The sequence below is a fragment of the Kitasatospora sp. NPDC032121 genome, from assembly GCF_055580145.1.
In genome coordinates, this window is the sequence record NZ_JBVILX010000022.1 from 1 (window position 1) to 55,538 (window position 55,538).

A 55,538-nucleotide genomic window follows, 5' to 3' on the forward strand; every position below is an offset into this window, starting at 1 on the left:
CCACCCCCCCCCCCCCTCCCCCCTCCCCTTACCCCCCCCCCCCCCCCCCCCCCCCCCCCCCCCCCCCCCCCCCCCCCCCCCCCCCCCCCCCCCCCCCCCCCCCCCCCCCCCGCTTCCGTGGACGGCGGAGGGGCACGGCGGAGGGGTGACGCGTTTCGGGCGGTCTCCGCCGGCCCGACGGGTGCCGTCAGGTACACCCTGCGGCTGTCGGCCAGGAGCCCGGCCGGCACATGACGGCCCGTACGAGGGCGGGGCCTGGCGCGAACGGCGACCGGGTCGGCCGGCCGAGTGCCGTGGTGGCGTCAGCGGCCGGGCGTGTTACCGGAGTTCGGCCGACGTGGCGCCGGTGTCCGCCGTGCGGTCGGTGAGCACGGTGTCGGCTTCGTCGACTGAGTGGCTGCTGTCGGCCTTCACGGTCTGCTTGATCCAGTTGGCGTAGGCGGGCGCGCTGGTGTACAGCCCGGGGCCGGTCGAGCACGGCACACCCAGGACGCCGGGGCCCGAGGTGACGCCGACGAGCTCCCACCGTCCGTTGCGGGCCTCCTGGAGCTGCGGGCCGCCGGAGTCGCCGTGGCACGCCATGGCCTTGGGCTTGGGGCTGACCGTGCACAGCCTGGTCGGGTCGGCGAAGCCGGGTGCGCATTCGGACTCGGCGCCCAGGCGGGTGTTCAGCTCCTGCAGGTGGTCGGGGAAGTCGAACTCGCCGTCGACGGTGGTGCCGAAGCCGAGGAGCCGGGTCGGGGTACCCGGGTCGCCCGCCTCCTTCGCGATCCTGATGGGTTGCTCGGAGACGGGCCGGTCGAGGCGGATCAGGGCGAGGTCGTTCTTGTTGGGGCCCTGGTTGTCGCCGTTCGCATAGCCGGGGTGGACGAAGGTCCGGTCGATCTTCCGGACGGTTCCGCCGGTCTTGCGCTGGTCGCTGCCGATGCGGACGGTGCCGTCGAGTTCGATCTCGCCGGTCACGCAGTGTGCCGCCGTCAGCACCCACTGGCGGTCGATCAGCGACCCCCCGCAGTTGCCGTCGAGCAGGCCGGCCTCCGGGGCGGACATCGGGATCACCGCCATGAAGGGGTAGCGTTCGGTGGAGTCACCGCCGTTGACGATCGCCCCGGCACTGCCCGCCATGAGGGTGGTGCAGGCGACGGCGGCGAGGGTCCCGACGGTTGCGGCGCGGACGGCACGGCGACGGGACGGCTTGGGACTGAACACGGACGGTTCCTTCCGTTCGGGGATTCGGATGTGCTCAGCCTGTACGTTCAAGATCGGCTGGACCATGGCGCCGGCCGGTGGATGCCGTGCCGGGGCAGCAGGTCGGCGAATGGGGGGATATCCCCCCTCTTCGGGCAGGCCTCAGTGGCCCCGGCCGCCGCCGAGGCCGACGCCGGTCGCACCGGCCAGGAGGCCGCGGCGGCTGACGGAGAGACGTCCACCGGATTCGTTCATGGCGGCCGGCCCACCGGACGAAGGGGAACCGCGTACGGTCCGCCGCGTGAACTTTCCCGCCGCTCACCCCGTGCGCCACACTGCTGGGCGTGACGAGTGTGAACGGCGAGGACCGGCGGGTGATCCGCACCCTGATCGCGGACGACCAGGAGGCCGTCCGCCGCGGTGTGCGAAGGATTCTGACGGCCCAGCCGGACATCGAGGTGGTGGGCGAGGCGGCGGACGGGCTGGCCGCGCTGGAGCTGGCGGCCGAACTGCGGCCGGACGTCGCGCTGGTGGACATCCGGATGCCGCGGATGGACGGGTTGGAGCTGACCCGGCGGCTGGCCGGTCCGGGGGTGGCGGAGCCGGTGCGGGTGGTGGTGCTGACCACCTTCGACCTGGACGAGTACGTGTACCCGGCCCTGCGGCACGGGGCGTCCGGCTTCCTGCTGAAGCGTTCCGGCCCGTCCCTGCTGGCCGAGGCGGTACGGGCGGCCGCGGACGGGGAGAGCCTGATCAGCCCGTCGGTCACCGTCCGGTTGCTGCGGCACGTGACGGTGCCGCGCCGCCCGGACCGCCGCCCGGACCGCCGTCAGGCGGCTCCGCTGGTGCCGCTGACCGAGCGGGAGGTGGAGATCGCCGGGCACGTCGCGGCGGGCCGCACCAACGCGGACATCGCCGCGGAGCTGTTCATCTCACCGGGCACGGTGAAGACCCACGTCGCCAGCATCCAGCGCAAGCTCGGGGTGGGGAACCGGGTCGGGATCGCGGTGCACGCCTGGGAGATGGGCTGGGCGGCTCGGTAGCGGCCGTGGGCCCGGGAACGGCCACGCGCGCGGTAACGGCCGCGGGAGGGAAGAACGGGAACGCGTCCACGGGGCCGAGGGGATGCTCCGTGGACGCGTGGAACCTGTGAGACTGGGGTGGCCTCCGGACGTGGTGTCCTCCGGCCGTAGTTCGATCGTCGACCGAGGTAGTGACCAGCGGCAGACCCTGATCCGTCTCGATCTGTCGCCACTGCCTCCTGCGGTCGAACTATTTCAGCTGCCTCACAGGTCCAACTCCCATCATGCGCCTCCCACGCGCCGTGCACCAGGGGTGTGCGGCACGAATCCGGGCAATTTTCACAACCCGGGCAGTCGGGCTTCGGGTGCGCGGGCTTCGGTCGTGCTGGTTTCAGGTACGCGGCCAGCCGTCCACGAAGCTCAGCGTCCGCTGGTACGGCCCCTCGGGCCCGGTGCTGCGGTACTCCTCGGTGCTGCTGCCGGTCCGGACGGTGCGGTCCCCGTCGTGCCGCACGGCGGTGGGGCGCAGGGTGTGGTCGACGGTGGAGCGCTCGGTGACGTGGCCGCCGGTCGCCGCGGTGGCCTCGCGGTGGTAGCCGAGTTCCATGGCGGTGGTCTGGTCGCTGTTGCCTGCCGCGTCCCGGCTCACCCGGTAGGAGACGTCCAGCGGTTCGCCCTCGTGCACGGTGGTGGTGCGGTGCGGGCCGCCGCCCCAGGTGGAGGTGGTGCGGGTGAGATCGGTGCCGTTGCGCAGCGTCAGGTCGTTGCCGCCGTCGCGCAACCGCTGGGTGGAGCGGAAGGCGAGTTCGTCGCGGACCTCGGTGGTGATCCGGCCGTGCGAGGTCTGCACCCAGCCCCGGGCGAGGTCGTTCCGGGCGGCGGTGACCGTCCAGTCGCCGCTGCCGCCGCCGTGGTCGGCGAGGTCGGTGGCGACGGTGGCCTCCGGGGCGACCCGGTGGTCGGTGAGCTGTCCTGTGGTGCGGGCGGCGCCGTGGTCCGTCTCGGCGAAGAGGTTGACCTGGCCGGTCCAGACGTCGTTGTTCTGTGCCTCGGCGGCGTTCACGGTGACGCCCACGGTGTGCGGCCGGCCGTCCAGCAGCAGCCCGACGTACGGGGTGAGGTCGAGCCGGTAGGCGGGCAGGTCGAAGGCGAAGACGCCGGGCACGGGCCGCCAGAGCAGCGGGTCCCAGCCGCCGGTGTAGATCACCGGGTACGGCCAGACGGCTCCGGCCACCCGGCCGTCCACGGTGAGCCGCAGCTCGCGGAACGGGCCCTTGCCGCAGATGCCGGTGCCCGGGTTGGCGACGGCGAAGGCGTCCGGCGCGGAGGCGTAGGCGAACTCCTCGCAGGCGCCGCCGCCTCGGGCGTAGACCTCGGCGGTGAGGCGTTCGAGGTTCTGCGGGAAGGTGAGGTCCCGTCCGGCGGTGGGTGCGGCCTGGGTGAGCCCGAACGGGCCGGTGGTGAGCAGCCGGTCGGCGGTGCGGGCGGCCGGCCGGTGTTCGTCCGCGGTGTAGAAGCTCAGGCTCGCGCTGATCGTGAAGACGCCCGTGTAGGTGGCGTCGGTGACGTTGGCGAGGTCGAAGGAGAAGTCCTGCGGGCCTTCCGCGAAGAGCGGGGCGTAGCGGGTGACGTCGTGCTCGACGCTCCAGGCGATGCCGTCCTTGGACGGCTCCGGGGTGGAGGAGAGCAGCACCTGGACGCCGCCGACGCGGACGCTGAAGATGCGGTCGAACTGCCGCCCGGCGACCTGCCCGTGGAGGTCCAGGACCACCGCCGACCAGGGGCCGGCGCAGTCGGCGGGCGGGGTGAGGGTGGTGGTGTACGGGGTGTCCGGCGGGTTGCCGTACCCGTTGCGGAACTCGCGCTCGTGCATCACCTCGACGGTGCAGGAGCGGGTGTCGGGGCGGGTGAGCGGCTTGGTGGCGGTGACCGGGTCGTGGTAGTCGGTGCCGAAGTCGGCGTGGGCCGGACCGGCGGCGGTGAGGGTGCCGGCCAGGGTGAGGACGGCGGCGCCGACCAGACCGGCGGCGCGGCGGAGCAACGGGCGCAGGGCCAAGGCGGGTTCCCGGGGTCGGGCGGCCCGCGGACGGGTGCCGCGGGCCGGTCGGATGATCCGGGAATCCTTCCGGGGGTGGCATGCCAGCGTCAAGGGATGGCGTCCGTCCGTCGCCGCGCCTCCGGCGGCGTGGCGGCCCGCTTTGGTCGGGGCCGGCGAGTGCGACCCCGGGGACGCACCCTGGCTGCCGGTGCGAACCGTCCATACGCTGAGCGGCATCCCGCTCAGCCGTAGTGGCATCCTCACAGAGAGTTCGCATCATGACCGGACTTCGCCCCGCCGCTCCTGCCGCTTCCGCCGCTTCCGCCGCTTCCGCCGCTTCCGCCGCCTCCGCCATCGAGGTGTCCGAGGAGGTCGCCCGGGCCCTCGCCGACGGCCGGCCGGTGGTCGCCCTGGAGTCGACCATCTTCACCCACGGCCTGCCGAGGCCGCGCAACCTGGCCGTCGCCATGGAGGCGGAGGAGCGGCTGCGGGCGGCGGGCGTCGTCCCGGCCACGATCGGGGTGCACGCCGGGGTGCCCACGGTCGGGCTGAGCACCGAGCAGATCACCGAACTGTCCACCGTCGACGGCCTGGAGAAGGTGAGCCTGCGCGACCTCCCGGTGGTCGCAGTGTTCGGCGGGCACGGCGGCACCACCGTCGCCGCCACCGCCTTCCTCGCCCACCGCGCCGGCATCCGGGTCTTCGCCACCGGCGGCCTGGGCGGCGTGCACTTCGGCGCCTCGGAGAGCTTCGACGAGTCGGCCGACATCACCACCCTGGCCGCCACCCCGGTCACCGTGATCAGCGCGGGCGTGAAGTCCATCCTCGACATCCGGGCCACCCTGGAGCGCTTCGAGACCCACAACGTCCCGGTCATCGGCTACCGCACCCGCAAGTACCCGGGCTTCTACGTCACCGACTCCGGCCACGAGATCAACTTCAGTGTGGAGTCGCCCGAGCAGGCCGCCAGGGTCATCGAGGCCCGCGACCGGCTCGCCCTGCCGCAGGCCGTTCTGATCGCCAACCCGGTCGACCCGGCCAAGCAGCTGCCGCCGGAGGAGCTGGACGGCATCCTGACGCGCGCCCGGGCCGAGGCCGAGCGGCAGGGCGTCGCCGGCAACGCCTCCACGCCCTTCCTGCTCGACTTCATCCGGCGGGACACCGGCGGGCGCAGCCTGGAGGTCAACGTCGAGGTGTACCGGGGCAACGTCCGGCTCGGCGGGGAGATCGCGACCGCGCTGGCGGCGGGTGGTGCCGGTGGCATGGCCGCCGGCGCCGGTGGCGCCGCTTCGGCCGTCCCGACCGAGACCGGGGCCTGAGCCGTGCTGGGGGTGCTCGGCGACCTCGTCGAGGACATCGTGGTCTGGGCCGACGGCCCGCTGCGGCACGGCACCGACTCCGGCGCCCGGGTGTTCCGCTGGCGCGGCGGCAGCGCGGCCAACGTCGCCCGCTTCGCCGCCGGGCAGCACCCGGCGCGCTTCCTCGGCTGCGTCGGCGCGGACGCGGTCGGGGACGGCCTCGTCGCCGAACTGACCGGCCACGGCGTCGACGTACGGGTCTCCCGGCGCGGCCGGACCGGCAGCGTGGTGGTGCTGATCGACCAGGACGGCGAGCGGACCATGCTGCCCGACCGGGGCGCCGCCACGCTGCTGGAGCGGGTCCCGGACGCGTGGCTGACCGGGCTGACCCACCTGCACGTGCCGGCCTACTCCTTCGACGGCGAGCCGGTCGGCAGCACGGCCGTCGACGCGCTCGTGAGGGCCCGGCGGGCGGGCGGCACCACCTCGGTGGACGCCTCCTCGACCGGCATGCTGGAGAGGTTCGGCCGGGAGCGATTCCTTGCGCTGCTGGCCGGGTTGGCGCCGACCTTCGTGTTCGCCGACCGCTCCGAGTCGGAGTTCCTCGGGCTGCTGGTGGGCGGCCTGCCCGGGCCGGAGCGCGCCCGGCTGGCGGTCACCACGGTGGTCACCAAGGCGGGCGCCGGGCCGACCGCCGTCGACGTGCCCGGTGAGCCGCTGCTCGTGGTGCCGGTGCCGCCGGTGGCCGAGGTGCGCGACCTCACGGGGGCCGGGGACGCCTTCGCGGCGGGGTTCCTGGCCGGCTTCCTGGACACCGGGGACCTCGGGCGCGCGGTCGGGCTCGGGCACCGCGGCGCGGCCCGGGTGCTGGCCTCGCCCGGGGCCTCCTGGGGCGGGGAGTGACGTTCGGCGGGCTTCCGCCGAGCGCGGTCGCGGCGCCGGGCCCGGGGTCGCTCGGGCCCGGAGCCACCTGGGCCCGGAGCTACTTGGGCACCGCGTCCTTGCGGAGGAAGTGCTTCAGCTTCTGCCAGGTCCAGGTGTTGATCACGTCCTCGGCGGTGAGCCAGCCGCGCTGCGCCGTGCCGATGCCGTAGCGCGGGTAGGCGAGGTGGCCGGTGGCGTGCGCGTCGCTGTCGACGGCGAAGCGCACGCCGTGCCGCCTGGCCCGCAGGATGTCCTCGTCGCGCAGGTCGAGCCGTTGCGGGGAGCTGTTGATCTCGATCGCGGTGCCGGTGCGTGCGGCGGCCTCGAACACCGCGTCCAGGTCGACGTCGATCGGCCCGCGCCGGCCGATCCGGCGGGTGGTGAGGTGGCCGATGACGTGCACGTACGGGTTCTCGCAGGCGCGGATCAGCCGACGGGTCTGGGCGGCCCGGTCCAGGGCGAAGTGCGAGTGCACGGAGGCCACGCAGACGTCGAAGCCGGCCAGGAACTCGGGCGGCCAGTCCACCCCACCGTCCGGGCCGATGTTCAGCTCGGTGCCGTGCAGCAGTCGCAACTTCTTGTGCCGGTCGGCGAGTTGCCGCAGCTGCTCGCGCTGGGCGAGCATCTTCTCGTCCGTCATCCGCTGCATCACCAGGTCCGGGGCGTGGTCGGTGACGGCGAAGTAGGAGTAGCCGCGGGCGGCGGCGGTGTCGACCATCTCCTCCAGGGTGGCCAGCCCGTCGGTCAGGTCGGTGTGGGTGTGCAGGTCGCCGCGCAGGTCGGACTCCTGGACCAGGTCCGGGAGTCCGCCGTCCAGCGCGGCCTCGATCTCGCCCCGGTCCTCGCGCAGCGGCGGCGGGATCCACGGCAGGCCGAGCGCCGCGTACACCTCGTCCTCGCTCTCCGAGACCACCTTGGCGCCGCCGTCCACCTCGAACAGCCCGTACTCGGAGAGCTTCAGCCCGGCCCGGACGGCCATCGTGCGCAGCTTGATGTTGTGCGCCTTCGAACCGGTGAAGTAGACCAGCGCCGCTCCCCAGTCCCCCTCCGGTACGACCCGCAGGTCCACCTGTACGCCCTGGGTGGTACGGACCGAGGTCTTGGTGCTCCCGCTGCCGATCACGTCGGTGACGTACGGGAGTTCGGTGAGCGCGGCCATCAGCGGGGCGGAGTCCTCGGCGGTCGCGAGCACGTCGATGTCGCCCACCGTCTCGCGCATCCGGCGCAGTGAGCCCGCGTACGCGCAGCGGGTGCAGCCGGGGACGGTGGAGAGCGCGGCGACCAGCTGCTCGGCCAGCTCGGTGGCGGTGTCCAGCAGGGTGCGGCCGCCGGACTGCCGCATCAGATCGATGCCGTGCAGGATCTTCTCGCCGCTGCGCTCGCCGAAGCCGGGCAGGTCGGCGAGCTTCTCGGCGCGGGCGGCCGCGGCGAGTTCGTCCACCGAGGCGATCCCCAGGTCGCGGTAGAGGGCCAGGGCGCGCTTCGGCCCCACGCTGGGGACGGCCATCATCTCCCGTACGCCGGACGGGATCTCGGCGCGCAGCGCCTCCAGGGCGGGGATGGTCCCAGTGGCGAGGAACTCGGCGATCTTCTCGGCGGTGGACTTGCCGACGCCGGGGATCTGCTGCAGGCCCTTGACGTCCAGGTCGGCCAGGTCCTCGGGGTGGCCGCCGACCGCGCGGGCGGCCTTCTCGTAGGCGCGGGCCCGGAAGGCGTCCCCGCCGGTGATGTTGATCAGGTCGGCGTACTCCTGGAGCAGTTCCCTGACCTGGTCGTTGAGCCGGGGCATGGGGCAAGTCTAGGGGCGGCGGCATGGGCCTGCCGGGTGTGCGCTCCGCCGGGTGGAGCGGAGGTGCGCGGGAGGGTACTCCGCGGGTCGTACGGGGCCGGTCTCCCTGGGGCGGACTCCCGGGGGCCGCCGTACAGGGGGCGCGGTCGTTGGTCGTCCCGGGGTCAGTCGTACGCGACGGTCAGCAGCAGGATGACGGTGAGCCCGCCGCCGGGGGTGGACTCCACCGCGAGCCGGGCGCCCGAGGCCACCACCAGGCTCCGCAGGGCTGGCCCTACCGGGCCGTCCGTCCGTCCGCCCCCGATCAGCCACGCGCGTGCCTCGGAGGGCTCGTGGGCACCCTGGTCGGAGACCCGGATCTCCACCCGGCCGAGGGTCTCCGCCGTCCTGCCGGGTGCCCGCAGCACGGAGGCGCCGCCCGCCACGTCGGCCCGGACCAGCACCCGGCCGCCCAACGGGCTGCGCCGGATCGCGTGGTCGACCAGGCCGGCGACGGCGGCCTCCAGCCGGCGGGCGTCCCCGGCCACCACCGGGAGTCCGGGCGCCACCCGCACCGTCACGGCAGCCGCCCGGTCGCCGCCGCGCACCACCCGGCGGAGCACCTCGGCCACCTGGACGTGCCGGGCCATCGGCTCGCAGCCCTCCTGCCGGCCCGTCCACCGCAGCCGCTCCAGCTCCGTGCGGCTGAGCGCCCTGGGCGCGGCCGGCGCGCCCGGCGAGTACGGGCCGGGGCCCTCCTCGGCTTCGGCCCTCGCCCGTGCGCCCACCCGTCCGGGCCCGCCCCGGTGTCCGGTGCCGCCCGCCCCGACGGCCCCGACGGTGCCGCCGAGCGCGCCGAGCGCCCGGGCTCCCGACGCGACGTAGCCCCAGAGCCTCCCGCGTGCCATCGCCCTGCCCCTCGTGCTCCCCGGCGGCCGTCATCCGATCCGCGGCCGATCGCGGTGGGCCGACCTCCGGGCCCTTCCTGCCAGCCTGCGCCCTCGGCCGCCCGGGTGACAATCCCGCTCCGGTCCGCGGTCCGTCCCGGGCCCCCGCCGAAGCGGCCGGCCGGGCACCCGCCGACCGGCGGGCCAGGGGCCCGGGCGCGGTCCCGCTCGACGAACGGCACAGAGCCGAACCGAACCGCAAAGACTTCTTCGCAAAAAACCCTTTGCAAAGAATCCTTTGTGGTTCTAGTCTCCTGCCATGACCGAAGAGCACGGCTGGAAGCACAGCGACGACCAGCGCGCCGTCGCCCTCACCGCCGAGAGCATGCGGGCGATGGCACACCCCGTACGTCTGCGGGTGGTGGGGCTGCTGCGCAAGTACGGCCCCTCCACGGCGACGCGGCTCGCCGCGGAGCTGGGGATCAACTCCGGCGCGACGAGCTACCACCTGCGCCAGCTCGCCGCCGCGGGCTTCGTCGAGGAGGACGAGGGGCGCGGGAACGCCCGCGAGCGCTGGTGGCGTTCGGCCCACCGGCTCACGGTCTGGACGGTGGACGACATGGCGGACGAGCAGTTGGGCGAGGCCGCCGGCTATCTGCGGTCCGTGCTGGCCGCGCACACCCTGGCGGCCCAGCGCACGCTGGACGCCTTCGAGGCGATGCCGCGGGCTTGGCGCAAGGCGGTGAACCTGAGTGATCTGGTACTGCAGTTGACGCCCGCCGAGGCCGAGCAGCTGTCCGGCGAGTTGAGTGAAGTGATACGGCGCTACCGCTGGCTGGGCGCCGAGGGGCCGGTCCCGGAGGGATCGGAGCAGGTGTCCGTCGTCGTCCACGTCCTGCCGGACGTGCGCGACGACACCGACGAGGGGGGAACCACATGACGAGCACCACCACCACCACGAGAACCGCCACCGACGGGCCCGGGCGCAGCTTCCGCCCGCTCGTCGGGGTGCTGACCGCCTCCGTCGTCTCGGTGACGGGCACCCGCGTCTCGGCGATCGCCCTGCCCTGGTTCGTCCTGGCCACCACCGGCAGCGCCACCATGACGGGCCTGGTCGCCTTCGCCGAGATGGCGCCGTACGTGGCGGTCAAGGCACTGACCGGGCCCTTGGTGGACCGGATCGGGCCGCGGACGGTGTCCTGGACGACGGACGCGGCCAGCGCGGTCGCGGCCGGGCTGATCCCGCTGCTGCACGCGCAGGGACTGCTCCCGTTCCAGGTGTTGCTGGTGATGGTCGCGGTGATCGGGGCGATGCGCGGCCCGGGGGACTTGGCCAAGTCCGTCATGGTCCCGGAGGCAGCCGACCGCGCCCGGGTGCCGATGGAGCGCGCCACCGGGCTGTCGGGTGTCGCCGAGCGGCTGGCCTCCACCGTCGGCCCGGCGGTCGGCGGCGGGCTGGTCGCCCTGGTTGGCCCGCTCGTCGGGCTGGCGGTCAACGCGGGCACCTTCGCGCTCGGATCGCTGATCATCGCGGTCGCGCTCCCGCGCGGCATGGGGCGCTCGGCGGTGCCTGCCGCTGCAGCCGACCCGACCGAGGAGGAGCAGCAGCCCGCGGGCTACTGGCGGATGTTCGGCGAGGGCTTCACCTTCCTGCGCTCGGAGCCGCTGCTGCTCACCGTCACCGTGATGGTCGGCATCACCAACCTGATCGACGCTGGTTTCACCACCGTTCTCGTCCCGGTCTGGGCGCGGGAGTCCGGCAACGGCCCGGCCGCCATCGGCCTGATGACGGCCGTCATGGGCGCCACCGCGGTCGTCGGCAGCCTGATAGCGGCGGCCGTCGCCTCCCGGCTGCCCCGCCGGACGGTCTTCTTCGCGGGCTTCCTGCTGTGCGGCATACCGCGTTTCCTGGTGCTCGCCCTTGGCGCGCCGATGTGGCTGGTGCTCACGGTCTTCGCGATCGGCGGCTTCGGCGGGGGCTTCCTCAACCCGATCCTCGGCGCGGTGCTCTTCGAGCGGGTGCCCCGCCACCTGCTGGGCCGTGTCCAGGCCCTCAGCGGCTCCCTCGCCTGGGCCGGCATCCCGCTCGGCGGGCTGGCCGCCGGTGCGGCGGTCGCCATGGTCGGACTGATACCCAGCCTGATCGCCAGCGGAGCCCTGTACTTCGCCACCACCACGCTGGCCGGGCTGCGCCCCGAGTGGCGCGAGATGGACCGCCTCCGCGGGCACGCGGATGGCGCAGGCGAGGCGGGCAACGCAGGCGAGGTGCGCAACGCGAACGGTGCGGGCGGTGCGGCGGCCGAGCCGGAACCGGCGCACAGCGCGTAAGCCGCCCGTCGGCGCGGCTGACGGGTCGGGCCATCGCCCGGCGGGGCGGGCGCGCCGCCGGGCGATGGCCCGCCCGGTGAAGCAGCACCAGGCCGGCCAGGGCGGCGAGGGCACACCAGGTGGAGACGAAGGCGAGGCGCCAGAGCAGAGCACCGACGACAGCACCCGCACCGGTGAGAAGACCGAGATGGCGGAGCAGCGGGTCGCCGCTCACCAGGAAGGAGCCGATGGTGGCGAGGAGGTAACCGGCCAGCCGAAGGGCCGGGTTCGGTACGCCGACCGCCGGGCCTAGCCGAGCGTGTGGCCGCGCACGGTGGCCGTCACCGGGCGGGACACGACGGCCACGGCCAGCGGGACGGCGACCGCCGCACCGAGCAGGGTGAGTGCGGCGAGCATCCGTCGGCGCGGCCCGCTGGTCGCGCACCACACGGCGGCGGGAACGGACACGGGCAGCAACGGCAGTGCGACCACCGCCCAGGCGGTACGGGCCGCGCCGGCGAGGCCGTCCGGCAGTCCGCCCTCCGTACCGAGCCAGACCAGCGCCTCGATCAACTCTGCAGGCCCAGCACCAGGGGGAGCGCGGCGAGCGGAGGACGCTCGGGCTGGCCGGCCCGGTGGGCACGGACCAGGCACGCCACCCCCGCGAGCGCGACCACCCCACCGGCCACGGCGTCCGCCCGCGCGCTCCAGCACATCGCGGCCTAACCGCTGCTCCCGGGGCGGCCGCTCTCCGGGGGATCGCCGGTCGGCTTCTTCTCCGGCCCGCCCCGCGAGTCTCCCCGCGCGTCTCCCTGCGCGTTTCTCCGGGCCTCGTCCTGTGCTTTCTCCCCCGCCGCTTCCTCTGCCTTCTCCTCCGTCTTGACCTCCTCCGGTTCCTCCGGTTCCTCCGGCAACGCCCCGATGCTCTCCAGGGTGTCGCCGGCGGTTCCGGGCATCGCCGGATGGCGGCCGATCACGATCACCCCGATCACGATCGCCAGCATCCCGGCCGCCTGCCAGGCCAGCGCGGCCGGGGTCACCCGCAACCGGTCGCCGAGGAAGCCCACCGCACAGGCGATCCCGGCCAGCGGCTGGGCGGCGGTCAGTGCCGGCAGGGACATCCGCAGCGGCGCGGCCTCGAAGGCGCTCTGCACCAGCAGCAGCCCGACCACCCCCGCCACCACCACCGCGTACGGCTGCCAGCTGCGCAGCACCGCGGCCAGGCCCTCGTGGTCGAGGCGCTGGGTGGTGGTCCGGGTCAGCGCGTCCTGGAGGCCGTAGAGCAGTCCGGCGGCGAGCGCCAGCAGGGTCGCCTCCTCGAACAGCGGCAGCCGCCGGGCCATCGAGACCAGCAGCAGGACCAGCCCGACCACCGTTCCGACCACCAGCCAGTGCCGCAGCTCCCCGGCGAGCGGCCCGCCGCCCGTCGGCTGCCCGGCCACGATGAAGGCCGTCACCCCGAGGGCCAGCAGCAGCACCCCGGCCCAGCCGGAGCGTCCCAGGGTCTGACGGGTCAACACCCGGGCCAGCGCCATAGCGAAGATCAGATTGGTGGCCAGCAGCGGCTCGACCAGCGACACCTCGCCCTGGTTGAGGGCGAGCGCGGAGAGGATCAGCCCGCTGACCATGAACCCGGTGCCGACCAGCCACTGCGGCATCCGCATCAGGTCGAGCAGCAGCCGCCAGTGCAGCAGATCGGGCTGCGGGGCTCGCTGCGCCGCGTGCTGCTGGAGGACGAAGCCGAGCCCCAGACAGCAGGCCGCACTGAGAGCGAGGAGGAAGACCGCCACGGAGGGACCACCAGGTTGTCGCTGCCCGCGCCGCGCCGACGAGTCCGAGGGGTGGGTCGGGCGTCGCGGCCGCTCCCGTCAGCCTACCGCCGGGCGGGTGCCCGGGCCGGTCGCGCGACGACACGGCGCGCCGCGCGCCCCCGGCAGCGCTTGCCGCCAGCGGCCGGGCAGGCGCACTCTGGTGAGAGCGGCCGCTGCGGGCCTCCGTCCGTGCCGGTCCGGACAGCGCGACGGGGGCCGCCGCCAGGAGGTGTGGCATGCACAACCAGTGGGACGTGGAGCTGAGCTTCGACGAAGACGGCGTGCACACGACGTGCGAGGCCAGGCTGACCGGCGCGAGGGCGCCCGGCCTGAGCGCGCACGGCGAGTCCACCAAGAGCGCGGACGACCGTCCGCTCGCCAGAATCGGCGAGGAGGTCGCGGCCTCCCGGGCCCTGGAGGAACTGGCCCACAAGCTGCGGACCCAGGCCACCGGGGAGATCGACGACGAAGGGCACCGTCCGGGTTACCTGATCTACTGAGCTGATCTCCTGAGTTGATCTACTGAGCCCATCGTCGCCCGGGCGGCGGCCTACCGGCGTCGCCCGGGGTCACGCAGGACGTCGTCCGGGTCGACGGGCCGTCCTCCAGCCGAATCACGGCCGGGCCCGGCCGTGATTCGGCCCGTCCGGCAGGAGCGAGCACGGTCGACCCGCCCTCGGCTACCCTCCCCCCTCGTGGACGATCACCCCGAACCCTCGACCCTGCGCGTCTTCATCGCACTGGCTCCGCCCGACGACGCCAAGGACGAGCTGGCCCGGGCCCTGCAACCCGCCTACGCCGGGTACCCGCGACTGCGGTGGAACCGGATCGAGGACTGGCACATCACCCTGGCCTTCCTCGGCGAACTGCCGTCTACGGCGGTGCCGCCGCTGCGATCGGCGCTGGCCGGTGCCGCCGCGTCGCATCCCGCCCTGAACCTGCGCCTGCGCGGTGGCGGCCACTTCGACCAGCGACTGCTGTGGAGCGGGATCGACGGAGACCTGGAGCGGCTGCACCTGCTCGCCGCCGACGTCCGGGACCTGGTCAGGTCCTGCGGAATCGAGTTCAGGGAGCGGCCGCTGCGCCCCCATCTGACGCTGGCACGCGCCCGCCGCGACGACGCCGTCAGCGTTCCGCTGGCCGCGGCCGGCCTCACCGGGTTCGTGGGCCGGCCGTGGTGGACCGAACGTCTCCACCTGGTCGGCAGCAACATCGGCCGCGGCCCCGGGCCGATCCGCTATCGCGACATCGATGCGTGGCGCTTCGGCACCAGCGTCGTCCAGGCCGGGAGCGACGGCGCTCTCACCGACTCGTAGCCGGCCGGCCGGTACCCGCGGATGGCGGGGAGCCGACACCGGGCCGGAGAGCCGTCCGGAATCCGTCGACGCCGGATCACGAACTCCTACCGGTACGGGCCTCCCACTGGTCGGGGGCCCCGACGTCGTCGTCATCATCACGTGTGGCAGACACCATGTCAGGAGAGGACCGAGATGCCCCGGACGTTCGAACTGCCCCGCCTCAAGGCGGGGATGGTCGCCGTGGCGACCGTGGCGGCGCTGGGCGCCGCCGTGCCCAGTGCCCACGCGGCGGGCAACTGCACCCACTACGGGCAGGCCGGGTACGGGCAGGTGTTCACTGACGACAACTACTCGGACGACGGCATGACGTTCGAAGCGGGTGCGGGTGAATGGCGGGCAAGCATGCCCGACTGGTTCAACGACCACGCCAACGCCGCCTACTGACGTTCAGCCACCCGTCGAACCGAGGGGCTTCCAGAGCTGCGGCACGGTGTGAGCCGAGCCCCGAGCCCCGAGCCCCGGCCCCGGGGCCGGGGCCGGACCCGGATCAAGACCCGGACCCGGCCCCGGGCCGAAAGCAGTCGAGCGCTACCGGGGCCCGTGGAGTCCATGGGGCAGGTGCGGACGGTAGCCGGGCTCCTGGACGGGGAACTGCTGGCCCGCGCCAGGCAGGGTGGGCGCCGGGTAGTGCGCCACCTCGTACTCGGCCAGTTCGAGTTGCGCGGCGGTCGCGGGCAGCGCCGGGGCCCGGCGCACGCCGCGATGGAACTGGAAGGCCGAGGTCAGGTCCCCGAAGGTGCGGCGACGCCAGTCGGTGACGGTGGCCGACCGGACCCCGGTGAACCGCTCCAGGAACCGCAGCACCGAGGTGTGGTCGAAGGCCTCACTGGCGACCCATCCGCCCACCGTCCAGGGCGAGACGATGATGCACGGCACCCGGAAGCCGCCGCCGATCGGCAGGCCGTCGACGAACTCGCCCGGAGTCCCGGCCGGGGGCACCGGCGGCGGCACGTGGTCGAACAGGCCGTCGTTCTCGTCATAGTCGAGGATGAACACCGTCTTCGCCCAGACCTCGGGGTTCGATGCGACCGCCTCGATCTTGGACGCGACGTAGTCGGCGCCGGCGGCGGGCAGGTAGTCCGGGTGCTCGGACTGGTGGCTGGTCGGCAGGATCCAGGAGACGGCCGGCAGCCGGTCGTTGCGCGCGTCGTCCTCGAAGGTGCCGGCCGGCCGGGCCGTCATGCCCCTGCGGTGCAGTGCGCTGCCGGGCGCGGCCTGCTGAAAGCTCCTGAAGAGCGAGAGCACGTTGGTGCCGTAGTTGTCGGCCTCCTGGTACACCTGCCAGCTGACGCCGGCCGCCTCCAGCTGTTCGGGGTAGGTTTTCCAGGTCAGCGGCTCGGGTGTCGAGTTCTTGGTGACGGGGCCGCCCTGGCTGCCGTCGGCGCCGATCGAGCCCGTCATCCAGTACAGCCGGTTTGGCCAGGTCGGTCCCTGGACCGAGCAGAAGTAGTTGTCGCAGATGGTGAACGACTCGGCCAGGGCGAACTGGAAGGGGATGTCCTCCCGGGTGTAGTACCCCATCACGTACGGGCCGTTGACACCGTCGGCGGCCCGGTGCGCGGGCAGCCACCGGTCCATCTTCCCGCCGTTCCAGGCCTGGTGCTGCACCGACCAGGCGTGGCTGGTGGACGGGATCGCCTGCGCGCTCGTGGTGCGGGTGTCCAGGTGGAACGGCAGCAGGTAGCCGTCCGGGTGGGCGCTGTCGGGTTGGTGGAACACGGAGCGCCCGTTCTCCAGTCGCAGCGCGTGCGGGTCCGCGAAGCCGCGGACGCCGGCCAGCGTGCCGAAGTAGTGGTCGAAGGACCGGTTCTCCTGCATCAGCAGGACCACATGCTCGACGTCCCGCAGCGAACCGGCCCTCGGCACCCCCGCCGCCACCGCCCGCTGGACACTCGGCGGCAGCAGGCTCGTCGCCGCTGCCGCCCCCAGCACACCGGCCGCCGAGCCGAGCAGCCTCCGTCGGGTCGTTCCGGACATCCGTCCGCCCTCTCTGTCACGCCGGCGCGCGTGCGGGATGCCACCGCGCCGGACCGCCTTTCGCCTTCCCCGGGAACTTCGGCGCAGCGGAGGTGACGGATGAACGGTCGAGGGCGCGCCGGTCACCCGCCGAGCCGGCCGCCCCTACGCGCCGGGCCTACGTGCCGCCCCTACGCGCTGGGCCTACGCGCCGCCTCTACGCGCTGGGCCTACGCGCCGGGCCGCGAGAAGGTCAGACGGTCGACGGCGGACGCGCGGGGGCCGGGAGCCGCGGCTGCCGCCAGGGTGACGGCGGCGAGCCGGCCGTCGTCGTACGGCGCCGGCTTCGGCGCCCGGCTGAAGGCGGGGCCGGACCGCGTCCTCTCCTCTCCCCGAGTGGCGACGGTCAGGCAGGCCGCGATCAGCACGACGTTCTTGAGGATGTACTGCCCCTCGAGTGTCGGGACGGGCGGGACGCCGTGCACCCACACGTCGTTCGGCAGCAGGACGAGCGTCGCGAACACTCCGGCCATGTGCACGAAGAACACGGTCAGGACGACGCGGAGCAGCAGCCCGGTGACCAGACCGGCCCCGATGGCGACCTCCAAGACCGCCAGCAGCGGCCGCGAGACGCCGGGCGGCACCAGGTCGAGGGTCAGCAGGCTCATGCAGCGGGTGGCGAGGTCCTCGGCGGGACTGGCCCCCGGGATGAACTTGAGCACCCCGAACCAGAGGTACACCAGCCCGACGCTGGCCCGCAGTACGACGGGGGCCACCCGCCGGTAGCCGCGGGAGAAAACGTCGACCCGGCGTCTGCCGGACCGCACCACCCGTGCGAGATACGACTCCATTCGCCCCTCCTTCGGATCCCTTCAGAGTCCCCGGCACCGAAGAGGACGGGATGCGCCGCGGCTGGCGGGATCCGGGTGAGGGGCGGCCCGAAGTGCCAACCGGGCACGGCCCGTCAGGTGCCGGCTCGGAAGCCCGCAGCTTAGTGGTCGGAGTTCGAAGTCCTTCGGGGGTTGACGGTAAGTCAGCGGTTGGGGGAGATGAGCGCTATGCGTGCTGGTCCGCCGGGGCGGCCTGCCGACGTCGTCCCTGGGAGACCACTGGCTGACGTCGTTTGCCCCGGTCGTTGGTCTATCCGGCCAGCATTCCCGTGTCCTGTTCAAGGACCGGTGCCAGTGCCCGGAAGAGGTCTGAGGGGTCGCGGTAGAGCAGGGCGGTCATGCCGGCCGCGCGGGCCGCGTCGATGTTGGCCTGGGTGTCGTCCACGAACAGGCAGCGCCCGGCCGGGACGCCCGCTCGATCCACGGCGATCTGGTAGATCCCGGGATCAGGCTTGGCGATGCCGACGCGGGAGCTGTTGATCACATGGTCGGCGAGGTCGGTGAGTCCGAGCAGAGTGAGGTCCTCGTCGAGCCACAGGGTGGCGTTGGTGACCAGCACGACGGGCACCTTGCCGCGGAGCTTGCGGATTAGCTCTACCACTGCCCGGTCTACCCGGAAGGGGGCATAGGCGAAGGCAGTGGCCAGAGCGTCAGCCTGCCGGGCAGGGATCTGGCTGGTCAGGGCGTCAGCGATGGAGGCAGCCCACTGGGCCCGGCTGATCTGGCCGAGCAGCAGCGGCAGGTCCCGCTCCGGGGCGAACGCAATCTCAGCGGTAGTGCCCTCGGGGAGCCCGGCGGTCCGCTCCAGGCGCCCCACGTCCGCGAGGTCGTAGAAGCGGATCACTCCGTCGAGATCGCACAGCACCGCATCGAACGCCAGGTTCTCCATAGGTCGAGATCATCCCAGGCACCCTTCGGCGCCCTGCGCCCACCCATGGGCAATGCATCGTGGCATCCGGCTGTCGGCGGCCCCGGCAGGCTCGGCACCAACACTGGCCGGACCGCCGGGGTCCTGCCCGGCCGCCGTGCCGGGCGCGGCACACTATCGCAGTCCTGATCCACTCCTGCTGATCGGCCTGTCTGCCTTGCCTGTTCCTGCCGCCCGTCCCGTTCTCCTGACCGCCGCCGAGCGGCAACAGCTGAAGAAGGCGGCCTACGGCCACAAGACCCCGCACCACACCAGGGTCCGCTCGCGCATCGTGCTCCTGACGGCCCGGGGCACACCCAACGTGCGGATCGCGGCCGAGGTGGGCGTGCACGTGGACACCGTGCGCACCTGGCGCGGCCGGTTCGCCGACGCCGGCCTGCCGGCCCTGGCCGACCGCAGGCGCAGCGGGCGCCCGGCCCGTTTCACTCCCGTACAGGTCGCCGAGGCCAAGGCCCTGGCCTGCCAGCTCCCGGCCGAGAGCAGGGTCCCTTTGTCGCGCTGGTCGTGCCCGGAAATCGCCGCCGAGCTGACTTCACGCGGCGTCACCGACAGCGTCTCGGCGTCCACCGTGCGCCGCTGGCTCAAGGACGACGCGCTCAAGCCATGGCAGCACCGTTCCTGGATCTTTATCACCGACCCTGGGTTCCGCACCAAGGCCCAGCGCGTGCTGGACCTGTACGCCCGCACCTGGCAGGGGCGGCCGCTGGGGGAGGACGAGTACGTGATCAGCGCCGACGAGAAGACCTCAATTCAGGCCCGCTGCCGCTGCCACCCCACCGTCCCCGGCCGCCACACCCGCGCCTACGTCAGCCTGCCCAGCGGCCCGGTGGACGTCACGCTGTTCAATCCGACCATCGCCGGCCCCTCCGGCGCCGGCATCTCCACCACTGCCGACCTCGCCGCCTTCATGTCCGCCCTGCTGGGAGGGCGGCTCCTCGGGCCAGCCGAACTCGCCGAGATGAAGCACACCACGGGCCTCGGACGCGGCGCCGACTACGGCCTCGGCCTGGAGCGCACACGCACCCCGTGCGGAGACTTCTGGGGCCACCGTGGCGACAGCATCGGCTACAGCAGCGTCATGCTCGGCGACGACACCGGGCAGCGCCGGATCGTGCTCTCCCGCAACCCGTACGACCCCGCCGGGCAGCACGCCTCCGAGGTCGCCTTCACCAGCCTGGTGACCACCGCAGCCTGCACCGGCCGGACCGTCTGAGGCTCGTCCAGCCCGGTGACGAACAGCGCGGCCCCGCAACCGGGCCCGCAACCGGCCCCGCAACCGGACCGCAACCGGCCCTGCAACCGGCCCGGCGACGGGTGGTGACCGGCGCCGGTTCCGGTCGTTGCACACCGGGGGTCGCACCCGCCGTCCGGTGCGGCCAGGGAGTGGAGGTGCGCGCATCATGGGGTTGACGGAAGGCCTGCCGGAGGCCGCGGCGAACGGGCGGACGCGCCGCCAGTTCCTCGCCGGGGCCGCCGCGCTGGGCGGCGCCATGGCTGTCGGGCAAGCGGCCGGTGCCGCCGCGCTTCCGCGCGCCGCGGGCGCCGGCGCCCGCGGCGGCCCGGGGCGGAGCGTGGCGGTCCTCGGCGGCGGGGTCTCCGGGTTGAGCGCGGCGCACGAACTCGCCGAGCGCGGCTACCGGGTGACGGTGTACGAGTACCACGCCGCGCTCGGCGGCAAGGCCCGGAGCATGGACGTGCCGGGCAGTGCGGCCGGCGGCCGGCGGGCGCTGCCGGGGGAGCACGGCTTCCGGTTCTTCCCCGGCTTCTACCGCAACCTGCCGGACACCCTGCGCCGCATCCCCGTCCCCGGCAACCCCGGTGGCGTCCACGACAACCTGCGCGCCGCCACCCAGGCGCTGCTGGCCTTCGACGCCCCGCGCCCGGGCCTGCTGCTCCCGTTCCGGTCCCTCACCCGGCCGCTCGACCTGGGTGACCTGGCCCCGGACGCCCTGCGGCGGATCCTGGCCGGTGCGCTGGACGAGGTGCTGCACCTGCCCGCCGACGAGCTGGCCTACTTCGTGGACCGGCTCCTGGTCCACCTGACCAGCTGCGACCTGCGCCGCGAGCAGCAGTGGGAGCGGGTGCCGTGGTGGGACTTCATCGGGGCCGGGCGGATGTCCCACGACTACCAGCGCCTGCTCGGGGTCGGCCTGACCCGGGACCTGGTCGCGACCCGGGCCGAGCAGGCCAGCACCCGTACGGTGGCCCGCACCGTCGTCGAGGCCTTCCTGCTGAACGGCCTGCTCGGGCGCGGCGGCGACGGACAGCCCGACCGGGTGCTGAACGGCCCCACCAGCGAGGCCTGGATCGACCCGTGGGCGGCCCATCTCGCCTCGTTGGGCGTCGAGTTCCGCACCGGGACCGAGGTGCTGGAGGTGCTGTACGCCGAGGGCGGGATCGCCGGGGTGCGGGTGGCACCGGCCGGCGGCGGCGACCCCGAGACCGTACGGGCCGACCACTACCTCAGCGCGTTGCCGGTCGAGCACGCCCGCGCCACCTGGGGCCCGCAACTGCGCGCCGCCGATCCGCAGTTGGCGCGCTGCGACGCGATCGGCACGGACTGGATGACGGGCATCCAGTTCTACCTGCGCCGCCCGGTGCGCTTGGCGCACGGCCACGCCGTCTGCCTGGACTCCCCGTGGTCGCTCACCGCGGTCGGCCAGGCGCAGTTCTGGGACCGGGACTTCGCGGCCGCCTACGGCGACGGAACGGTGCGCGACTGTCTGTCGGTCTGCGTCTCGGAGTGGGACAGGCCCGGGATCCTCTACGGCCGCACGGCCAAGGAGTGCACCCGCGAGGAGGTGGCCCGCGAGGTCTGGGCGCAGTGCCGGCGGGCCTTCGACCGGCCCGGTGCCGGGTGGCCGGCCGACGCGGACGTGCACTCGTGGTTCCTCGACCCGGCCGTCACCGGTCTGGGCGGGCCGGCGCCGGCCAACCGCGAGCAACTGCTGGTCCACCCCGCCGGAACGCTCTACCGCCGGCCCTCCGCCACGACCGCGGTGGGCAACTTCTTCCTGGCCGGCGACTACGTCCGCACCGAGGTCGACCTGGCCACCATGGAGGGCGCCAACGAGTCCGCGCGCCGCGCCGTCAACGCCCTGCTGGACGCGGACGGGTCGACCGCCGAACGCTGCCGGGTCTGGGGCCTGTTCCGGCCCCCGGAGCTGGAACCGCTCAAGCTGGTCGACGAGGCCCGCTACCGCCTCGGCCTGCCGAACACCTTCGACCTCGGCTGACCCCGCCCGCCGGGCGGGGTCCCTTCGTCCTCATCCCTGGCCGTGCCAGATCCCCGGCCGTGCCAGAGGAAGCCGAAGAAGTTCTTGCCGGAGCTGAGGAGGTCCCCCAGGAGGTGCTGCCCACCCTCACCTCGCTCGGGCTGCGCTACGACACGGTGTCGAAGCAACTGCTCGTGCTCGCGGAGACGAAGTCCGCGAGAGTGGCGTTCGCCTTCCTGCCCGGCTGATCCAGCCGGGCCCACCTCGGGGAAGTCCTCCTTCGGCGCGTCGTACGCCCGCCGCGCCTGCGGCCCCGGCTACTCGGGGACGAGTACCGCGACGCCGGTGACCCGGTCGGCGGCGAGGTCGGCGAGCGCGGTGTCGGCCTGCCGCAGGGGGTAGCGGGTCACGTGGACGGCCGGGCGGGTGCGGGCCGCCTCCGCGAGGAAGGCCCGGCCGTCGGCGCGGGTGTTGGCGGTGACGCTGCGCAGGGTGCGTTCCCGGAAGAGGTGCCGCTGGTAGTCGAGTCGCGGGATGTCGGTGAGGTGGATGCCCGCGACGGCGAGCGTGCCGCCGCGGTCCAGGGCGGCGAGGGCGGCGGGCACGAGCTCGCCGGCCGGGGCGAAGAGGATCGCGGCGTCCAGTGGCTCCGGGGGCGGGTCGAAGGAGTCGCCGGCGAAACCGGCGCCGAGGTCCAGGGCGAGCCGCCTGGCGGGTACGGCGCGGGTGAACACGGCCACCCGGGCGCCCCGGGCGAGGGCGATCTGGGCGGTCAGGTGGGCGGACGCGCCGAAGCCGTAGATGCCGAGCAGTCCGCCGGCGGGCAGTTCGGCGCGTTCCAGGGCGCGGTAGCCGATGATCCCGGCGCACAGCAGCGGGGCGAGCTGCTCGGCGGGCGGGCCCTCGGCCAGCCGGTAGGCGTAGCGGGCGTCGGCGGTCAGGTGCCGGGCGTAGCCGCCGTGCCGGTCCCAGCCGGTGTAGCGGGAGTCGGGGCAGAGGTTCTCACGGCCGCTGCGGCAGTAGCCGCACCGGCCGCAGGTCCCGGCTAGCCAGGCCACCCCGGCCCGGTCCCCGACGCCGAACCCCTCGGCGTCCGCGCCGACCGCGAGCACGCGGCCGACCACCTCGTGCCCGGGGGTACACCGTGCCGTCCTGGGGGAGAGGTCCCCCTCCGCGAGGTGGAGGTCGGTGCGGCACACCCCGCAGGCCTCCACCTCCACCAGGATCTCCCGCGGCCCGGGCGGCTCCAGCGGCCGCCGCTCCCACGCCAGTGGTCCCGGTCCGAGCCCGCCGACCGGCCCCGGGCGGTCCACCACCCAGGCGTCGGTCTCCGTGGGGAGGGGGTCCGTCGTGCTCATCGCCGTCTCCTGCCACTCCTGCCATTCGTGCCACCCGCGCCGCTCGGCCTGCGGGACCGGGCGTCCGGGGGCTGGCCTTCCGCTCCGTCGTCCGTCAGCCCCAGTACCCCGTGTGCACGGCGGAGGCCTCCTCGAAGAGGTGCGGGCCGGAGACCGCCACGGTGCTGCCGCCGGCGGCGAAGACCTGGCGGCAGGGCAGGTCGAGCACCGGTTCGTCCGGGTCCACCCCGGCGATGGCGTTCAGGTCGGTGGCGGAGAGCGCGTAGACGACCTGCCGGATGCCGCTCCAGTAGATCGCTCCGGCGCACATCGCGCAGGGCTCGGTGCTGCTGTACAGGACGGTCCCGTTGAGCAGGTGCGGGGCCAGGGTGCGGCAGGCCTGCCGGACCAGGTTGGTCTCCGCGTGGGCGGTGACGTCGTGGTCCGTCAGCACGGTGTTCTCGGCCGTGAGCAGGACGCCTCCGTCCGGGTCGGTCAGCAGCGCGCCGAAGGGGTGGTTGCCGTGGGCGCGGGCGGAGGCCGCGAGGTCGATGGCCGTGAGCAGGTGGGTGCGGGTGTGGTCGGTCACTGGCGGACTCCTCAGGGGCGGAAGGGACGGAAGGGGCGGAAGGGGCGGAGCGAGTGGGGGCCGAACGCAGGACGCGGCCGGTCCGGGCTCACCGCGGGTGAGCGGGCACGGTGACGACCGGGCAGTGAGCGCGGCGGAGCAGGCCGTGGGGGACGGAGCCGAGGCGCATGCCGGTGAACCCGCCGTTGCCGCGCCGGCCGACGACCACGGCGAGGGCGTGCTCGCCGGCGCGGGCCAGCTCCTCGACCGGGTGGCCGTGCACGACCTCGTGGGTCACGGTCACGTCCGGGTGGTGCTCGTGGCGTCCCGCGGTGGACTCGAAGAGCAGGCGGTGCAGCAACTGCTCGGTGGCGGGCTCGTCCGGGCTGCCGGCCGGCGGGCGCTGCCAGACCCACAGGACGCGCAGTGCGGCCCGGCGCTCGTCCGCGTACGCGAAGGCGAAGTCGACGGCGGGTTCCGAGGACGGGCTGCCGTCCACGCCGAGCACCACGTACGGCGGGTCCTGGGTGGTGTGCTCGGGGTCGCGGACCACGACCACCGGGCAGTGCGCCTGGGCGCTGACCGGCACGGCCACCGAGTACGTGCTCAGCGCCTCCTCCACCCGGCTCAGCCGCCGGGAGCCGAGGACGACGAGCGAGGCCCGGCGGGACTCCCGGCACAGCGCGGGCGCCGGGACGTCCTCGGCCACGACGGCGGTCACGGCCAGCCCGGGATGGCGCTCCCGGGCGACGGCGGCGGCCCGGCCGAGCGCCCGGTCGGCCCGCTCACGCAGGGCCTTGTGGTAGCGGCCCTCGTCGAACGGGCGGAACTCGCGGTACAGCGACGGCACGGCGTGCACCAGCCGCAGCGGCAGGCCCTTGCGGGCGGCCTCGTCGGCGGCCCAGGCGGCGGCCATCGAGCCGGTGTCGTGGGCGTCGACGCCGAGGACGACGGGACCGCCGGGGTCGTCGGGACCGCCGGGGTCGTCGGGACCGCCGGGGTCGTCGGGGTCGTCGGGGCTTTCGGACGTCATGGTGGGACTCCTCGGTCGGTGAGGCGTTGCCGTCGGTGACTTTCGGTATCCGACTGACTCGGTACGGGGCCGGGCCCGTAGACCCGGCCCGTACCTACTTCCATGGCACCACCGAACGCCGACTTCGGCAGGGTCCGGCCGGTCCCGGCGCGGGGCCTGCGGTGCTACATCGGGGACGTCCTGGCCGGTCAGGCGAGCGGCACGCGTACTCAGGTCCGGCGGACTACGACGTTCCCTGTCAAGTGAGCGTGTTGGGAAGCGAAGCCGTCTGCTGACTCAAGGTCGCTGGACCTAGGGCAGTGTCGTCAAAGGGTCAGGCCCACACGAGGAGTGAGGCGAGGGTGGCTGCGGCTTGGTAGGAGACTACGAACTCTTCGGCCGGTCACGGTCCGTCGGGTCAGCGAGATACTCGGCCTTCCTGTCGGCGTCCGGGGCAAGCTGGAGCCGCTTCGCGCACAACCGACCAAGCTCGCCGACCGCGGCTGGCTGCGCAAACTCGCCGACGGCCGGTTCACGATCGGGGTTGAGAGGATCCGACAGTGGAATAGCGTTGGACGGGCCGGAGCGCGTGGATCTTCACGAACCGCGCGGCGCGTTTCTTAGGTCGGTTCGTTGAGACAGCGCGCGAACACGCCAGTGAAACAGCGATGAAGCACGTACAAGGCGCTGACGTTGCTAGAGGTTCTTCCTCGGTCCGATCCTCCTCGACCCGTGAAGCGGGCTACCACGCTCTCGACACCCGCGCCGGTCCGTGACTTCCTGAACAACCTCGGCTCGAATCCCGCCGCGGCCAGGTGGGTGAGCTCGCGCGTCTGGCGAACGTGGCGAACTCGTGGTCGGCGATCGTTCTTCTCACCCTGCCCTACCGTCCACCCGGCGCGAGTCCGGCCTCGAAGGCGATGATCGCCAGGTGGACGCGGTCCCGGGCCTCGAGCTTGGCGAACAGACGCGCGACATGGGTCTTCGCCGTCGCCGCGCTGATCACCAGCCGCTCGGCTATCTCAGCGTTCGACAGCCCCTGTCCGACCAGTGCCAGTACCTCGCGCTCCCGGTCGGTGATCCCCGCGATGGGACTCGAGTCCGCGGCGGGCTCGGTGTCCGGTTCGGGGGCCGTGGGGGTGGCGGGGGTGGCGGAGGTTCCGGCGAAGTCGGCGATCAGCCGTCGGGTGACGCTCGGCGCGATCAACGCGTCGCCGGCCGCCACCACACGGATCGCGTCCAGGATCGCGTCCAGGGCCATGCTCTTGAGCAGGAATCCGCTGGCGCCGGCGCGCAGAGCGCCGTAGACGTACTCGTCGTCGTCGAAGGTCGTCAGCACCAGCACCTTGGGCGGGTCCGGCTCGGCGGTTGCCTGCCGGGTCGCCTCGATCCCGTCCATGCCCGGCATCCGGATGTCCATCACCACGACGTCCGGCCGCAGCTCACGCACCAGGCGCACCGCCTCGCGGCCGTCGCCGGCCTCGCCCACCACCTCCAGGTCGTCGGTGTCGCCGATCAGGATCCCGAGCCCGACCAGCATCAGCGGCTGGTCATCGACCAGCAGCACCCGCACGCTCATGCCGGGAGCCTCGCCGTCACCCGGAATCCGCCCTCCGGACGCCGGCCCGCGCTGAACTGGCCGGACAGCAACGTCACTCGCTCGCGCATGCCGAGCAGGCCGAAACCGCTCCCGCCGGCCGCCGCCCAGGGCCTCGGACGGCCGGGCCCGCCGGGACCGTCGTCCCCGTCGTCCACCACCTCGATCCTCACTCCTTCCGGCTCGTAACCGACCTCGACCCTGCACGTCCGCGCACCGGAGTGCCGCACCACGTTCGTCACCGACTCCTGGACGATCCGGAACGCGGACAGCTCGATCTCCGGCGGCAGCGGACGCCGCTCGCCCCGCCAGTCCACGTGGACCCGCACCCCGGCGTCGGCCGTACGTTCGGCGAGCCGCGGGACATCGGCCAGGCTGCCGGCCGGCGCCAGCGGAGCGGCCCCCGGCATGGCCTCGTCCGGCTCGGCGCGGCGCAGCGCCCCGAGCATGCGCTGCAGCTCCAGCAGCGTCTGGCGGCTGGTGGACTCGATGCCGCTCAGCGCCTGCCGCGTCTGCTCGGGCTTGGTGTCCACGACCCGCGCCGCCGCTCCCGACAGCACCGTGATGATCCCGATGCTGTGCGCGACACTGTCGTGCAGTTCGCGGGCGATCCGCAGTCGCTCGGCCATGACGGCGCGGGCCGCCTTCTCCTCGTGCAGGGCTCCGAGGTACTCACGGCGCTTGCGGTACACCCCTCCGAAGATCCACGCGACCGCGAACCACAACGCGAACCCCCCGGCCCACTGGACCGCGTCGCCGACGGACTGCTCGCGGTCGTGGATGTCGTTGACGAAAGCGGCCACGACGCCCGCGACGGAGCCGACGGCGGCAGCCTTCGGCCGCCGGGCGGCGAGGTACCCGCCCAAGGCGACGAGCAGGACCAACATGATGACGGGCCGGGCGCCGAAGGCGTCGCCGAGGACCGATTCGCCCAGGATCACCGCGAAGACGGTCGCCGGCAGACGGCGCACCAGCAGAACCGGAAGGGCGAGCACGACGTACAGACCCAGCATCTGGACGGGCTCGAGGTCGGGGAACCCGAACAGGGAGTGCTCAGGATCCGGGGTCCCCATCGTCAAGGGGATCATCAGCGCGTACAGGCCGGCGGTGGCCAGCACCACGGCCTGTGACGTCAGCCAGGTCACGCGCTTCGATGTCGAGAGACGTTGGAGGAGCTCTTCCATGCGGAGATCGTATTCAGTGGCGTGGGCTCCGTGCGTCGCCCCGGGGATGTACGCGGGGTACACCCCCGGGCCGACGGCCTGGGGAACGGCGAAATCCACCGGCCGACGCGATGGATCATGGTCCGTTCCTAGGTTCATGGCCATGACGAATCCGCCGATCGCTCTCCAAGACGCGATGAAGCAGTACGACGACGGCCCGCCCGCGGTGGCCGGTGTGACCTTGTCCGTGGCGTCCGGTGATTGTGTGGCGATCCTCGGCCATTCCGGCAGTGGGAAGTCCACGCTGCTGAACCTGATCGCCGGTTTGGACAAGCCCTCCAGCGGCAGTGTCACCATCGACGGCACGCGCGTCGATCAGCTTGGTGAGGCCGGATCGGCGAAGTACCGCCGGGCCTCGATCGGCATGATCTTCCAGTTCTTCAACCTGCTCGACGATCTGACCGTGTTGGACAACGTCATGGTTCCGGCGCAGCTGGCTGGGATGGGCAAGGGTGAGGCGAAGCGCCGGGCCGTCGACCTGCTCGGCTCGCTGGGTATCGAGCGGCATGTCAAGGCCTATCCGCAGCGGCTGTCCGGTGGTCGGCGGCAGCGGGTGGCGGTGGCCAGGGCCCTGATGAACAAGCCGGCGTTGCAGCCGGCCGCCACCACCGCGCACCGCATCATCGAGTTGGTGGACGGTGCGGTCGCGCGGGACGTCGTCAACAGTGGCAGCGGTGCCGGCCTGGCCGCCCACGCGCGGCTGACCCGTCCGGCGGGAGCGCTCGGATGACGCTGCGCAAGCCGCCGATGCCCCGACGCCTCTTCGAGGCCGGATTCCACGCCATGGCCCGCATGCTGCCGGCGGTGAGCCGGTGAGCGCGTTCGGCAAGGTCGTACGCTCCGGCGTGGGCCGGCGTCGGGCCCATTCCCTCGTCATGGCCTTGACGACGTTCACCGCGATGATGTCATCAGTACTCTCCCTCGGCCTGCTGACCGGCGTTCATTCGCTCCGTCTGGTCCGCGTGGACGCCGGTTCGGGCTCCGGTGTCCCGCGGATCCTTCCGAAGGCCGCGGCCGCTTCCACGTTCCCTCTGCTGCTTCGCCGGGCGGCCACGGTCCTCACCGTGCTCGGGCTGGCGATGATTCCCTGGCTGGTCTTCCTGCACACCGGGCTGCCGGCCACAGCTCAGGCCTCGCACTGGGCCTGGACGTGGACGGGTCTGGACAGCTTTGAGGCGCTCGGCCTGCTCTCCACCGGACTGCTCCTCAGGCGCGGCGACTGCCGGGCCTGCCTGACCTCCGCCGCGACCTCGGCCGTGCTGCTGGTCGACGCCTGGTTCGACACCATGACGGCTGCCCCGGGTTCGGACTTCAAGCTGGCGGTGCTGATGACGGTCTTCGCCGAGTTGCCGCTGGCGGTGGCCTGCGCGGCTCTCGCGACCAGGACCTTCCCTCGGCCGGGCCGCTGAGCGGAAGAGCTCGTGACGTGATCGGCGCTTGCGGTCCGTTCCGGGAAGTCCCCGGCCTGCCGCAACGGCGGTCCACGGGCGGTTCGTTCGGCCCGCTCGGGTCGACTGCCGACAAAGTCGGCGCTGACGCAAGCAAATTGCAAATCTGGTCGGCCCGCTCGGGGATGGTGTGGCTGATGCCGCGCTTTCGCAGCCAGACGCGGATCGCCTTGGAGCTGTAGCCCTTGTCGCCGAGGACGTGGTTGGGACGGGTGCGGGGCCGTCCCAGCCCGGTTCTGGGTACTCGTATCGCGTCCATGACGGTGGTGAACTGGGCGCAGTCGTTGGTGTTCCCGCCGGTCAGAACCAGGGCCAGTGGTTGACCAAGTCCGTCGACGACCAGGTGGAGCTTGCCGGTCAGCCCGCCTCGGGAGCGGCCGAGCGCCTGGTTTTGGGTTCCCCTTTTCGTGCCCCGGCGGCACTCTGGCGGGCTCGCACGACGGTGGAGTCGACCGATACGAGCCAGTCGATGTCGCCGGCCGCGTCCGCCTGCGCTTGCGCGGCCCGCAACATCCGCTCGAAGGTTCCGTCCTCGGCCCAGCGCCGGAATCGGGTGTGCAGGGTGGCCCAGGAGCCGTACCGCGGCGGCACATCCCGCCAGGCCACCCCGGTCCGGAACCGTCGTAGGTCCAGCGGTAGGGCTTGGCGTCGTGTTCGTCGTAGGCCAAGACGAAGGTGGCGCTCGACGATGCCGGCGAAGGGAACCCCGCGCCGCACGACATAATCCCGGCGGATTACTCCGGTACCTCGCGGGGGCTACGAACGACACCAGAATGGTTACATCCACGGGCCGATTCGAGACGGAGCCGCGGAACCTAGCGTCGATCCCATGAAACGCAATCGCCGTATCAGCGCCGTCGCGGCGCTGGCGCTCGCCGCCCTCGTCACCGGAACCGGCGCCGGGTTCGCCGCCACGACCACACCGTCGGCCACACCGGTGGCCACGCACGCGTTCGACACCGCACCGGCCACGGCCACGGCCACCGCGCCCACGCGGTCCTTCCACGGCGCGCTCCCCGCGCCGACCGGCCCCTACGCCGCCGGCGAGGACGTCATCCACCTCACCGACGCGAGCCGTCCCGACCCGTGGGTGCCGTCATCCGGCCCCCGCCAACTGACCGTCACGATGGTCTACCCGGCCGTCCCCGGGACCGGGACTCCGGCCCCTTACATGACCCTCGCCGAGGCAGCCGGAGCCATCCAGCTCCGGAAGATACCGGCGAGCTCTGGCATCACCCCACAGAACCTTTCCAGCGTCGCCACTCACGCCTTCGACGGCGCGCGGCCGCGGAGCGGCAAGTATCCGCTGGTAGTCCTCTCGCCCGGGTTCGAGCACCCGCGCATGATGCTCACCTCGCTCGCGACCGACCTGGCCAGTCACGGCTACGTCGTCGCACTCGTCGGCCACACCTACGAGGACAGCGGCGAGACGCTGGCGAACGGCCAGACGCCGCCGTGCGCGATCTGCGATGACCCGAACCTCGACATGGGCACGGTCACCGCCAGCCGCGCGCTGGACGTGTCCTTCGTGATCGACCAGTTGACGCACGGCAATACCGCGTGGCGCATGGCACACCTCATCGACGAGCACGAGATCGGCATGGCCGGACACTCCCTCGGCGGAGCGGCGGCCGCCACCACGATGATCGCCGACCCGCGAGTACGGGCCGGAGTGAACATGGACGGCACCTTCGCCCCGGCCCCGATGCCCGGCCAGATCAACCGGCCGTTCCTCATGCTGGGTGCGGCCGCCAACCACCCGGCCGGCGGCGACGACACCACGTGGGGGCAGGCCTGGGCCGCCCTCGGCGGCTACAAGAAGTGGCTGGCGGTCGCCGGCGCCGACCACACCAGCTTCACCGACCTGGACCTGCTTCTGGAGGAGGCCGGGTTCCCGATGCCGCCCCTCTCCCCGGAACGCGGGGTGGTGATCACGCGTGAGTACGTGACAGCGTTCTTCGACCAGACGCTGAAGGGGATCCACAGTCCGCTGCTGGACGGCCCCTCGCCGAACAATCCGGAAGTACTCTTCCAGCACTAGGGCCTGTGTGATGTTGTGATCAGTTGGGTGGTCGCACGAGGTCGTCGATCCAGATCATGGAGGCGCGGAGATGGAGGCCGGCGAGGTAGCTCTCGGGCGTCTTGTCGAACCGGGTGGCGATGCCCCGCCAGGCCTTCAGTTTGTTGATCAGCCGCTCGACGGTGTTCCGCTCCTTGTAGAGGTCGGTGTCGTGGTCGAAGGGCCGGCCACCCCGGCTGCCCTTCTTCTTCCGGTTGGCCACCTGTTCCTTCTAGGCTGGCGGGCAGTTCTCGGGGAGGAAACGATCGATGACCGTGCTCTCGCTGCTGCCCATCAGCACCGAACGGCTCCTGCTGCGTCCGTTCACGCCGGATGACCTCGACGACCTGCACGCCTTCCAGGGCCTGCCCGAGGTCGCCCGCTACCTCTACCGGCCGCCGCTCACCCGTGAACAGTGCGTGCAGAGCCTGACGCGGCGGGCGGCCGGCACCGCGTGGTCCGAGGACGGCGACGACCTGGTGGTCGCCGTCTGCCCGGCCGGCGAGGCGAAGGTCGTCGGCGAGATCGTGCTGAAGCTCGCGAGCGCGTCGGCGCGCCAGGTCGAGATCGGCTGGTCCTTCAACCCGGAGTACGGCGGCCGGGGTTACGCGACCGAGGCGGCGCGCGCGGTGGCCGCGCTGGCCTTCGCCGAGCTGGGTGCCCACCGGATCTTCGCCCGTCTCGACGTGCTCAACACCGGGTCGATGCGGGTCTGTGAGCGGCTCGGCATGCGCAGGGAGGCGCACCTCGTCGAGAACGACCTCGACGGCGAGCGCTGGGGCAGCGAGTACGTCTACGCGACGCTCGCCCGGGAGTGGAAGACCGAGCGGGCCTGACCGGCGGACGTCGAACCGGGGGAGCGGCGGTTTCGAGGCGTCCTCAGGGGGCCACCGGCACCGTGATGGTCTCGGGGTTCCCGCTGTTGCCCCGGTAGACCGTGTCACCGCTGTAGCCGGCCGTGACGACGTGCGCGCCGGTGGTCCGGAAGAAGACGACGCGCCCCCGCGGCGGCGCAGTTCGCGACGTCGAGGACCGGGCGGGCCGTGCCCAAGGTGGTGCCGGTCGTGGTGTCGGCTACCCCAGGTTCTCCGCGACGTGGACGAGTTCCTCGTCCGAGAGGCGTGGAGGGCCGCCGGTGGTGACCACGAAGGTGTACGTCCCGTCCGACCACGTCACCGAACGGGGCCCTCCGTTGGGGTCCGTCGGCGTGATGGTCGCGGGGTGGCCCTTGACGCTGGTGGCCCGGCCGGCCGGTGGTGCGCTGCCGCGGAGGGTCTGGCTGATGATCAGGGACCCCTGTTCCGGACCGGTTCCGAGCCGGTATCCGCCGGCCCAGGCCGGGGTGTCGGTCGGGAGCGGGGCCAGGCCGGGCAGGTGGACCATCCTGCCCGCGGGGTAGGGGTAGTAGTTCTCCGGCAGGAACGCGGGCCGCCGGAGGTCGCGTTCGTCGAAGTGGACGGCGGGCTTGCCGGTGGCGTCGTTCAGGGCCCTGGTTCCGAGCGGTTCGTTCAGGTGGGCCGTGATCCGTCCGAGGCCGCCCAGGTCGCAGCCCCTCGGGTCGACCGTGTGTCGCAGGGAGAGTTTCACCGCGCCGGCGGTCTCGCGGGCCACGAGCTCGGGTTGTTTCTCGCAGCCCCAGCCGATGTCGAGCGTCAGGGTGCGGCCGTCGGAGCCGACCAGCAGCGGGTGGCCGGCCACGGGGCCTTCGTGGACCTCGGTGCCGGGGCCCCGGTTCAGCCAGGCGTTGATCGCGAAGCCGCCACCGAGAACGGCTACGGCCGCTACGGCGGTCAAGCGATTCCGTCGTCCGCGCTTCGACGTTCGGACGGTGCGTTCCGTCACAGGCCCTCCCCGGTGGTCGCGGCCATGCTTGTGGCACGGCGGGTGCGAAGTCAAAGAACGAGGCGGCCGGCGGGCGCCGCCGGAGGGCTACCAGGGCAGGGGCCCGCCGCGTCGAAACAGCCGCCGGTGGTAGACGGTGTGACCGGCGGCGATCAGGCGGCGGGCAGCCTCGTGGCCAAGTCCCTTGTCGGCCCCGGTGATCAGGGTTGTCGTCATGGAGTTCAGCGTCTCCTGGATCAGCGCGGTCTGCCAGTGCTTTTCGGCACATGGGGCGCTGGTGGCGGCGGCCGTTCGGCGCCCCGCCGATCGACGGGGGCGCCGCCCCCGTCGATCGGCGGTATCGATGCGTCGTGTGCGAGTGGAACGATCTGAGCGGTCATCAGTTGCGGGATGGCCGAGCCGCCCTCGGCCTTCACCGGCGGGGCGGCCGGCTTCCGGGGGGAAGAGCCGCAGGAACCGGGGGGACCACGCGGCAGGTGTTTCGGCCTGCCCGCGTGCGTCGACGCGTCGGCCGGCGATCGACCACTCACGTGCGAACCGACGCGGACGACGCGAACGGTGCGGTGCGGGCGACGGATCAGCAAGGGCCCTGTGCGGGCCGTGGGCTGACCGGTCGTCGGCCCGCACGATCGCGCCGCCCCGAGGCAGCGCGCGCTCCTGGTGCTCCCGCCCGGACGCCGGGCGGCTCATCTTGCGGCCACCATCAGGAGAACAGCCACTCCCATGCAGACCAGATTACCGATCCGCTCACGCCGGGCGCGCCGCGCCGTGGCCAGGGCACTGGGCGTCACCGCGATAGCCACCGCGATGTCCCTGGTGACCTCCGCGGCGCACGCGGCGCCCGTCCGCTCCGCCGCCCCGGCCGACGTGCCCGCGGCGCCCGCCTTCGCGGTCAACGGCGAGGTCGCCCACTACGACTACGAGTGGAGCGACGAGAAGACCGCGCCGAACCTCATCGACGGCGGTCCGCGCGCCGTCCACCACAACGGCGCCCACGCCGGACCCGGGACCGACAACGAGGTCATCTGGGGGATCCCCGGACACACCGTCCGCTCGCTCCGGCTGGACGGCACCAACCAGTACGACTCCGTCCCGCTCACCGTGCCGACCGACCAGTCCTTCACGGTCTCCGCCTGGGTGCAGCTCAGCAAGAAGCCGGACGCCTCGTACGCGGTGGTCACCGAGGGCGGCAGCCGGGTCTCCGGCTTCTACCTGAAGGTGAATCCGGACGGCAAGCCGCTGTTCGGCATGCCGCGGGGCGACTCGGAGAACATCGGCTGGGACACCGCGGACGGCACCGTCGCACTGACCGACAAGAGCGGCTGGACCCACCTCACCGGCGAGTACGACGCCGCGGCCGGCGAGATCCGGCTGTTCGTCAACGGCGTCAAGGTCGCGACCGCCCCGCACACCGCCACCTGGAAGGCCACCGGCGAGCTGAACATCGGCCGCGGGATGTGGGCCGGCCAGCCGGGCGACCACCTCCCCGGGCGGATCGCCGACGTCCGGATCTGGCAGCGCGCGCTGTCGGACGTCGAGGCGTCGAACGTGGCGATCGCCGACAGCGTGATCCGCGACGACCGCTGCTCGCTGGCTGTCGCGCTGCACGCGGGCGGACCCAAGGTCAAGGCGCTGACCGCCAAGGCCCTGGCCGGCACGGTCGCCGACGTCCGCAACGCGGCGGTCAGCGGGTGGGGGTACGGGCCGATCGCGGCCGCCGCGGTGGACGACCAGCGCGACCAGCGCGCGATCCAGGACGCCGAGCTGGCCCGCGAGGGGGCCTGGACGGACATCACCAAGCCGTTCGCGGTCTCCGGCCCCGACTACATGTCCTTCCTGAACAAGCCCGGCTACGGCGCTCCGATCTGGGCCTTCCTGGGCGACGGCAAGCTCGTCGACCCGACGGGCCCGCCGAAGCCCTCCCAGGCCGCCCTGGACCGGGCGATCGCGATCTACCAGGAACGCCGGGCGGCGGCCGGTAACAACGGCGGGCCGAGCTGGTACGGGTTCTTCGTCAACGAGGACGTCCTCAAGCGCCTGTCGGCCTACCAGATCGCCCGGTTCATCCGGCTCGGCGGTCTGCCCACGGTCGCCCCGGCGAAGGACTCGGTGGAGTTCCGCACCGAGGTCGAGGACCTCAAGGCCCAGTGGGCCGGCTGCGACGCGAGCGACCCGCTCGACCCCCAGCACATCCTGAACGAGGTGGTGGCCACCGCCAGCGCCGAGTGGCAGGCCGAGCTGGGCGACCAGGCCAAGCAGCGCGGCGACATCGTCTCCGCCGACCTGACGGCCTACCAGAACCTGCGGACCGCCACCAGCGCGATGGTGGAGGCCCAGGGCCAGGCGTTCATCGTCAGCCGGATGCTGGTCTTCCAGAAGTACTGGCAGGGCAAGCCGTCGAACGACCCCAACTACCCGAAGCCGCAGACCTTCGCCAACGCCACCGCGGCGATGGCGAACGCCCGGAACGCGGTCAGCGCCCAGCTGGCGATCGCCCGACAGGCCGCGGCCTCCGCCAAGGCGCAGGCCGACCGGGCGACCGCCGCGCAGTCCGAGGCCGGGAAGATCGCCGAGTCCGGCGGCACCCCGTACGGCCGCGGACTGACCCACGCGCTGCAGTCGGCGCAGGTCACCAAGGCGTCGGCGGCGGCCGCGCAGACGGCGTCCAAGGCGATCGAGACCACCCTGAACGCGGTCGCCGCCGGCCAGGCCGACAGCGGTGCGCTCTACGCCCTGGCCGACACCCAGACCCACGCCACCCAGGCCGAGTTCCAGCGCGCCGTCGCCCAGGAGGCCGCGGACCAGGCCAAGGCCGCCGCCGCCGCCGCGGCCGCCCAGGCCGACCAGGCGGCCCAGGCCGCCGCCCGGGCCAAGGCCGACCGGGAGCGGGCACAGCAGGCCGAGCGGGACGCCAAGGCGGCCGCCGACGACGCGCACGCCAAGCGGGCCGTCGCCGAGCAGGAGCGGGCCAACGCGGCCGCCGCGCGGCAGAAGGCCGACGGCGAACGGGCCAAGGCGGCCGCCGCCGAGGCCGAAGCGACCATGAAGCGGGCTGCCGCGGCGGCCGCGCTGAGCGCCGCCGAGAGCGCCGGGAAGACCGCGGCGGACAAGGAGAGCGCCGCGAAGACGGCCGAGGCGCAGGCCTACCTCGCCCGGGACGCGGCCGCGGCAGCGGAGGCCCGCAAGGACGCCGCCACCGCCCGGCAGAAGGCCCTGGAGGCCGCCGCCGACGCGGCCGCCGGCAGCGCCGACGCCAAGGAGAGCCGACAGGCGGCGGACCAGGCGAAGGCCGCCGCCGCCGAGGCCACGACCGCGGCCGGTGGTGCCAGGGCCGCGGCCGACGCGGCCGGCCGCAGCGCGATCGCCGCCCGGGCGGCGGCCACCGAGGCGACCGGCGCGGCCCAGCGGGCCCGGGCCGCCTCGGACGCGGCCCAGGCCGACGTCGCCATCACCAGCGCGGCGGCCTCCACCGCGCACGCCGCGGCGGCGGACGCGATCGCCGCCTCCGAGCAGGCCGCGCAGAACGTCAAGAACGCGGCCGAGCAGGTGAAGGTGGCCGCTGCCGCCGCACTCAAGGCCGAACTGGCGCAGAAGGCGGCCCAGCTGCAGGCCGCCCAGGCCGCCGCCGACAGCGCCCGCGCCGCCGGCCGGGCCCACGCGGCCTCGCTCTCCGCGCTCGCCGCCCGGGACACCGCGGCCGCGGCGATCACGGCCGGGAACCAGGCGATCGCGCTCGGCACGCCGTACCGGGAGACCGACTCCGCGGCCGCGCTGGCCGTACTGGTCGGCCAGAGCGGCAAGACCCTGGCCCAGCAGCAGAACGACGCCGCCCAGGCCCGCGCGGACGAGGCGGCGAAGGCCGCCGCCACCGCGGCCGCGCTGGCGGCCAAGGCCGGCAGCGACGCCAAGGCGGCCGCCCAGGCCAGCGCGAACGCGGCGGCCGACACCACCAGGGCGCTCGCCTCGCTGCAGCAGGCGCGCGCCTCGGCCGCCCAGGCGGCGAACGAGGCCGCGGCGGCGAAGGTCGCCGAGACCAACACCGCGAAGTACGACGAGCAGGCCCACGTCGACGCGTTCGCCGCGGCGGCCGCCTCGACCGACGCCGCGAACGAGGCCGGCGCCGCCCGGGCCGCAGCCACGGCGGCCGAGCAGGACGCCGCCACCGCGCGCAGCAGCGCGACCGCGGCGGAGGCCGACGCGGCCAGGGCCCGTGCCACCGCCGAGCAGGCGGACAAGGCGGCGACCGAGGCCGAGAAGGCCGCGGCCAACGCCCAGGGCGCCGCCCAGCAGGCCGACCAGTCGGCCCAGCGGGCCGAGGAGCAGCAGCGCAAGGACGAGCAGGCGGCGCAGGCGGCCCGGGCCGCCCAGGTGACGGCCGGTCCGGCCGACACCGGCCCGGACCTCAGCGGGAACGACGAGCAGCTGCTGCTGGCCCAGTGCGGTCAGAGCTGCGTCGACGAGTTCCGCAAGGCCAAGGCGGATGCCGCCAAGGACGTCCTCGACTGGGTGAAGGAGAACGGCGGGGAGATCCTGCTCGACGTGCTCGGGGTCACCGACGCCAAGAAGTGCTTCACCGAGGGGGACGTCGAGGGCTGCCTGTGGACGGCGCTCAACGTGGCGAGCCTGGTGGCCGTGGTCGGCAAGCTCCCGGCCGTCAGCAAGGCGGTCATCCGGATCGGCGAGGGCATCGGGAAGTTCTTCGAGGAGTCCGTGGCGGCCAAGCGGGCCATCGACCGCCTGCGCAAGGTGATCGAGGACGCCAGGAAGGCCGCCGACGGGGAGTGCGTGCTGGAGCTGGCCGCCGAGGGTGCCTCCGGTGTGGTCTCCGCCGCGTTCGTCCGTCCCGAGGGCGCACCGGCCGGCGGCCTGCGGCTCGCCGCGGGGAAGAAGAGGTTCTGCGGCATCAAGCGGGCAGCGGTGCTGCACGACGACTTCTGCGCCAAGGGTTCGCACATCAACCTGCTGAACGGCGCCGAGGTGGCCCTGCGGCCCGACGAGAAGGGCAGCATCCGGGGCATCGTCGGGCGGCCCGCGCCGCGGGACGCCACCCAGGCGGAGATCGACGCGGTGATCGACATCATCAAGTCCGACAAGTCGCTGCGGGAGGAGATCAAGTCGGTGGCGAGGGACGCCATGCGCATCTTCAACACCCCGGGCAATCAGCCCGGCACCTGGGGCGGCGGTTGGAGCTGCTCCACCAACCGTGCGCTGGAACTGAAGTTCCTGATCGACGCGCTGGAGCGGATGGGCTGACGGTGCGGTGATCGGGATGTGCCGACCAGAGTGTCAGGATGTGCTGATCAGGGTGTGTTGATCAGGATGTGTTGATCGGGGTGCGGTGCGGCCTTCCCTCCGGGGCGGGCCGCACCGCACTCGATTTCTCCCGACACTTCGCTGTGCCATCATGAACACATGGAATTTCTCCGGGTGTTGACGGAATTCGGATCGGCCGCGAGGCTCGGCGGAATCCGACCGCTGGATGGTCTGGCCGACATCGTCGAACGGCTCGGACCGTTCGAGAAATCCGGCCGGATCAACCGGAGACGACGCTGGCCGCACTGGTTCGGGTACGGCGACGTCACCTTCGAATCCTGCCAGTGCCGGATCGTCAACCGCCTTTCGCTGCGCACCTGGTACGAGGCGGTCCGGATTCCGGCCGGCGCACCGGGGGAATTCCTTACCTTTCCGACCGGCGTCCGATTCGACCGGCTGGCCGACGCGTTCGCCGGAGCCGGCCTCGAATGGCGGGAACTGCACCGCTCGGACCGCGAGTTCGCCTTCGCCACGCAGGCCGCCGAACTCCCCGGAGTGAGTGTCGCCTTCACCTTCACGGCCGACGACCAACTGCTCTACAGCGTCCACGCCACCGAATCCGGCCACCTCTGCCACCCGCCCGTGCCCGGCACCCCGGACGACGGCTTCGGCCGCTGACGCCACGCGGCATCCGGTGCGGCCCCGATCGGGTGGGGTGCCCGGGATGGACCCTCCCACGGCGGGAGGGTCCACGATGGGCCCGTGCGAGACCAGGACGACCTCCTCACCATCGGGCGCTTCGCCCGCCTCTGCCGGCTGAGCGTGAAACAGCTCCGCCACTACGACGACACCGGCCTGCTGCCCCCGGCCAGGGTCGACCCCGCCACCGGGTACCGCTACTACGCCCCCGGGCAGGCGCGCGACGCGCTCACCGTCGCGCTGCTGCGTGAACTCGACGTGCCGCTCGCGGTGATCGCCGCGACGCTGGCGGCCGCCGAGCCGGAGCGGGCCCGCCTGCTGGGCGCCGAACGCGACCGGGTCGCCGAGCGGATCACCCGCGACCGGGCCCGCCTGGAGCTGCTGGAACGCCTTGCCGTCGGCGGCGGTCCGCCCGGGTACGAGATCGTCCTCGGACGGGAGCCGGAGCGGCGGCTCGTCGTCGTACGGGCGGTGGCCGGGCCGGGCGAGCTGGGGGAGCGGGTCGGCGCGTGCGTCGGCCGGCTGCTGGCGGGACTGCGGGGCGAGCCCTGGCGGCCCCCGCTGTGGGGGCTGTTCCCGCTGGACCTCGGCGAGGGCATGCGCACTGCGGTCGGCGCCGAAGCGGACGCGGCAGACGTGACGGAGAAGGGCGGCAGGTCCGACGGGCTGGAGCGCGAGCTGCTGCCCGGCGGCCCGGTGGTGGAGACGCTCCACCATGGCCCCTACTCCCAACTGCCGCTCGCCTACCACGCGTTGATGGCCGCCGTGCACGAGCGCGGACTGCGGCCGCTGGCACCGGTGCGGGAGGCGTACCTGGTCGGACCGGGGGAGGCCCCGGCGGAGGAGTGGACGACCCGGCTGGTGGTCCGGGTCGTCGAGGAGCGGACGGAGGAGGCGGCATGACGGAGCCGTGGGATGGCCGGCACTGCGAGACGACGGCGCTGGACGTGCTGCTGCGCCACGAGGGAGTCGAGCTGTCCGAGCCGATGCTGTTCGGACTCGGGGCCGGGCTGTCGTTCGTCTACTGGGACGGCAAGGGGATGGACTTCCCGTTCCTCGGCGGCCGGGTGAAGCCCTTCGAGCTGACCCGCGCCCTGGCCGCCCGGCTCGGGCTGCGGCTGGACGTCCGGGAGACCGCCTCGGCCGGCCGGGCCTGGCGCAACGTGGCGGCGGAGCTGGACGCCGGACGCCCGGTCGGGCTCCAACTGGACAGCTACCACCTGGAGTACTTCACCTCCCGGGTGCACTTCGGCGGGCACGTGGTCGCGATGCGCGGCTACGACGCGACCGACGCCCACCTGGTGGACACCGCGCAGCAGGGCGGCGCGGTCACCACCAGCCTGGCCTCGCTCGCGGCGGCGCGCGCCGAACGCGGCCCGATGACGGCCCGTCACCGCTCCTTCACGCTCACCCGGAACGGCGAACTCCCGCACCTGCGAGTCCTGGTGGCTCCGGCGATGGCGGACTGCGCGGCGGCGTTCCTGCACCCGCCGATCGCCAACCTCGGCCACCGCGGCATCGCCAAGGCCGCCGCCCTGGTGCCGGGCTGGCTGACCCGGGCGGACCGGCCCGGCGAGCAACTGCCGCAGGCCGCCCGGATGATGGAGCTGGCCGGGACGGGCGGCGCGCTGTTCCGTAACCTGTACCGGGACTTCCTCGCCGAGTCCGCCGAACTGCTCGGCGACGTCCGGGTGCGGGCCGCCCGCGACGGGTACGCCGAGGCCGCGGCGGGCTGGACGGAGGCGGCCCGGCTGATCGGCGCGGCGGGGGAGTCGGGGGACGCGGCGCCGCTGGAGCGGGCCGGCAGGCTGCTGGGCGAGCTGGCGCGGATCGAGCGCGAGGCGATGGGGCGGCTGGCCCGCCTGGGCGGCTGAGCCCGGGCCCTACCGCCCTACCGCCCTACCGCCCTACCGTTCCTTCGTCCCGCCCGCTGTGCAGGGCGGCGCCGTAGGCGAGCAGGATGCTCAGCGCCGCGTAGTCCGAGCCGGGGCGGCGGACGGGCACGAACACCTCCAGCCGGTCCCCGTCGGTGCGGTAGCCCTTCTTCGTCGCGCGCGCCGACAGGGCCCGGCTGCCTACGTGCGCGGACAGCCCCTGTACGTCGAGCCGGACGCCGCTGCTCGGGTTCGCGGAGACGAGGGCGATCCGGGACCAGGCGACCGGCGCGGTGAAGGGGGCGAGCGTCATCCCTTCGGCGGTGAAGGTCAGGGCGCCCCAGCGGAACGAGCCGCCCGCGCCGAGCTCGTCCACGAGGCGTTGCGCACGGGCCTCGGCGACGGCCTGCGACGCGGTCGCCACGAAACGTTCGCCGGTGGTGGGGTACGGCCTCGAGATCATCCTCCAGAAGCCGCACTCCTCGCGGACCTTGATGTAGTCCAGGCCCCTGACCCGGATCCGGCCGCCCGTGTACGGCCGGATCACGGTCTTGAGCACGTCGTGCGAGTGCGCGAAGTTGATGTGGACGGACACCCGGGTCGACTCGACGGACGCGATCTCCTGCCACGTGTACCGCAGCGTGCGGCGCCCCGGCCGGCGCAGCTCGAAGCCGTGCTCGTACTCCCGGATCCGGATCCTGGCGTGCCGCACGCCCAGGGCGAGGGACAGCACGTCCGCCACGACCACCGCCCAGAACGCGAGGCGGAACGAGGAGTCCTCGTCGTCGTACTTGCCGACGAGGGTGCACATCACGATGAAGATGATGAGGAGCACGACGAACGCGCTCAGGGGCCTGCGCGCGTAGCCCCCCTGGTAGGTCCACACCCGCTGCCCCAGCCGCCCGGTCTGCTCCGACCCCGCTGCCGCGCCTGCCGACAACACACACCTCACTCGATCGCCCGATGCCGCGGTTGTCGAGTCTCGGGCGGGTTCGCGCGGCGGGGCAACGGGAGAACTACTCAATTCCCGTGCGTCCGTAAGATGGCGACCCATGGAATCGGAGGCAGCCACGGGGACTTTCGCCGGCCCGGACGTCGCACTGACGTCGTTGATCGGGCGGCGGGCGGAGACGGCCCGGATCGCCCGGTTGCTCTCCGGCGCGCGCCTGGTCACGCTCAGCGGAACCGGGGGCGTGGGCAAGACCCGGTTGGCGCTGCGCGTGGCGGCGGGCGCGGCGCGCTCCGCCTTCCCCGACGGCGTGTACGTGGCCGAACTCGCCGACCTGCGGGACCCGGAGCTGCTCGCCCCGAGCGTTCTCGGCACCCTCGACGCGGCGAACCCGGGCCGCCCCGGCGCCGATGCGACGACCGTCCTCGCCGCCCGGCTGCGCGAGCGGCGGGCCCTGTTGGTGCTGGACAACTGCGAGCACCTGATCGACGCGTGCGCCCGCCTCACCGCCACGCTGCTGCGGGCCGCGCCCGGGCTGCGGGTCCTGGCGACCAGCCGGCAGCCGCTCGGCATCGCGGGCGAACAGGTCTTCCCCGTGGAGCCCTTGCCGGTGCCGGACGCGGGCGCGGACGCCGGTACCGGCCACGGCCTGCGCGCCGTGAGCGGCAACCCGGCCGTCGCGCTGTTCACCGACCGGGCCGCCGCCGTGCTGCCCGGCTTCACCCTGACCAGGGCCGACGCCGCCGCCGTCGCCGAGCTCGTACGCCGCCTGGACGGGCTGCCCTTCGCGATCGAGCTGGCCGCCGCCCGCATCCGGAGCCTGACGCCGCAGGAGATCCTGGAGCGGCTCACCGACCGGTTCGCACTGCTCACCGGGGGCAGCAGCGTCGCCACCGACCGGCAGCGCACCCTGCGCGCGCTGATCGACTGGAGCCACGACCTGTGCACGGCGCGCGAACGGCTGCTCTGGGCACGCGCCTCGGTGTTCCGCGGCGGGTTCGACCTGGAGGGCCTCGAACAGGTCTGCGCGGACACCGAACTGCCGCCCGCCGCCCTGCTCGACGTCCTGGACGGCCTGGTGGCCAGGTCGATCGTCAACTGCCGCCAGGTGAACGGGCGTTCGCGCTACCACATGCTGGAGACGGTACGGGAGTACGGGTACGAGCGGCTGGCCGCGTCCGGCTCGCTCGACGCGCTGCGCGGCCGCCACCGGGACCGGTACGCCGAACTGACCGCACGAGCCGGGCGGGAGTGGTTCGGGCCCCGGCAGGTCGACTGGTTCACGCGGCTGCGCCTGGACCACCCGAACCTGCGCGCGGCCCTGGAGTACTGCCTGGAACGGCCCGGGCAGGCGCGGGCCGGTCTGGCCCTGGCCGTGTCGCCCCGGCACTACTGGATCACCGCGGGCCTGCTGCCCGAAGGGTGCCACTGGCTGTCACAGCTGCTCGCCGCCGACCGTGCCCACGGCGCGGGTGACGACGCCGGGCCGGACGCCGCCCACGGCGAGGGCGACGACGCCGGGCCGGACGCCGCCGTCCGCGTACAGGCCCTGGTCACCGAGACGTACCTGCGCATCCTGCGGGGCGACCCGGAGGACGAGGTCCGCCGCGCCCTCGCCGCCTGCGAGGCGGTGGCCGGCCGGGGCGGACACCGGCGGGAGTCGGCCTGGGTGCGGCACCACCACGGGATCCTCGCCGTCTGGCGGGAGGACTTCGCGAGCGCCGCCGAGCTGTTCGCGCGGGCGCACAGCGAGTTCCGCGCGCTCGGCTGTCTCGACGCGGCCCTCGAATGCCGGGTCAAGTTCGCCATCGCGAACGCCTACGGAGGCGAGTCCGCCGTGGCCGACGAGGCCTGCCGAGAGGTCGAGGAGGCCGCCCGCGCGCACGACGAGTCATGGCTGCGCGGCATGGCCCTGCTCGCCCGCGCCCTGCTGGCCCTGCGCGCCGACGCGCCCGCCGACGCGATCACGCACGCCAGGGCGGCCATCGCCCGGCTGCGCCCGTTCCAGGACTGGTGGGACGTGGCCATGTGCGTGGAGGTCATCGCGTGGAGCACCCGGGACGACCCGCGGCGCACCGCCCGGCTCCTGGGCGTGCTGCACCTGCTGTGGGAGTCGCTGGGCGGGCGACTCGGCGCGGCGCCGTTCATGCGCGCCCGGCACCTGCGCTTCGACGCCGCGGCGCGGGAGGCGCTGCCCGCCGCCGCCTTCGACCGGGAGTTCCGCCGCGGAGCGCGCGCCACCGTGGACGAGGCGATGGCCTACGTACTGGAGGACGCGGCCGGGGTGCCGGGACTGACGCGGCGCGAGAGCCAGATCGCGGAACTGGTCGCCGAAGGCCTCACCAACAAGGACATCGCGGCGCGCCTGACGATCGCGCAGCGCACCGCGGAGAACCACGTCGAACGCATCCTGGACAAGCTGGGGTTCGCCTCGCGCACCCAGCTCGCGGTGTGGACGTACGAGCAGCGCGACGAACCCGCCGGGAGCCGGCGGCGGTCAGGGCCCACGGAACGGGCGCCGGCGGACCCTGGGGCCGGCGCCGAGTCCTGACGCCGGCACCGGCCCGCCGTGGAGAATCACGTCATGCGCATTCTGATCGTCACGACCGGCTCCCGCGGAGACGTCGCCCCGTTCACCGGCCTGGGCCGACGCCTGGTGGACGCCGGGCACCGGGTCTCCGTGGCCGCCCATCCGACCTTCGCGACGCTGGTGGAGTCCTGCGGCCTGGAACACCGGCCGGTGCCGGGGGACCCGGAGGCGTTCATCCGTGACAGGGCCCGCGCGACGACCCCGGCGGAGACCCGCGCGGTGACGGCCGCGTTCGTGGACGGGCTCGCCGACGGCGTGGCGGACGCCGTGGCCGGCGGGGCCGACCTGCTGCTCACGGCCTTCGCCCCGTCGCCGTTCAGTCTGACGGCCGGGGAGGCCCACGGCGTGCCCGTCCTCGGCACGTACCTCACGCCCGCCTTCGCCACCGGGGAGTTCCCACTGCCCGGCCCCGGCGGCGGCGGGGACCTGGGACCGGAGGGCAACCTCGCCGCCGGGCAGGAGCGGCTGCGGAGCGCGGAGCGGCTGTTCTCGGGGGCCGTGGCCCGGCTGCGCGAGCGCCTCGGCCTTCCCGGTACGACCTCGCCGGAACCGCTCGGGCACACCCGTCCGGTCGTCCACGGCTACAGCCCCGTGCTGCTGCCGCGCCCGGCGGACTGGCCGGCCCCGGTCGAGGTGGCGGGCTTCTGGTGGCCCGCCCGGCCACAGGGCTGGCAGCCCCCGGCCGAACTGGTGGACTTCCTCAGGGCCGGTCCGGCGCCGGTGTTCATCGGGTTCGGCAGCATGGCGCCGGGGGAGGGCGCGCGGCTCGGTGAGCTGGTGACGGCGGCGGTGCGGCGGGCGGGTGTGCGCGCGGTGGTCCAGGCGGGCTGGGCCGGGCTGGAGGCGGCGGGCGACGGCGTCCTGTCCGTCGGCGACGTGCCCCATGACTGGCTGTTCCCCCGCACGGCCGCCGTCGTCCACCACGCCGGAGCGGGCACCACCGGCGCGGCGCTGCGCGCCGGAGTGCCCGCCGTACCGGTGCCCGTCATGGCCGACCAGCCGTTCTGGGCGGCGCGGCTGCACCGGCTGGGGGTCGCCCCGGAGCCCGTGCCGTTCGCGGAGCTCACCGCGGAACGCCTCGCCGCCGCGATCACGGCGGCCCTGGCCGAACCGGTCCGCCGCCGCGCGGCCGCCGTCGCCGGGCTCATGGCGGCTGAGGACGGCGCCGGGGCCGTCCTGTCCCACGTCGCCCGGATCGCCGACGGCCCCGGCCGCTGAGCCTCGCCGCCCGTTCTCGCCGGCCGCTCTTGCCGACCGAGCCGTGCAACCCCTTCCGCGGCGCGGGGGTGAGTAGGGCAGAGCGGCGGTCCGGTCGGGCCGTCGCGTGGACGCGAAGAGGAATCGGATGACCGCGAGCACATTGCACGTCCCACCGGAGGACCGGCCCCGGCCCGTCACGGCAACGGTGTCCGCCGACGGCCCCGGCCCGCGGGAGCCCGACTTCGAGGCGTTCGCCGCCACGCGCTGGCGGCGACTGGTGCGCACCGCCTACCTGCTCACCGGCGACCACCACGAGGCCGAGGACGTGGTGCAGGCGACGTTCGCGAAGGTCTTCAGGAACTGGTCCCGGATCAGCCGCCTGGACGAGCCGGACGCCTACGTCCACCGGGCCCTGGTGAACAACAACCTGAGCCGTCACCGGCGGCGCCGGGTCAGGCAACTGCTCGTGCCCGTCCTGCCCGACCGGGCGTCCACCGCGGGCGGCGGCCACCGCGAGGTCGAGGAGCGCTCGGTGCTGCTCCAGGCGCTGGCCGAACTGCCGCAGCGCCAGCGGGCCGTGGTCGTCCTGCGCTACTGGGAGGACATGAGCGAGCGCCAGGTCGCCGACGTGCTCGGCTGCTCGCAGGGCAACGTGAAGAGCCAGGCCAGCCGGGGCCTGGCGAAACTGCGCGCCCACCCGGCGCTGGCCCTGCACGCCCCGCAGGCCCTGCACGCACGGCGCGCGGCGGACACCGACTCGACGACCGACGGCACGAACGGAGGCAACAGGTGATGGACACCGAGGACATGGTGCGCGGCGCCCTGCGGGAGGAGGCGGCCCGGGTCGCGGTGGCGGACTGGTCCGCCGGGCCCGTGCGGGTCCACGTGCGCCGCCAGCGGCGCCGGCTGGCGATGGGTGCGTCGGCGGTGGTGGCCGCGCTCGCGGTGGTGGCCGGCACGGCCACGGTGCTGTCCGCTCAGTACGGGGGCACGGCCGTCGGTCCGGCCTCGCAGGCTCCCCGGCTGCCGGAGGGGCCGGCTCCCGAGGCCGTGGTGGTGGAGCCCGGCCAACAGCTGCCGTTGGGCCGCCAGGACTGGTGGATGCAGCTGAAGGACCAGGAGGTCTGCATCCACGACGCCCCCGCGTACGGAAGCCGTCCCGGGTGCGGCGGCTACTCCTGGGCGGGGGGCGCGACCGAGATCGCCATGCAGTACTACGGGAACCCTCCGCAGTACCAGGAGGCCCTGTACAACCTCGTCTACCACGGGCCCGGACAGGTGGCCCGGATGGCCGTCGAGGTGGGCGGCCGGTCGTACTGGGCCACCGTCGCCTCGCTCCCCGGCGACCCGGGCTACGCCACCGGCTACCTCTGGGGGCCCGGCGACGCGACTGCCCATGTTCGGGAGGCGGGCCCGCTCCAGGGCATCAGGATCGCCGCGTACGACGCCCAGGGGAGGGTGCTGGCGAGCAAGACGGTCTCGCCCTGAACCCGGCACGGGCAGCCCGCACCAGCGCCGTGCCGACCGGGGGTTAGCATCCACGTAGCCGCGACCCCACGGCTTCACGGCCTCGCGGCCCGGGCCACGCGGAACCGAGCGGAACTGAAAGGCGGAGACTGCCATGGGAGTTGAGATCCAGGTCGAGCCCCTGGGCGACCACGAGCACCTGGTTCGGGTCCGTGAGGGCGGCGTCGAGGCCGAGACCCGGATCCGGGTCACCGACGGCGTCCTCGACCTGCCGCAGGTCACCGGCGTGGACGAGACCAGGATCGTCCACGAGACGGTGGCCTTCCTCGTCGAGCGTCAGCCCGTCATCGACATCCCGCCGATGATCGACCTCGACGACCTCACGGACGCCTACGGCGCCCCTTATCTGGAGGACCTCGGCCGCCGCCTCGCCGCGCGGTAGGCCGGAGCGTCGTCCCGCCGCGCGGTGCCTCGCCGCGCGGCGGGACTCCAGAGGTCGGTCCGCGCCGCCAACGCGCCCGAGCTGCCGAGCAGTTCGGTCGCGCCCTGATCGGGCCGCCACGGCGCTGCGCCGGCCGGGCGCCAGGGGATGGGCCGGGTCTGCTACGTTCACCTGCACGAATGAACCAGTTCGGGCGCATAACTGTTCGATCGCGTTGCCGCCCCAGGGCTGGTTCGTCCGCGCACCACAGGTCGACGAGCAGGGGGACGGACAACCATGAACGCCTACGCGGACCCGGGCGGACCGGTCGGGCTCTACGGGCTCCCGCCGGCCGGGGCGCCGATCGCGCCGACCTTCGGCGTCAACCCCGCGGACCTGGACGCGGCGGCCAAGGCGGCCAAGGAGACCGCCGAGGCGATGCCGAACGAGCTCAAGACCATTCACGACCCCTCGGACAAGGCCGCCGCCGCCCTGTCCGGCTGGCGCGTCGGCGCCTCGCTGAAGAACTGCGCGACCGCGTGGGAGGAGTGCCTGAAGAACCTCGCCACCGAGGTCGACCAGGTCAGTCTGAAGCTGGGCCAGACCGCCGCCGGCTACCGCAACGCGGACAAGAACAGCGCCGCCTCCCTCAAGCCGCAGGCGGGTGGCTGATGGTCACCCTCGCCCAGCTGCGCGACGCCGACCTGTCCGGCCTCCAGCCGGCCGCCACCGCGTACGACACCCTCGCCGGCAACTTCGGCAAGCACGTCCAGACGATGCAGCACGAGGTCACCAAGCACATCCTCAACGCGAACTGGGTCGGCAACGCCGCCGGTGCCGCCAACGCCTCCCTGCAACGCACCAGCACCCGTCTGGACGCGGCGCACACCGAGATGTCGGCGGTCTCCGGGCTGCTGCGCGAGGCCTCGGAGAACTTCCTGCTGGCCCAGTCCGAGCTGAAGGTCGCGCTGCAGGAGGCGCAGAACCTGGGGCTGACCGTCGCCGACGACGGCGCCGTGTCCTGGCCCCCGCCGTCCCAGGCCGAGCGGAACGACCCGGGGTACAACGTCCCCGAACGGGCGAAGGCAGTCGCGAACCGGATATCCCACGCCGTCGGCATCGCCGACAACGCCGACCAGAAGGTCGCCAAACTGCTCGACGACCTGACCGCGCGGGCCCGCAACGGCACGGGGCTCGACGCCGACAAGGCCGCCGCCGATCTGAAGGCCGTCACCCAGCAGGGCATCGACCTGATGGCCGCCGGGTTCCCGCCCGCCGGCGCCCAGCCCACCGAGGTCAACTCCTGGTGGAAGGGGCTGGCACCCGACGAGCAGCAGCGGCTCATCGAGTCCCATCCGGACCTGCTGGGCATGCGCGACGGCATCCCGGCGGAGGCCCGGAACCAGGCCAACCGGCTCAACCTCGCCCACCTCATCACCGAGTACGAGCACAAGTCCGGGCTGACGGACGGCGAGAAGCAGAAGCTCGAGGGCTTCCGCGCGATCAGGGCGCGGCTGGAGTCCGGCAAGGACAAGCAGCCCCCCATGTTCCTGCTCGGCGTCAGCGAGGAGGGCCAGGGCCGCGGCATCCTCTGCTACGGCAACCCGGACACCGCGAAGAACGTCAGCGCGTACGTGCCGGGGCTGGGCACCACGCTCGCCGCCGTCGGCGGCAAGGACGGCGACCGCGCCCTGAACGTGTGGAACGCCGCGCACAACGCCGACCCCAACGCCGAGGTCGCGTCGATGGTCTGGCTCGGCTACGACCCGCCGCCGGGCCTGGAGAAGCTCGCCGACGGCGACCTGCGCCCGCTGGAGGTGATGGGGACCGACCGCGCGTCCAAGGGCGGGGCCTCCTACGACCGGTTCATGGCCGGCCTGCGCGCCACCCACGACGGGCCGCCCGCGCACCTGGTCGCCCTCGCCCACAGCTACGGCTCCACCACGGTGGGCCTGGGCGCGCAGATGCCCGGCGGCAACGGCGCCGACGACATCATCCTCGTCGGCTCTCCCGGCACGGGCGCGCAGAAGGCCTCGCAGCTGCACATCGCCCCCGAGCACGTGTGGGTCGGCGACGCGGAGAACGACCCGGTCAGCCACCTGCCGAGCAAGGACCGGGTCGCCAACGACGCCGCGGGCGTCGAGATCGGCACCGGACTCCTCGGCCCCGGCGGCGGTTCCCTGCTCGGCGGCTTCGTCGGTGACAAGCTGTACGACTGGTTCGGCCCCGAGAACGAGCTCTGGTTCGGCCAGGACCCGGCCAGCAAGCAGTTCGGCGCCAACCGCTTCGCGGTCGCCGACGGGCCGTCGCTCTCCTTCGACTCCCACTCCGACTACATGACCGACCCCAACGACGCCCAGTCGAAGACCCTGGAATCCGTCAACAACATCGGCCAGATCGTGGCCGGACAGTACGACCACGTCACGAGGCAGGACCACCGATGAACCGTTCCCCCCGCCCCGCCCTCGTCCTGGCGGTCGCCTGTGCCGTCCTCGCGTTCGGCGTCACCGCCTGCGCCAGCGGGGGCGGGGGCGGTACGGGCGGCGGCCGGAGCGGCGGCGGGACCCCCGGGCCGCTCATGGCGCCCGCGCAGGCCCTGCAGAAGGTCGACTCCCTGCTCGACGAGGTGACCTCGGGCGTGCAGCCGGCGCTGCGCTACCGGGACGCCTGGCCGGAGGCCACCGTGCAGTACTCCAAGGGCCTGGACGAGCACTCCCTCGGCTACGCCAAGGCCTCCCGCCAGCGCCACGTCATGACCAAGGTCGCCCCCGCCAAGTACGGCGCCCTGCTGGACGCGGTGCGCAACACCTGGCAGGCCAAGGGCTACCGGATCGAAGCCGGGCCCGCCAACCTCCAGGCCCTGTTCGCCACCACCGCCGAGGGCCACGGCGTGAGCATCACCATCCACCCCGCCGGGAACATCGACATCGGGGCGACCGTCAGCCCGATCCCGGTGCCGGAGGGCCAGGACCCGTTCGGCACCCCCACGCCCGAGCCGACCACGGCCGGCGGGGCCCCCGACGTCATGCCGACGTACGACGACCCGTACTGGTCCGTCTGATCGCCGGGTCCTTGGCCGTCCCGGGGCCGCCGTCCCGGGGCCACCGTCCCGCTTCCCCGCTCGCTCCGAAAGTCTCCGCATGACCCCCGAACAGGCCGTCCAGGCCCTCGACGCGCTCCTCGACGAGGCGATGTCCGCCATCCGCCCCCCGCTGCGGTACTGGGACGGCTGGCCCCGCTCCACCGAGCAGACGGCCGGCCCGGAGGACCGGTCCCTGGGCTACGCCACCGCCACCCGGGACCGCCATGTGATGACGAAGGTCGCCCCTTCCCGGTACGGCGCGCTGCTGGGGATCACCGAACGCGGCTGGAAGGCCCGGGGGTACCGGATGACCGCCGTCAACCCCCGCCAGCCCGCCATGTTCGCCGCCACACCGGACGGGTACGGCGTGTGCATGCTCTTCGGAGCCGCCGGCAACATCACCGTCCAGGCCACCGTCGGCCCCATCCCGGTCATCCGCGACCGCGACCCCTTCGGCACCTACGAGCCCGAGCCGACCCTGCCGGACGGCCGGCTCGACGTGTTCCCCCGGTACGACGACCCGTTCTGGTCGTGCTGACGGGGCGTCCCGTGTAGCCGTGGTCGTGGCGGCAGCGCATCATATGAACGCCACTGATCGTGCGGGACGGCGTCGTCATCTGGCCGTAGCGGCTGTAGTTGGGCGATCAGCCGGCAGCGGACCCGTGCACGGCCTGTTCCCAGAGGTCCAGTCCCGTGCGGAGGAGTTCGCGTACGGCCGAGGTCTCCTCGTCCGTCCAGGCCTCCTCGCCGGCGGACGGGTCGAGGGCTTCGCCGCCGAAGAGCTTCTCGTAGGCACTGTCGTGAACCGGTCCCTGAGTGGGAAGGGGCGGGCCGGCCTTCAGCGTGTGGGAGAGGTCCTCGAAGAAGTTCCACGCGTCCAGCAACTCGACCGCCGCGACCGGGCCGGGGCGGCCGGGGTGCTGGACCCACCGCCGTACGGCGGCCAGATCGAGCGTGCCCTCGCCCTCCGGGACGAGCTCCCAGCCGTTGCGGTCACAGCATTCCTGCAGCGGCCCGAGCTCGGGGAAGGCGAGGAGACTGCCGAGTTCGTCGACGACGAACTCGTCGGGGGCGTCGCCCTCTCCGGGCCGCCAGATCAGCGTCAGATCGCCGCGCCTGGTGACGATGCGGTACGGGTAGTGCGTGGCCATGTGGGTCTCCTGATGCCGTGGTGGCGTGTGCCACCTCGGTCATCCTGCCTGGCGTGACCGCCGCGTGGTGGTTTGGGTGCGGCAGTGGGTGAGGGCGTAGCGGATGCGGGGGTCGGGGTTGGGGGTGGTGGTGAGGAGTTCGCCGGCGGTGGTGAGGGTGGTCCAGTACTGGGCCGGGTCGCCGGTGCGGGGGAGGGGGTGGGTGGCGGTGAGGGAGAGGTAGGCGGCGGTGAGGTTGCCGGTGGTGAACCAGCGCTGGAGGCCGTGCTGGTGGCCGGGCCGGATGCCGCCCAGGGCGTCGATGGCGACCAGGAAGAGGTCGACGACGGCGAGCTCGGTGGGGGTGAGGGGTTTGGGGATGTCGAAGACGCCGAGGGCTTCGAGGACTTCGCCGGTGTCGGCTTCGGAGTTGGGGCGGGGGTCGGTGAGGAGGGCGTCGTGGCAGTCGGCGAGGCGGCGGGTGGTTTCGGCGTGGGGGATGTCGAGGGCGAGGCAGACGGCACGGGCGACGGGCAGGGGCCGGTGGCCCAGGCGGGCGAGGAGGGCGTAGGTGGCGGCGGGGGTGGCGCCGCGGGAGAGGGTGTGGCGGGCGAGGGTTGAGAGGTTCATGGGGGTTCGGGCTTTCAGGCGGTGACGAGGGCGGGGGCGGGGACGGGGGCGATGTGGGCCCAGACGAACTTGCCGATCCCGTCCGGGCGGGTGGCGCTGCCCCAGCGTTCGGCGAGCCTGTTGACGAGGAAGAGCCCGCGGCCGTGCTCGTCGTCCAAGGTCGGCACGTGGAGGGCGGGGCAACCGGAGCCGGCGTCGTGGACCTCGATCCGCAGGCGGGAGCTGACGAACGAGAAGCGGACTTCGATGTGGCGGTCGTCGGGCGCGTCCGAGTGCTGCACGGCGTTGGCGAACAGCTCTCCGAGGATCAACTCGGCCGTGTCGCTGTAGCGTTCGCCCGAGGGCAGCCCGGAGAGGTAGGCCCGGAGCATGTAGCGGGCCAGGGGCGTGGATTCGGTCCGCGAGTCGAGGTGGGCGACGAACGCGCGGGGCTGGTGGGCTTTGAGCATGGGGGAGTACCTCAAGGGGGCGGAGGGGGCGTGCGACAGGAGCGCGCAATCACGCTGTGCAGGCAGATGACTGCGTTCCGGTCTCAAGTGTCCGGGGTGCAGAGGTACGGTGATGGCCGAAATCAGGTACCAGACACATGCGGTACGTAAGGGGTCGGGCATGGCACACCGGCGGCTGAAGAGCGAAGTGACGGCCAGTTCGGCACGGATCTTCGGCGAAGAGCTGCGGTTCTACCGGGAGGTGGCCGGCTACACGCAGGAGCAGCTGGCGAGGCTCCTGCACTGCACTCGACCGAACATCACAAGGTATGAGTCCGGCCAGAGGCGCATGCCGCCGGAGATGGTCGAGCGGGCCGACGTGCTGCTCGACACGGGAGGGTCGCTGAAGCGGCTCTGGGATCGGGTCGACTGGAATGCCGAGGTTGAACACCCGAACTGGTTCCAGACCCACGTCGACATGGAAGCCGAGGCGGTAGCCGCACGGATCTTCCAACTGGCCGTCATTCACGGACTGCTGCAGTGCCGGGAGTACGCGGAGGCCGTCTTCGGCATCAGCGATGCGGCCGGAAAGCCAGAAGTGATCGAGGAGCGGACGGCGGCTCGACTGGCGAGGCAGACGCGCTTCCTCGATCCGGAGGGCCCGCTGCTGCTGGTGATTCTGGACGAGAGCGCCATTCGAACCGTCTTCGGCGGTCCCGGTGTCATGCGACGCCAGATGGAACACCTGCTGACTGTTGCGGAACTCCCGAACGTGATCATCCAGGTCGCGCCATTCGGCTCCCGACAGGCCATCATCGACAAGTCCATGGTGATGCTGGAGATGCCTGACGGCCGGAACTGCGTGTACTCCGAGAGTCTGGATCGCGGGCATGCCAGCGATGATCCGGCGATCGTGGCGGCGCATCGCCGCAGCTATGATCTGGCCCACGGGGCGGCACTGCCAGTCGCCGACTCGCTGGCGCTAATCGCCGATGCGCTGAAGGGGTTCATGGATGACGAGGATCGAGCTCAACGCGACCGTCTGGCGCAAGAGCAGCCACAGCGGCGGCAACGGCGGCGACTGCATCGAGGTGGCCCCCGGATTCCCCGGCCTCGTCCCGGTGCGTGACTCCAAGGACCCCCACGGCCCGGCGCTCGTCTTCCCGGCCGCCTCCTGGGGCTCCTTCATCGCCGCGATCCAGGCGGGCGAGTTCCCGATCGGGAACTGACGCCCGCTGGTGCTCTGACCGGGAAGGTTCACCTGGGTTCTGATCCGGTTCGATCAGAACCCACAGGGGCGGCTTCCCGGCGGATTCACCGCATGTGCATGTGGAATGGTGTCCATTCGGTGTCCAGAAGGTCCTGGAGCTTAGCCCACGCCGCCGCGTCGCCTGAAACCACCGTGGGGTCTTCCTTTCCGGTGACCTGTGCGGGCGTGACCGCGACGATGACGGCTGAGTCGGACGCCAGCCCGTCCTCGATGTGCAGGACGCGATTGCGGATGCGAACGGTGAGCTCCTCGCCGCTGTCGGCGGCACGGATTCCGACGGCCAGGTTGACTCCCTTCGCCTTCTCTGCGTCGAGCTGGTACCGCCAGCGGCGGACCGTGTCGGCGACTGACAGGTTCACCGAGAACAGCCGGCCGAATGCGGCGAGGGCCTGCGCGGGATCCACAGCACCTTCGAGTTCGAGCGCGCCCGTGAGATACCAGGATCGTGCGATCGGGTTGAGCTCCTGGTAGCCCCGCGCTCGAAGCGCCGCGGCTTTCACGAGGCGCGCATCCTCGTTGTCCGGGTCGGCGCGCAGAGCGATCTGGGCGAGCTCGGCCGCGAGCTGGTGGTCGCCCGCTGCGTGGTCGGCTTTCGCCGCATCCAGGACCCGGTCGACGCCGCCCATCAGCTCGGTGAGGCGCGCGGCCTTCTGCGCGGGCGGGGACGGGAACAAGTCGGTCGAGTCACCGCTGAACCAGCTCACCCACCCGGTGAAGAACTCCGGGACGGCGGTCAACGCTGCCCCGTACAACGGCACCGTGTACGGCGGGTCCCACAACTCCTCCGGGAAATCCTTCAACGCGTACTGCAGCTCGACCGGCGTATAGCCCTTGTTGATCAGCCGCACCGATTGATCCCAGAGGTACTTCGTCGCGTCGACGTAGTTCTTCACGTGGTTCGCGATCACATCCTTGCCCTGAATGGGTCGGAGGTGAGAGCCGACGAGCCACTCCGGTTCCAGCTCGATGACCTTGTTCAGGGCGGAGATGTAGTTGTCCGGAATGCGCGGCTTGGAACCGCGGATGCTGTGCATGTTCGGGATGCCGGTGAAGAACTCGTCGGCGATCACGATCATGTCGAACTCCGGGATGTGCAGGCCGAACTCGCTGATCGCCTCCCCGCCGGTGTAGAACGCGGTCAGCTCGAGGCCCGCGATGGTCAGCGTGGTGTCCTCCGAGAGGAACTTCGTCGGCGGAATGTACGCGGGGGTGCCACCGCGAGGGACAAGCCCGATGCCGTGGTGATGCAGTTCCTCCGGGCCCAGGAACGCGCCGCCGAAGTACGCGGCACCCATCGCTTGGCGCTGCACCAGCTCGCCGAACTCGTTGGCCATCTCCCCGATGAAGTTCGACCAGGCGTAGATGTCCACCTCGCCTGCGGCCACAGCGGCCGGATCCACGATCGCAGCCGCTCCGTTGTAATGGTCGGTGTGGTGATGGGAGTAGAAGACCGCCTTGATCGGCTTGTCCGAGATCTTCTTGATCTCTGCTGCGATGAGCTCGCCCGATTCGCGGTTCATGCCGGTGTCGTAGACGATGAGACCGTCTGGCGCTTCGATGATAATGCTGTCTCCGATGCTGCCCCCCGGGCAGTACACCGACCACACGGGCAGGTCACCACACTGATAGGTGCCCCGCTGTTCGACGGTCAGTCGACGATGCTCCAGGAAATAGTCCGGCCAGGAGCGTTCGACATCGTATGGATTTGCCATCCCACTCTCCTTCGCCATGCGAATCTCGCAAGGGACCGCGACCGGAATTCCATGGATATTGCGTTTTTGCGGATCGCTGCGGGATGGCTTCAGGATAACTCCGACCACCCCTATCCGCATCTCCACTGCCGATAATCAAGAATTCAGATCACGCCCT

Annotated in this window: 47 protein-coding genes and 6 pseudogenes; 29 read left to right on the forward strand and 24 right to left on the reverse strand. The window is 73.0% G+C overall.

From position 1 onward, the window contains the following. Positions 1 to 318: 318 nt before the first annotated feature. Positions 319 to 1,209: a S1 family peptidase gene (locus ACZ5OX_RS34180; RefSeq protein WP_465635544.1), complete on the reverse strand. Its 891-nt coding sequence runs from the start codon at positions 1,207 to 1,209 to the stop codon at positions 319 to 321. A gap of 323 nt (positions 1,210 to 1,532) precedes the next feature. Between ACZ5OX_RS34180 and ACZ5OX_RS34185 the strand changes: the two genes are divergently transcribed. Further along, a complete protein-coding gene (locus ACZ5OX_RS34185) occupies positions 1,533 to 2,231 on the forward strand; it encodes a response regulator transcription factor (RefSeq protein ID WP_465635546.1) in 699 nt (232 codons plus the stop codon). 370 nt (positions 2,232 to 2,601) lie between these two features. Here ACZ5OX_RS34185 and ACZ5OX_RS34190 read toward each other — a convergent pair whose 3' ends face one another. Beyond that, on the reverse strand, positions 2,602 to 4,266 hold the full coding sequence (locus ACZ5OX_RS34190) for a peptide-N4-asparagine amidase (protein WP_465635548.1): 1,665 nt from the start codon (positions 4,264 to 4,266) through the stop codon (positions 2,602 to 2,604). Positions 4,267 to 4,526: 260 nt separating this feature from the next. Between ACZ5OX_RS34190 and ACZ5OX_RS34195 the strand changes: the two genes are divergently transcribed. Both ACZ5OX_RS34195 and ACZ5OX_RS34200 read left to right on the forward strand, forming a co-directional pair. Next, positions 4,527 to 5,567, forward strand: a complete 1,041-nt coding sequence (locus tag ACZ5OX_RS34195) for a pseudouridine-5'-phosphate glycosidase (protein WP_465635550.1) — start codon at positions 4,527 to 4,529, stop codon at positions 5,565 to 5,567. A 3-nt stretch (positions 5,568 to 5,570) separates the two neighbouring features. Next, positions 5,571 to 6,449 (forward strand): carbohydrate kinase family protein, encoded by an 879-nt coding sequence (locus ACZ5OX_RS34200; protein ID WP_465635552.1) that lies wholly within the window; start codon positions 5,571 to 5,573, stop codon positions 6,447 to 6,449. Between the two features lie 79 nt (positions 6,450 to 6,528). Here ACZ5OX_RS34200 and polX read toward each other — a convergent pair whose 3' ends face one another. Next, positions 6,529 to 8,259 (reverse strand): DNA polymerase/3'-5' exonuclease PolX, encoded by a 1,731-nt coding sequence (polX, locus tag ACZ5OX_RS34205; protein WP_465635554.1) that lies wholly within the window; start codon positions 8,257 to 8,259, stop codon positions 6,529 to 6,531. 164 nt (positions 8,260 to 8,423) lie between these two features. Then, positions 8,424 to 9,146 carry a sensor histidine kinase gene (locus ACZ5OX_RS34210; protein WP_465635556.1) on the reverse strand — a complete coding sequence of 241 codons (723 nt, stop codon included), beginning with the start codon at positions 9,144 to 9,146 and terminating at the stop codon, positions 8,424 to 8,426. Between the two features lie 298 nt (positions 9,147 to 9,444). On the opposite strand from ACZ5OX_RS34210, the gene ACZ5OX_RS34215 reads away from it, so the two are divergent. After that, positions 9,445 to 10,065 (forward strand): helix-turn-helix domain-containing protein, encoded by a 621-nt coding sequence (locus tag ACZ5OX_RS34215; RefSeq protein ID WP_449793225.1) that lies wholly within the window; start codon positions 9,445 to 9,447, stop codon positions 10,063 to 10,065. Beyond that, positions 10,062 to 11,453, forward strand: coding sequence for an MFS transporter (locus ACZ5OX_RS34220; RefSeq protein ID WP_465635558.1), 1,392 nt, complete (start codon positions 10,062 to 10,064; stop codon positions 11,451 to 11,453). Before ACZ5OX_RS34215 ends, ACZ5OX_RS34220 begins: the two co-directional genes overlap by 4 nt. A 106-nt stretch (positions 11,454 to 11,559) precedes the next feature. Here the strand turns inward: ACZ5OX_RS34220 and ACZ5OX_RS34225 are convergent. The 3 pseudogenes from ACZ5OX_RS34225 to ACZ5OX_RS34235 form a co-directional block, all read right to left on the reverse strand. Next, a pseudogene (locus tag ACZ5OX_RS34225) lies at positions 11,560 to 11,706 on the reverse strand (DUF6629 family protein); the annotation flags it as partial. A 35-nt stretch (positions 11,707 to 11,741) separates the two neighbouring features. Further along, positions 11,742 to 12,148 (reverse strand): annotated as a pseudogene (locus tag ACZ5OX_RS34230) (DUF6629 family protein). Positions 12,149 to 12,373: 225 nt separating this feature from the next. After that, positions 12,374 to 13,222, reverse strand: a pseudogene (locus ACZ5OX_RS34235) (DMT family transporter); the annotation flags it as partial. 257 nt (positions 13,223 to 13,479) lie between these two features. Here ACZ5OX_RS34235 and ACZ5OX_RS34240 point away from each other — a divergent pair. From ACZ5OX_RS34240 to ACZ5OX_RS34250, 3 genes are all read left to right on the forward strand, one after another. Then, complete coding sequence (locus ACZ5OX_RS34240) at positions 13,480 to 13,743, forward strand: dsRBD fold-containing protein (RefSeq protein ID WP_465635560.1); 264 nt, start codon at positions 13,480 to 13,482, stop codon at positions 13,741 to 13,743. A 195-nt stretch (positions 13,744 to 13,938) separates the two neighbouring features. Then, positions 13,939 to 14,559 (forward strand): RNA 2',3'-cyclic phosphodiesterase, encoded by a 621-nt coding sequence (thpR, locus tag ACZ5OX_RS34245; RefSeq protein WP_465635562.1) that lies wholly within the window; start codon positions 13,939 to 13,941, stop codon positions 14,557 to 14,559. Between the two features lie 174 nt (positions 14,560 to 14,733). After that, positions 14,734 to 14,985, forward strand: coding sequence for a hypothetical protein (locus ACZ5OX_RS34250; RefSeq protein ID WP_465635564.1), 252 nt, complete (start codon positions 14,734 to 14,736; stop codon positions 14,983 to 14,985). 144 nt (positions 14,986 to 15,129) lie between these two features. Here the strand turns inward: ACZ5OX_RS34250 and ACZ5OX_RS34255 are convergent, their stop codons facing one another. The 3 genes from ACZ5OX_RS34255 to ACZ5OX_RS34265 form a co-directional block, all read right to left on the reverse strand. Further along, entirely contained in the window at positions 15,130 to 16,578 is a 1,449-nt protein-coding gene (locus ACZ5OX_RS34255) for an alkaline phosphatase family protein (protein ID WP_465635566.1), read from the reverse strand. Between the two features lie 209 nt (positions 16,579 to 16,787). Continuing rightward, a complete protein-coding gene (locus ACZ5OX_RS34260) occupies positions 16,788 to 17,408 on the reverse strand; it encodes a DoxX family protein (protein ID WP_465635568.1) in 621 nt (206 codons plus the stop codon). 289 nt (positions 17,409 to 17,697) lie between these two features. Continuing rightward, positions 17,698 to 18,336 carry an HAD-IA family hydrolase gene (locus tag ACZ5OX_RS34265; RefSeq protein WP_465635570.1) on the reverse strand — a complete coding sequence of 213 codons (639 nt, stop codon included), beginning with the start codon at positions 18,334 to 18,336 and terminating at the stop codon, positions 17,698 to 17,700. A gap of 196 nt (positions 18,337 to 18,532) precedes the next feature. Here ACZ5OX_RS34265 and ACZ5OX_RS34270 point away from each other — a divergent pair, with 196 nt between their 5' ends. Together ACZ5OX_RS34270 and ACZ5OX_RS34275 are read left to right on the forward strand one after the other, a co-directional pair. Continuing rightward, complete coding sequence (locus ACZ5OX_RS34270) at positions 18,533 to 19,588, forward strand: helix-turn-helix domain-containing protein (RefSeq protein WP_465635571.1); 1,056 nt, start codon at positions 18,533 to 18,535, stop codon at positions 19,586 to 19,588. 187 nt (positions 19,589 to 19,775) lie between these two features. Next, complete coding sequence (locus ACZ5OX_RS34275) at positions 19,776 to 21,611, forward strand: hydroxysqualene dehydroxylase (protein ID WP_465635572.1); 1,836 nt, start codon at positions 19,776 to 19,778, stop codon at positions 21,609 to 21,611. 296 nt (positions 21,612 to 21,907) lie between these two features. Here ACZ5OX_RS34275 and ACZ5OX_RS34280 read toward each other — a convergent pair whose 3' ends face one another. The 5 genes from ACZ5OX_RS34280 to ACZ5OX_RS34300 all read right to left on the reverse strand — a co-directional run bounded on the left by ACZ5OX_RS34280 (position 21,908) and on the right by ACZ5OX_RS34300 (position 27,288). Next, positions 21,908 to 22,948: a zinc-binding alcohol dehydrogenase family protein gene (locus ACZ5OX_RS34280; protein WP_465635573.1), complete on the reverse strand. Its 1,041-nt coding sequence runs from the start codon at positions 22,946 to 22,948 to the stop codon at positions 21,908 to 21,910. A 94-nt stretch (positions 22,949 to 23,042) separates the two neighbouring features. Further along, a complete protein-coding gene (locus tag ACZ5OX_RS34285) occupies positions 23,043 to 23,516 on the reverse strand; it encodes a nucleoside deaminase (protein WP_465635575.1) in 474 nt (157 codons plus the stop codon). A gap of 88 nt (positions 23,517 to 23,604) precedes the next feature. Then, entirely contained in the window at positions 23,605 to 24,528 is a 924-nt protein-coding gene (locus ACZ5OX_RS34290; RefSeq protein WP_465635577.1) for a universal stress protein, read from the reverse strand. Positions 24,529 to 25,390: 862 nt separating this feature from the next. Beyond that, entirely contained in the window at positions 25,391 to 26,086 is a 696-nt protein-coding gene (locus ACZ5OX_RS34295; RefSeq protein ID WP_380781500.1) for a response regulator, read from the reverse strand. After that, positions 26,083 to 27,288, reverse strand: coding sequence for a sensor histidine kinase (locus ACZ5OX_RS34300; protein WP_465635579.1), 1,206 nt, complete (start codon positions 27,286 to 27,288; stop codon positions 26,083 to 26,085). The genes ACZ5OX_RS34295 and ACZ5OX_RS34300 overlap by 4 nt, the downstream gene beginning before the upstream one ends. Positions 27,289 to 27,430: 142 nt before the next feature. Here ACZ5OX_RS34300 and ACZ5OX_RS34305 point away from each other — a divergent pair, with 142 nt between their 5' ends. Further along, positions 27,431 to 28,057: an ABC transporter ATP-binding protein gene (locus ACZ5OX_RS34305; RefSeq protein ID WP_465635581.1), complete on the forward strand. Its 627-nt coding sequence runs from the start codon at positions 27,431 to 27,433 to the stop codon at positions 28,055 to 28,057. A gap of 169 nt (positions 28,058 to 28,226) precedes the next feature. Beyond that, positions 28,227 to 28,736, forward strand: coding sequence for a hypothetical protein (locus ACZ5OX_RS34310; RefSeq protein WP_465635582.1), 510 nt, complete (start codon positions 28,227 to 28,229; stop codon positions 28,734 to 28,736). Between the two features lie 130 nt (positions 28,737 to 28,866). Here ACZ5OX_RS34310 and ACZ5OX_RS34315 read toward each other — a convergent pair. Further along, a pseudogene (locus ACZ5OX_RS34315) lies at positions 28,867 to 29,402 on the reverse strand (IS5 family transposase); the annotation flags it as partial. Positions 29,403 to 29,604: 202 nt separating this feature from the next. On the opposite strand from ACZ5OX_RS34315, the gene ACZ5OX_RS34320 reads away from it, so the two are divergent. Further along, positions 29,605 to 30,816 (forward strand): alpha/beta hydrolase family protein, encoded by a 1,212-nt coding sequence (locus tag ACZ5OX_RS34320; RefSeq protein WP_465635583.1) that lies wholly within the window; start codon positions 29,605 to 29,607, stop codon positions 30,814 to 30,816. A gap of 19 nt (positions 30,817 to 30,835) precedes the next feature. Here the strand turns inward: ACZ5OX_RS34320 and ACZ5OX_RS34325 are convergent. Next, a pseudogene (locus ACZ5OX_RS34325) lies at positions 30,836 to 31,066 on the reverse strand (IS5/IS1182 family transposase); the annotation flags it as partial. 37 nt (positions 31,067 to 31,103) lie between these two features. Here ACZ5OX_RS34325 and ACZ5OX_RS34330 point away from each other — a divergent pair. Continuing rightward, on the forward strand, positions 31,104 to 31,670 hold the full coding sequence (locus ACZ5OX_RS34330) for a GNAT family N-acetyltransferase (RefSeq protein WP_465635585.1): 567 nt from the start codon (positions 31,104 to 31,106) through the stop codon (positions 31,668 to 31,670). Between the two features lie 238 nt (positions 31,671 to 31,908). On the opposite strand, the gene ACZ5OX_RS34335 is transcribed toward ACZ5OX_RS34330, so the two are convergent. Together ACZ5OX_RS34335 and ACZ5OX_RS34340 are read right to left on the reverse strand one after the other, a co-directional pair. Further along, positions 31,909 to 32,628, reverse strand: coding sequence for a hypothetical protein (locus tag ACZ5OX_RS34335; protein WP_465635587.1), 720 nt, complete (start codon positions 32,626 to 32,628; stop codon positions 31,909 to 31,911). 177 nt (positions 32,629 to 32,805) lie between these two features. Continuing rightward, positions 32,806 to 32,892, reverse strand: a pseudogene (locus tag ACZ5OX_RS34340) (short-chain dehydrogenase); the annotation flags it as partial. 507 nt (positions 32,893 to 33,399) lie between these two features. Between ACZ5OX_RS34340 and ACZ5OX_RS34345 the strand changes: the two are divergent. The 4 genes from ACZ5OX_RS34345 (at position 33,400) to ACZ5OX_RS34360 (ending at position 40,502) form a co-directional block, all read left to right on the forward strand. After that, positions 33,400 to 37,929 carry a LamG domain-containing protein gene (locus ACZ5OX_RS34345; protein WP_465635589.1) on the forward strand — a complete coding sequence of 1,510 codons (4,530 nt, stop codon included), beginning with the start codon at positions 33,400 to 33,402 and terminating at the stop codon, positions 37,927 to 37,929. 159 nt (positions 37,930 to 38,088) lie between these two features. Continuing rightward, a complete protein-coding gene (locus ACZ5OX_RS34350) occupies positions 38,089 to 38,607 on the forward strand; it encodes a hypothetical protein (protein ID WP_465635591.1) in 519 nt (172 codons plus the stop codon). 84 nt (positions 38,608 to 38,691) lie between these two features. After that, on the forward strand, positions 38,692 to 39,531 hold the full coding sequence (locus ACZ5OX_RS34355) for a MerR family transcriptional regulator (RefSeq protein ID WP_465635593.1): 840 nt from the start codon (positions 38,692 to 38,694) through the stop codon (positions 39,529 to 39,531). Continuing rightward, positions 39,528 to 40,502: a BtrH N-terminal domain-containing protein gene (locus ACZ5OX_RS34360; RefSeq protein WP_465635594.1), complete on the forward strand. Its 975-nt coding sequence runs from the start codon at positions 39,528 to 39,530 to the stop codon at positions 40,500 to 40,502. Before ACZ5OX_RS34355 ends, ACZ5OX_RS34360 begins: the two co-directional genes overlap by 4 nt. Positions 40,503 to 40,527: 25 nt before the next feature. Here ACZ5OX_RS34360 and ACZ5OX_RS34365 read toward each other — a convergent pair whose 3' ends face one another. Then, a complete protein-coding gene (locus ACZ5OX_RS34365) occupies positions 40,528 to 41,337 on the reverse strand; it encodes a hypothetical protein (protein ID WP_465635596.1) in 810 nt (269 codons plus the stop codon). Between the two features lie 217 nt (positions 41,338 to 41,554). On the opposite strand from ACZ5OX_RS34365, the gene ACZ5OX_RS34370 reads away from it, so the two are divergent. From ACZ5OX_RS34370 to ACZ5OX_RS34410, 9 genes are all read left to right on the forward strand, one after another. Then, positions 41,555 to 44,002 carry an ATP-binding protein gene (locus ACZ5OX_RS34370; RefSeq protein ID WP_465635598.1) on the forward strand — a complete coding sequence of 816 codons (2,448 nt, stop codon included), beginning with the start codon at positions 41,555 to 41,557 and terminating at the stop codon, positions 44,000 to 44,002. A 33-nt stretch (positions 44,003 to 44,035) separates the two neighbouring features. Next, positions 44,036 to 45,259 (forward strand): glycosyltransferase, encoded by a 1,224-nt coding sequence (locus ACZ5OX_RS34375; RefSeq protein ID WP_465635600.1) that lies wholly within the window; start codon positions 44,036 to 44,038, stop codon positions 45,257 to 45,259. Between the two features lie 127 nt (positions 45,260 to 45,386). Continuing rightward, positions 45,387 to 46,034 carry a SigE family RNA polymerase sigma factor gene (locus ACZ5OX_RS34380; RefSeq protein ID WP_465635602.1) on the forward strand — a complete coding sequence of 216 codons (648 nt, stop codon included), beginning with the start codon at positions 45,387 to 45,389 and terminating at the stop codon, positions 46,032 to 46,034. After that, positions 46,031 to 46,729 carry a hypothetical protein gene (locus ACZ5OX_RS34385; RefSeq protein WP_465635603.1) on the forward strand — a complete coding sequence of 233 codons (699 nt, stop codon included), beginning with the start codon at positions 46,031 to 46,033 and terminating at the stop codon, positions 46,727 to 46,729. Before ACZ5OX_RS34380 ends, ACZ5OX_RS34385 begins: the two co-directional genes overlap by 4 nt. A gap of 133 nt (positions 46,730 to 46,862) precedes the next feature. After that, on the forward strand, positions 46,863 to 47,150 hold the full coding sequence (locus ACZ5OX_RS34390; RefSeq protein ID WP_465635605.1) for a hypothetical protein: 288 nt from the start codon (positions 46,863 to 46,865) through the stop codon (positions 47,148 to 47,150). A gap of 276 nt (positions 47,151 to 47,426) precedes the next feature. Then, the gene (locus tag ACZ5OX_RS34395) at positions 47,427 to 47,801 is read left to right on the forward strand and encodes a type VII secretion target (RefSeq protein ID WP_392870403.1); all 375 of its coding nucleotides are present in this window, start codon (positions 47,427 to 47,429) and stop codon (positions 47,799 to 47,801) included. Beyond that, the gene (locus ACZ5OX_RS34400; RefSeq protein WP_465635607.1) at positions 47,801 to 49,573 is read left to right on the forward strand and encodes an alpha/beta hydrolase; all 1,773 of its coding nucleotides are present in this window, start codon (positions 47,801 to 47,803) and stop codon (positions 49,571 to 49,573) included. Before ACZ5OX_RS34395 ends, ACZ5OX_RS34400 begins: the two co-directional genes overlap by 1 nt. Then, positions 49,570 to 50,190, forward strand: coding sequence for a hypothetical protein (locus tag ACZ5OX_RS34405; RefSeq protein ID WP_465635609.1), 621 nt, complete (start codon positions 49,570 to 49,572; stop codon positions 50,188 to 50,190). The genes ACZ5OX_RS34400 and ACZ5OX_RS34405 overlap by 4 nt, the downstream gene beginning before the upstream one ends. Positions 50,191 to 50,269: 79 nt before the next feature. Further along, on the forward strand, positions 50,270 to 50,749 hold the full coding sequence (locus ACZ5OX_RS34410) for a hypothetical protein (RefSeq protein WP_465635611.1): 480 nt from the start codon (positions 50,270 to 50,272) through the stop codon (positions 50,747 to 50,749). Between the two features lie 106 nt (positions 50,750 to 50,855). On the opposite strand, the gene ACZ5OX_RS34415 is transcribed toward ACZ5OX_RS34410, so the two are convergent. The 3 genes from ACZ5OX_RS34415 to ACZ5OX_RS34425 are packed head-to-tail and all read right to left on the reverse strand — an operon-like array spanning position 50,856 to position 52,420. Next, on the reverse strand, positions 50,856 to 51,362 hold the full coding sequence (locus ACZ5OX_RS34415) for a hypothetical protein (RefSeq protein WP_465635613.1): 507 nt from the start codon (positions 51,360 to 51,362) through the stop codon (positions 50,856 to 50,858). Positions 51,363 to 51,401: 39 nt separating this feature from the next. Beyond that, positions 51,402 to 51,971, reverse strand: coding sequence for a hypothetical protein (locus ACZ5OX_RS34420; protein ID WP_465635614.1), 570 nt, complete (start codon positions 51,969 to 51,971; stop codon positions 51,402 to 51,404). A gap of 14 nt (positions 51,972 to 51,985) precedes the next feature. Continuing rightward, on the reverse strand, positions 51,986 to 52,420 hold the full coding sequence (locus tag ACZ5OX_RS34425) for an ATP-binding protein (protein WP_465635616.1): 435 nt from the start codon (positions 52,418 to 52,420) through the stop codon (positions 51,986 to 51,988). A gap of 160 nt (positions 52,421 to 52,580) precedes the next feature. Here ACZ5OX_RS34425 and ACZ5OX_RS34430 point away from each other — a divergent pair, with 160 nt between their 5' ends. Together ACZ5OX_RS34430 and ACZ5OX_RS34435 are read left to right on the forward strand one after the other, a co-directional pair. Further along, the gene (locus ACZ5OX_RS34430) at positions 52,581 to 53,528 is read left to right on the forward strand and encodes a helix-turn-helix domain-containing protein (protein ID WP_465635618.1); all 948 of its coding nucleotides are present in this window, start codon (positions 52,581 to 52,583) and stop codon (positions 53,526 to 53,528) included. Further along, a complete protein-coding gene (locus tag ACZ5OX_RS34435) occupies positions 53,491 to 53,628 on the forward strand; it encodes a DUF397 domain-containing protein (RefSeq protein ID WP_465635620.1) in 138 nt (45 codons plus the stop codon). The genes ACZ5OX_RS34430 and ACZ5OX_RS34435 overlap by 38 nt, the downstream gene beginning before the upstream one ends. Before the next feature lie 85 nt (positions 53,629 to 53,713). Here ACZ5OX_RS34435 and ACZ5OX_RS34440 read toward each other — a convergent pair whose 3' ends face one another. Beyond that, positions 53,714 to 55,501, reverse strand: a complete 1,788-nt coding sequence (locus ACZ5OX_RS34440; RefSeq protein ID WP_465635696.1) for an alkyl sulfatase dimerization domain-containing protein — start codon at positions 55,499 to 55,501, stop codon at positions 53,714 to 53,716. Positions 55,502 to 55,538: the final 37 nt, after the last annotated feature.

Excerpts from the sequence above, each read along its gene's own strand:
- ACZ5OX_RS34195 (WP_465635550.1), top strand. The coding sequence starts at position 4,527 with ATGACCGGACTTCGCCCCGCCGCTCCTGCCGCTTCCGCCGCTTCCGCC.
- polX (WP_465635554.1), bottom strand. The coding sequence starts at position 8,259 with ATGCCCCGGCTCAACGACCAGGTCAGGGAACTGCTCCAGGAGTACGCC.
- ACZ5OX_RS34210 (WP_465635556.1), bottom strand. The coding sequence starts at position 9,146 with ATGGCACGCGGGAGGCTCTGGGGCTACGTCGCGTCGGGAGCCCGGGCG.
- ACZ5OX_RS34215 (WP_449793225.1), top strand. The coding sequence starts at position 9,445 with ATGACCGAAGAGCACGGCTGGAAGCACAGCGACGACCAGCGCGCCGTC.
- ACZ5OX_RS34220 (WP_465635558.1), top strand. The coding sequence starts at position 10,062 with ATGACGAGCACCACCACCACCACGAGAACCGCCACCGACGGGCCCGGG.
- ACZ5OX_RS34240 (WP_465635560.1), top strand. The coding sequence starts at position 13,480 with ATGCACAACCAGTGGGACGTGGAGCTGAGCTTCGACGAAGACGGCGTG.
- ACZ5OX_RS34250 (WP_465635564.1), top strand. The coding sequence starts at position 14,734 with ATGCCCCGGACGTTCGAACTGCCCCGCCTCAAGGCGGGGATGGTCGCC.
- ACZ5OX_RS34255 (WP_465635566.1), bottom strand. The coding sequence starts at position 16,578 with ATGTCCGGAACGACCCGACGGAGGCTGCTCGGCTCGGCGGCCGGTGTG.
- ACZ5OX_RS34260 (WP_465635568.1), bottom strand. The coding sequence starts at position 17,408 with ATGGAGTCGTATCTCGCACGGGTGGTGCGGTCCGGCAGACGCCGGGTC.
- ACZ5OX_RS34265 (WP_465635570.1), bottom strand. The coding sequence starts at position 18,336 with ATGGAGAACCTGGCGTTCGATGCGGTGCTGTGCGATCTCGACGGAGTG.
- ACZ5OX_RS34275 (WP_465635572.1), top strand. The coding sequence starts at position 19,776 with ATGGGGTTGACGGAAGGCCTGCCGGAGGCCGCGGCGAACGGGCGGACG.
- ACZ5OX_RS34280 (WP_465635573.1), bottom strand. The coding sequence starts at position 22,948 with ATGAGCACGACGGACCCCCTCCCCACGGAGACCGACGCCTGGGTGGTG.
- ACZ5OX_RS34290 (WP_465635577.1), bottom strand. The coding sequence starts at position 24,528 with ATGACGTCCGAAAGCCCCGACGACCCCGACGACCCCGGCGGTCCCGAC.
- ACZ5OX_RS34295 (WP_380781500.1), bottom strand. The coding sequence starts at position 26,086 with ATGAGCGTGCGGGTGCTGCTGGTCGATGACCAGCCGCTGATGCTGGTC.
- ACZ5OX_RS34300 (WP_465635579.1), bottom strand. The coding sequence starts at position 27,288 with ATGGAAGAGCTCCTCCAACGTCTCTCGACATCGAAGCGCGTGACCTGG.
- ACZ5OX_RS34305 (WP_465635581.1), top strand. The coding sequence starts at position 27,431 with ATGACGAATCCGCCGATCGCTCTCCAAGACGCGATGAAGCAGTACGAC.
- ACZ5OX_RS34310 (WP_465635582.1), top strand. The coding sequence starts at position 28,227 with ATGATGTCATCAGTACTCTCCCTCGGCCTGCTGACCGGCGTTCATTCG.
- ACZ5OX_RS34320 (WP_465635583.1), top strand. The coding sequence starts at position 29,605 with ATGAAACGCAATCGCCGTATCAGCGCCGTCGCGGCGCTGGCGCTCGCC.
- ACZ5OX_RS34330 (WP_465635585.1), top strand. The coding sequence starts at position 31,104 with ATGACCGTGCTCTCGCTGCTGCCCATCAGCACCGAACGGCTCCTGCTG.
- ACZ5OX_RS34345 (WP_465635589.1), top strand. The coding sequence starts at position 33,400 with ATGCAGACCAGATTACCGATCCGCTCACGCCGGGCGCGCCGCGCCGTG.
- ACZ5OX_RS34350 (WP_465635591.1), top strand. The coding sequence starts at position 38,089 with ATGGAATTTCTCCGGGTGTTGACGGAATTCGGATCGGCCGCGAGGCTC.
- ACZ5OX_RS34360 (WP_465635594.1), top strand. The coding sequence starts at position 39,528 with ATGACGGAGCCGTGGGATGGCCGGCACTGCGAGACGACGGCGCTGGAC.
- ACZ5OX_RS34370 (WP_465635598.1), top strand. The coding sequence starts at position 41,555 with ATGGAATCGGAGGCAGCCACGGGGACTTTCGCCGGCCCGGACGTCGCA.
- ACZ5OX_RS34375 (WP_465635600.1), top strand. The coding sequence starts at position 44,036 with ATGCGCATTCTGATCGTCACGACCGGCTCCCGCGGAGACGTCGCCCCG.
- ACZ5OX_RS34380 (WP_465635602.1), top strand. The coding sequence starts at position 45,387 with ATGACCGCGAGCACATTGCACGTCCCACCGGAGGACCGGCCCCGGCCC.
- ACZ5OX_RS34390 (WP_465635605.1), top strand. The coding sequence starts at position 46,863 with ATGGGAGTTGAGATCCAGGTCGAGCCCCTGGGCGACCACGAGCACCTG.
- ACZ5OX_RS34395 (WP_392870403.1), top strand. The coding sequence starts at position 47,427 with ATGAACGCCTACGCGGACCCGGGCGGACCGGTCGGGCTCTACGGGCTC.
- ACZ5OX_RS34400 (WP_465635607.1), top strand. The coding sequence starts at position 47,801 with ATGGTCACCCTCGCCCAGCTGCGCGACGCCGACCTGTCCGGCCTCCAG.
- ACZ5OX_RS34405 (WP_465635609.1), top strand. The coding sequence starts at position 49,570 with ATGAACCGTTCCCCCCGCCCCGCCCTCGTCCTGGCGGTCGCCTGTGCC.
- ACZ5OX_RS34410 (WP_465635611.1), top strand. The coding sequence starts at position 50,270 with ATGACCCCCGAACAGGCCGTCCAGGCCCTCGACGCGCTCCTCGACGAG.
- ACZ5OX_RS34415 (WP_465635613.1), bottom strand. The coding sequence starts at position 51,362 with ATGGCCACGCACTACCCGTACCGCATCGTCACCAGGCGCGGCGATCTG.
- ACZ5OX_RS34420 (WP_465635614.1), bottom strand. The coding sequence starts at position 51,971 with ATGAACCTCTCAACCCTCGCCCGCCACACCCTCTCCCGCGGCGCCACC.
- ACZ5OX_RS34425 (WP_465635616.1), bottom strand. The coding sequence starts at position 52,420 with ATGCTCAAAGCCCACCAGCCCCGCGCGTTCGTCGCCCACCTCGACTCG.
- ACZ5OX_RS34430 (WP_465635618.1), top strand. The coding sequence starts at position 52,581 with ATGGCACACCGGCGGCTGAAGAGCGAAGTGACGGCCAGTTCGGCACGG.
- ACZ5OX_RS34440 (WP_465635696.1), bottom strand. The coding sequence starts at position 55,501 with ATGCGGATAGGGGTGGTCGGAGTTATCCTGAAGCCATCCCGCAGCGAT.